This window comes from Shewanella sp. MF08487, assembly GCF_050848685.1.
In the GTDB taxonomy this organism is placed as follows: Bacteria; Pseudomonadota; Gammaproteobacteria; order Enterobacterales; family Shewanellaceae; genus Shewanella; species Shewanella glacialipiscicola.
Map to the genome: position 1 here is coordinate 1 of NZ_JBOZPB010000011.1, position 57,671 is coordinate 57,671.

A 57,671-nucleotide genomic window follows, 5' to 3' on the forward strand; every position below is an offset into this window, starting at 1 on the left:
TCCCAGCGTTCATCGGTTAGCATAAGTCTTGGCATGGCTTGAGGTTATGGTTACTTTTGGCGAAGCAAATTATAACGTCTTGTCATGCTGTCTAAAAATCACTCTCGAAAGATCAACAGACCCTAGTATTTAGCTTAATAATTCACGAATTTTTGTCTATCGGCATCAGTAGCCCCTTCTTGGCATTCCCCGCGGATCTCTCCTCGGCTCGGCTCAATAATTCGACTCAACTCAATATAACCTTCGCGGCAATAACCGGTCATTTCAAGGGTTTTTGTTAACCCTAACTCTACTTGTCGTCCCCATATTTCGAGTGCGTCCTGTAAATCTTGCATCGCGCGGCGTTGTTCTCGAGGATCTTGCGTATTACGTCGATATGTCTCGTTTGATAAAGGGCGCTCAGCAACATTAAGACTCGACTTGTCGTCGACCAGGCGCGCCTTATAGACGAAAAGTTTAAGGCCATCGGCTTTAATATCAGTGGCTAGCTTATCGCGCAATTTCCCCGCCAGTTCACTCGGATCGATAGGAGCACTGCTGCAAGCGATGAGTGATAGACAAGTTAATATGGCAATGCTGAAGTATCGAAGTGACATAATAAAATTTAACTCTATGGTTATTAACTAATAGAAGAATACCTTAATATGGTTATAAAGTTCATGGATTTATAGTATCTCCATGAACGGAGAGTGGCTCTCTATCCAAACTGTCTGTATATACGAGTTTCGACGTAGCGAGTGGGCCTGTCTATATGAGCGTAATGGATTAAGGATGGACTATCAATGTTGGCATTTTGGTCGAATAAATGGGCACAAATTGAATGGGATTTGAGCTTAACTCAAGGCATATGCCTTGTACTTTTGCTGCTATGGCTATACGCAATTTGGCCAAAAGAAGAATTAGCATACATGCGCCGGGATAAAAATCTGCAATGGCGCTTATTATTAGTATTAGTTGGGATCAATGCGCTGTGGTCGTTAAATGCCAGTATTCAAACCGGATTATATTTACATTTTCTGGGCATAGTGACTTGTATGCTGATGTTTGGTTGGCGTCTTGCGACAGTGGCCTTACTGTTACCGAGTGCTTTTTTTAGTCTGTTTGTATTAAAGCAACCCGCTGATTTTGGTGCCTTTAGCTTGTTTTCGATAGCGGTACCGCTATTCTTATGTTTTATTTTATACAGCCGTAGTTATCATTTATTCCCCAAACATGTCTTTGTGTTTATCTTCGTTGGCGGTTTTATTAACGCAGGCCTTTCGATTGTGTTTCATCAATTGAGCTGGGCGATGTGGTTGTGGGCTGCTGTAGGCTACGACTGGAATGTGTTATTTGATGATTACTTGATGCTCATCCCTTTATTGGCTTTCCCAGAGGCATTACTCAACGGTATGGCGGTGACATTATTAGTGGTGTATCAACCGCAGTGGTTGTTTGATTATTCCGACCGAGAATATTTGTGGCGTAAGTAAATGTTATAAAATAATGCAATAAAGTAACTGCGCCCGAAACCTCGTCATTTCAACGGAAAACCCATTGTAAAGTTCATTGGGAAGTCGATTGAACAGTCGATTGAAAGGTTACCGGGCGCACTTATTTGGAGAATTACACAGACCGTTGCACCGCGATTTAGGCGAAGCGTTGGTCTAAGTAGTTAATGATTGCTTTAGATTCATACAACCACTGTACTTGGCCGTTTTCTTCAATACGTAGACAAGGCACTTGCTGTTTACCACCTTGGGCGACGAGCTCATCTTTGTGTGGCGCTTTTTTAGCGTCGAAGGTCACTATGTTGAGTCCCTGACGGCGGATTGCACGGCGGACTTTTACGCAAAATGGGCAAGCTGGATATTGATATAAGGCCAATGCTTGAGTTTGAGTATCAATCTGTTGTTGCTCTGCCAGTGGACGTTGGCGCTTTTTAGGGCTAAATACGAAGTTGAAAAACAGAATGATCCTGCCTAAAATCCAGCGAATGATAAACATGTCAGTGACCTCAATGATAATGTGTGTTGTAAAGTGATTCGTGTGTCAATGGCGCCGCCGCAAATGTGCGACGAAACTGAGATTTAGCGATTCGAGCTTGCGATCTCAGTAGTATAAAGGCCGCAGAGTGTAACCTATGACACAAAGCGCGGCCAACATTTTAGTGTGGATGACAGGTAGAAGATTCTTTGGCGACAAAGACTGCGTTTTCGCTTAGCGGTAACAATTAGATATGTGCTTGGCTATACATTTAGCCATACACTTCACCAAAAGAAAGAAGCCCGCTAAAGCTAAACTTTAGCGGGCTTCTTTTATTGAAAAGATAGTAAAATTAACTCATTGCGCGTCTATTGTGCATCAATCGTTAGGCTCACCTGCGCCGCATTTTGACTTAAACTGACGCGGCTTTCGAGTAGGAAAATCCGCTCCGGCGCAATATTCTTAACGTCAACAAGGTATGTTTTAACCGCTTTAGCTCTTTCTTGGGCTAAATTACCTAGCATGTCATCATTAACATTCTGTGCTTTGACTGACAGATTATATAAAGCGATATGCCAACGTGTGGTGATTTCATCATCTGAAAGTTGGGTATCTTTAGCTTCTGTAATGACAGTGTCTTTTACTTGGGAAGCATCTGCTTTTACTTCTTGCTCATAGAGTGTCACTAACGCATCGGCAAGCGGCCCTTGGGACGGAAATTGGCTCGGACTTAAATCGGCAGGCAACGCGCTAAATTCAATATTGGCTAGCCTAGCTAACTTACGCTTCATTATGCGCTCGGCAATGGCTTGGCTGTCATTAATAGCATCGACTTCACCTTCGATGCTGAGTTTAAGCATAGGTCTGTCAAGTAATGCGCTGGCAAGTTTATCTAAACTTTTCTGCTGGTTTTCACTAAGGCTAAATTGGCCGGCAGTAAAACTGATTTTATCTAAGGTCTCGTTTGAACCTATCAATCCCGCTAAGAAAGTGAAGGGGGCTGTAACGGCTTTAGTGATCACATTCTTTAGTGCTGTCATGATAATACTACCTACGCTAAAGCTGGGTGAATCTAAATCGCCAGAGACTTCCATACCCAAATCAATGATCCCGTTACGATCCTGTAATAGTGCTATTGCAAGCGTGATGGGCAAGCTAGTTGCCAGTTCGCTATTGCTTGGTTTACCGAGCTTTAGCTGATTAATCACTAAATGATTGTTACCTTTGAGTTTGTTTTTATCCAGTTTGTAGTTTAGTGAAAGTGATAATTGGCCTTTATCTATGTAGTAACCCGCATAGGTGCCAGAGTAGGGGTTGACCGAAGTTAACTCAACATTCTTAAAGACTAAATCAAGGTCTAAATATGGCATATCTAACAAAGGGTTAATATCGCCTTTTAGGGTGACTGGGGCGTATTTATCTATTTTACCCTTAATATCTACCGAGGCTTTAGTCCCTGGTATTGAAGATAAATGAGTGATATTACCTTCGAGTAACTCAATGCCCGAGGCAAAATTTGGCGTCAGTGAATTATCTGCAAAGTAAGCTGAACCTTGGCTAAAGCTAACTTTTTGAATATCGAGAGCGAATTCCGGTGTTGTTGTGTTGCTTGCTGCTACAGCATTGGCTGTTGAGGTGCTATTAACCGTTGCAGCATTGTTATTTGCTATCGCTGCAGGAGTATTTACGATGAGGTCGCTGATGTTGGTGGTTCTATCTTTTGCGATCACCACTTTGGCGAAGGGTTGAATAAAGGCCAAATGATCGATTTTGATTTGATTTTTTTGTTGATCAAAATCCAGTTGATTAATATTCATTTTTTGCCATTTGACCAGCGGGGCATTACGTAATGTGTCATGAATAGATAAATCATCTAGGTCAACATTGCCGCCGTAAAGCGCTTTGCCCTTTGCATCGGCAGTGAGTTTTCCTGTAGAGCTTAATAGACCACTCTTGAGCTGGATATTAATGTAAGGCGCAAGGTAAGGTTGAAACTGGATTAACGACAATTTATCGAGTTGGATATTGGCATCTATGGCTTCGCCAATAACATCTACTTGACCTTGAGAACTCAAATTACCATTATCATTGATGCTGAGTTGTAATTCATATTCAATCGGGGCGGTTAGCGTACTGGTTATTGCTTTTGTTGATAAATTTAGTGGATAGACACGCCATTGCTGCGGCGTTGCGGTAAGTTTTTGTTCTGATAAATTAATATCATAGTTTTCAACATGTAGTGCATCGAGTTGCACTAACCAAGTGGGTTTTGCAGCAGTCTTTGACGTGACTTTAGCCGTAACTCTTTTAGTGGTCTCAACTGCGTTTGCGACGACCTTTGCATTATTTTTTTCGTTAGTCGTGGCTAATTTACTTTCAGTTGGTGTGTCTGCCTCATCGCTTACATCGGTTAAAGTCTCAGCTATTTGAGGCTTTTCTTTCACGAGTGTGACTTGGACGTTTTCTGTAAGCTTAGTCTCTATTGGTTGCGTAACTGTCGGCGCCGAATTTATTGCAGCGCTTGATGATTTAGGCGTAAACAAGCTAGCTAGATCGATACCATCTTGATTTAAAATCGCATTAATAGTTAAACCATCACTGTGCAGTTTATTAATATGCACTTTTTGTTGCTGCAAATTAACTGAAATACCGTCAAGGGCAAAAAGTGGTAGCTCAACCACAGCGCGTTCTTGGTCGTTAAAATTCAGTTTTTCAGCAATGAACTGCCCATTATTACTGGTGATTTGTAACTCGCCATTATCGGCTAAATCCACTTGATATTGCGTTTTGGCACTGATTTCGCCATCGGTAAGGATAGGAGTAAATTGATCGTCGATAAATCGCCATAGCGGTGCCAGTTTAAGCTTAGCAAGTTGCATATCACCAGCAACTTTTAACGGGAACAGCTGAAATTGCCCCTGTAAACTGATTTCGCCGGCATGATCATCACGCAGATATATCGCATAATAATTGTGCTTTTTCGGTACAACTAAATATTCCGATACCGTTTGGGTATTTGCAGTGCTGCTGGCCGCAGCCTTGTTCGCTTTTATGGTTGGCGTGCTAGATGCAGTCACAGGGGATATCAAATATTCAGTATCGAGGTGGCTCAATTTTAGGTTGATATTGGGATAATTAACTTGAGCATTCGTGATTTTATCATCGAAGTTTAATTGCCCAGCATCTAATACAAATTGGTTCAGGAGGACACGAACAGGTGCGCTGACATTTTCTTGTGTGGTTTTCTTGCTTGCGGGTGCATGCTTGTTCAAGGTAAGTAGAATGTCGTCGAAGTTGAATCCTACTTTACCTTTTCTGTCCACACGGATGATGTGTGCGTAGGGCGCTTGTATGTGTATGTGTTCGATTACTGCGACACGCTTAAAAACAGATTGCCAAAAATGCACTTGGAATTGGATTTGCGCTACGCCAGCAAACGGCTGTTCATCTTTTTCTTTAATGGCAAATTGATCAATTTCGACTTTGAAATTAAAGGGGTTGATACGAACGTCACCGAGAGCAACTGGGCGACCCAAGAAAGATGATAATTTGTCTGGCGCCTGAGTCGTAATCGCATAGGGAAGTAATAAACCTAATGCGCAGATATACCCTAGATAGGTGATCACAAGGTAAAAAACGACTCGAAGATACCTTGGTCGGGCAAAAAAGTTTTGTTTAAATTTTGCTAGCTGGGTCAGCATTAATATTAAGGCTCCAATGCATAAGTCAGTGTAAAACTGCCATAAGTGCGAACATTCTAGCGAGTAACGCTAGCGTTGCCAGGGATTAGTTAAGATTTCTATCTGTTAAATTTGAGCATTATCGAACAACATTCCGTGTTTAGCTTAGTTTAGGTGGATGTGCACTATCTTAAAAAATATGGTTGAATAGTGAGTTTTGATATTATTTTTAGGTCGCGATAATATTTCTTCAGTTTGTTAATCAAGACGATAATGGCACCTTGAGTTTTTTTTATCCAATAAAAATATCTCCGCTAAAAAGATCCTTCAACTTAAATAGCATATTGCTTACCAATTTTTTACATTATGTTAGCTTAGCTGACATAACGACGTTTTCTTACGTGTAACGCAGCTCATTAATTATTGATTATTATTACACTTAGATTATGTGTTTTCGTACAAAAAGTATGCTAAACACTCTATTTCTTTCTGATTAATTTTTGAGGATATCACCCTGTAATATCTTGCCAAGATAAGCTTTAAAGCAGAATTTAAACTTTATATCTATAACGAAGAGTTTAATTTAAAAGTGGATTTCATTGTTAGACCTAAGTCCAGTTAGCTTGTTAATATAGGCCAGTTTTGCATCTTATCGGTGCTATCTTTAGGGGATACGAGATTGAATAAGAGTTTAGTGACCAATTTATTAGCCGCAGCCTTGGTCGTGGTGGGATATATTACCGATTCGGCAATGGTGCTGAGTGTGGGCTTGTTTGCTTTATCTGGCGCAATTACCAATTGGGTTGCGATATATATGTTGTTTGAGAAAGTCCCTGGACTTTATGGCTCAGGCGTTGTGCCTTCGCGTTTCGAAGAGTTTAAGACAGGTATTGCTCATTTAATGATGAAGCAGTTTTTTACTACAGAGAATATTGAGAGATTTTTATCTGAAAAAGAAGGGCTGAGTAAAATAGACTTGGCGCCTGTGATTGAAAAGGTTGATTTAGCACCTTCCTTTGATGCCTTAATCAGTACTGTCGCGCAATCTTCCTTTGGTGGCATGCTGTCGATGTTTGGTGGCACAGATGCACTATTACCGTTAAAAGAACCATTTATTGTGAAAATGAAGGCATCTTTGGTTGAAACGGCTCAAAGTGACGCATTCCATGAGCTATTGAAACAAGAAATCGAACAGCCGACTGTGATGGCCGATTTACAAACAAAGATTGCTAATATAGTGGAACAAAGATTAACTGAACTTACACCGCAAATGGTGAAAAAAATCGTACAGGATATGATCCAAACGCATTTGGGATGGCTAGTGATTTGGGGCGGTGTATTTGGCGGTCTGATTGGACTTGTCGCCGCTTTAATACAAGGCTAACCTGAGTTAAAGCCGCGAATAGAATGGGAGCTTTGGCTCCCATTTTTACTTACAACGTAGGCGCGAATATCAAATAACAAGGCAGTCTATGAACCGTCACCACAGTATCAATTATTTGGAAATACCGAGCCGAGATATTGCGAGCTCTAAGGCCTTTTTTAGCCAAGTTTTTGGATGGACCTATGTCGATTATGGCCCTGAATACAGTTGCTTTATGGATGTCGGCATTACTGGGGGCTTCTATCAAGCCGAGGTGGATTTTAGCCTTGCAAGAGGTTGCCCGCTGATTGTGATCTACAGCCAAAACTTAGAATTGACTCTTGCTGCTGTCGTTCAGGCAGGTGGTGCAATTACGGCAGATATCTTTAGTTTCCCCGGTGGCCGCCGATTCCACTTCAATGAACCCTGTGGCAATGAATATGCCGTCTGGTCAGAATGATCCTAATACCAATCCTTGTATTCGAAATTGTTGTTTAGATCAGCAAGATATTTGTTTAGGTTGTTTCAGGCATCTTGATGAAATTTTAGCATGGCGCGCTATGTCGGAAGTGGAGCGGCAAGCTTGTTTTATCAGAATGGAGGAGCGTAAGGGGGAGTATCTGGCTAAGTTCAATGACGCGGTTAGTAGAAAACAGGATGGAGCATGATTAGTCGTCAGAATTACCTACGATAATTAATTTTTAAGCTTTAAGTGGATAATCGAACGGCGAAATACGTATAAACGTATTTCGCCGTTGGCATTTTGAAGTACCCTTGGCATTTTAAGCATGAGTTACACTGGATCTACCACTATGTGCTCAAGTTCGATGGCGGCAACGGTATGGAGCGCATCCATAGTCGCGCCAACTAAGCTGATTTTTCCTTGAGATGACTCAATTAAAACCGCACGGCTGATATCGCTAAATTCACGATTGTGGCGCGCCAGATTTGATAAGGCCATCTGCATGGGCAGCATAGAAGGATTGAATGCCGCGTTCTCGGCATAGCGACCACAATAGGTTGCGCCATCGCGCGTTTCTAAAACCACGGCGGCAAAACTTTGGGTGTAAGGTGCATAACTTAAACCTGCATGATCTAAGCCTTCTATGATCATAGGATCGGCACTATCTAACGCAAATTCGGTTTGTTGCTTGGCCATTAAGGGAGAAGTGACATTTAAGTCTTTTGGCCCAAAAGCATAGGGTAAATAATAGGCCAGAGGATGGCTTTCCTGTGCGGGTAGGTGAATGCTGATCTTGCTCCCTTCAACCAGTTCATTCATAAACTGACGGCAATGACCGCAAGGGCTGGCATTAACTATGATATCAACAATTTGGCTCTCACCACTGAGCCATGCGTGGCTGATAGCGCTTTGTTCTGCATGGACAGAATGAAATAACGCTTCACCGGGTAATTCTAAGTTGGCACCCATGTAGATATCGCCACTTTTACCTTTGGCTATCGCGCCGACATAAAACTCACTGATAGGCGGTTTGGCCAATGCCGCTGCTATCGGCAGTAATGCTAATAACACTTCTGCTTCGGTCATTTTGCTTGCACTTGTTAGCGTAGCAAGTTGCTGCGCATCAATGTGTCCAGCAAAATTCTGGTGCAACATTGGGATAAGTGCATCGGCTAACGGCGTTGGCAGCTGGGTTATGCTACGAATGAATCTATCTTGCATTTCCCTATTCCTTATTTGTTAAGTTCATGGAAGAACATTCTAGTAATTTTGTTACAGCATTAATGCGAGTTAGCTCGCGTTTATACGCTGTCAATGTCAGTGCTATCGAGAGTGATAAACTTATGTTACTCACGTATAGAGTGAGTCTATTTGTGCACACAAATAAGCTTAAGACTATAAAACAAAAGACTTAAGCTTGAATTTACACAGCTTAAAGTTCACGCAAATAATGACAAAGGGCAGCCAGTAACTTCTGCTTAGTCTCATCCGCTTGTGTTTCTTGTAGCAAATTTTCTAATTTAAGTACGTAGTCTTGATCGGCTAAGCGACTTTGACAGAATTCACGCCAGCGCTGCGACTCTGTATCATCGAGTAGTTCAGGGTAATTACGGGCGCGGTAACGAAACAGCATCTCAGGAATACGTGGATCATCAAACTGCAAATCTAACGCCGCTAGATTTTGCGGTAGGGTATGACGGATGATTTCCATTTTTGCTTTATCAGCTTGGCTAAAGAACCCACCAGAATACAGCATCAAATCGGGATCTGTGGTCGCTCTGCTGTCATCGTGCTCAAATAATAGCGCCAGTTTCTCGCGTAATTCTGGGTGACGTTTTAGGCGTTTATACTGCTCTCTGGCAAATTCTTTATCTATGCCTAAACGAGCGGCATGCTCATCACTGAGGATTTTTGCCGAGGTGATAAAAGGGCACTTATTAAGATGAATTTGTTTTACTGCGATAGGTAATTCATCTTCGGCAAGATCAGCCCTTGACGTATACATGCGCGTTTTAATTTGCTCGACATCTAGCTCGAATAGCGGCGTTAAATCCATGGCTAAGTTAACGCAAATAACGGCATTTTTGTTAGTAGGATGGTGCGCTACGGGTGAAATCAACGTTGCACAACCATTGCGCGCACTAATTTTAGAGCTCACGTGAACCAAAGGCTGCATATTGAGCACATCGATTTGATCGCTCACCGCTTGCTTACGACGCAGGTCAAAATAGTACTGATATAATTTAGGCTGTTTCTCGCGAATGAGTTTTGCCATGGCGATGGTTGCATACACATCAGACATCGCATCATGGGCTTTCTCATGGCTTAAACCATTTGCTTGGGTCAAATGTTCTAGCTTGAAACTCGGAGAGCCATCTTCCTTGGTTGGCCAATTGATACCTTCGGGTCTAAATGCGTAACACGCGCGCACTAAATCAATGATATCCCAACGAGAGTTACCATTTTGCCATTCACGGGCATAGGGATCGATAAAGTTTCTATAAAAGCCATAACGGGTCACTTCATCATCAAAACGTAGTGAGTTGTAGCCCGCGACACAGGTGTTTGGCTGGCTAAATAGCGCTTGAATTCGTCCCATAAACTCAGTTTCAGGGATGCCTTTTAAATTAGCTAACTGTGGAGTGATTCCTGTGATCAATATCGCTTCTGGTGACGGCAAATAATCAGGTGCTTGCTTGCAATAAAATGTCTCAGGCTCGCCGATAATATTGAGATCTAAATCCGTGCGAATACCGGCAAATTGCGAGGGTCTGTCTTTCGCCGGGTTAGCCCCGAAGGTTTCGTAGTCGTGCCAAAATATGCTTGGCTGAGAATGGTTAGACATAAATTAAATTCAAATGACAGTTTGTCGAATAATAGCATCTTAACACCGAAATTCCCCGAATGAACATTTACAACCTTAAGTCTATTAAGTCATTATCTTGAAAATATAACGGCTTAATAGGTGATCTTCATTAAGATTCAACGGTACAATCGCGGCTGGACAGGGGAATAATGTCTTATGTATCATCAATTTCTAAATGAGCCTATGGTGCTTGATGCTGAAAAGGCGTCGATACTCACGTTGCGGTTACCTGACGATATCAGTGATTTTATTGTGTTACAGGCGATCAGTGCGCCTTTGCTAGAGGTTGTCGTTATTGCTGATGCTGGAACCCAGCAAAATATTGCGATCCGCTTTCAACCGTTTATGGGTCTTAAGGTCGAATCGTTACCGCAAAGTGTAAAGGCCTTTAATACACCGATCACTCGAAGCCTTGGGCAAGGTTTTCGGCTTTATACGCGAATGGGCACAGCAGCGAAATTTTGTGCAGCAGAATTGAGACGGGGCGTATCTTTTACCTTAGATATGACTAATTGTTTAGGCGTAGATAATTGCTTAACGTTTGCCTTGCAAGTTGATTCAAAGTTTGAGTTAGTGCCTTTAGAAGCGGATTTACGTGTCTTGCATGAGCCTAAAGCGCTAATGGTCGCCAAAGCGCTGTTAGCAAGGCAATACGATTATGCCGCATCGTCAGAATCTCTTGCAATTTACATGACCGAAATCGAGCAGGTTAGATTAGAATTGCAGGCGTTTATGCGCGGGGAGCTTGGTCAATGTCACGCTAGCCTCGCCGATGAGGTATTAAGACTCGATCCCTTGTTACTTCAGAAACAACAGTGGTTATTTAGAACCTATACCCATATGTTTGAGCGCCCCAATTACAACCGCGCCGCTAATGATGTGGATAACACAGATAAGTTATTAAGAAAATTAGAGTGTTATGAGTTGCTTGCCCCACCTGAACTGATCCAGATGGTTGATCGATTGATGGAAGACGAAACGTAAACCTTTCCTGCCAAAATTTAGTTAAACGATAAGAGTCAACTATGTATTATTTATGTCCCCTGTGTGCAGCCCCACTGACGTTAACGGAGCGAACTTGGGGTTGTTCACAGCAACATAAGTTTGATATGGCCAAAGAGGGCTATGTCAACTTATTACCTGTACAGAAGAAAAACTCAAAAGATCCTGGCGATAACAAGCAGATGATGTTTGCTCGGCGTGAGTTTTTAAACGCAGGTTACTATCAAGGCTTGAGCGATAGAGTTAATGAACTTGCACTTGAGTTTGCGCCTGAAACAAAGCAGATCCTTGATATAGGTTGTGGGGAGGGGTACTACAGTCAGCGTTTATTCGATGTGGTGAATCAGCACCATCAATGTGAGTTACAAGGCATTGATATTTCTAAGTCAGCAATAAAGTATGCCGCTAAGCGTTATCCTCATTTACAGTTCTGCGTAGCAAGTGCTTATGAAATGCCTATTGCCGCCCAAAGTGTCGATCTGGCGATTCGTATTTATGCACCTTCAAAAATTGAAGAGCTACACAGGATTATGGCTAATGGCGGTATCTTAGTCACTGTGTCACCTGGCCCTTTGCACCATTTTGCATTAAAAAAACAGATTTATGCCGAGCCTAGGTTACATCCCGAATCCACGGCGCATATTTTGGGATTCGAATGTTTGCATCAAGAACGACTGCAATCCCAGCTCGAATTGACTCATAGCGAGCATATTGCTCATTTTTTAGAAATGACTCCCTATGCTTGGAAGTTTACCGATGTTCAAAAACAATTACTTGCCTCACAAGGGCTGCATTGTGAGCTAGATTTCCAAATTGAAGTACATCGAATTTCAAGGTGATAACGTAGATTAAGCTATTGAAATAAAATATTTAAAGTGCTTTACTATACTTGTGAAACAGCATGAACTTAGTGTTCAGCTAGCCGGTTGCAAAACTATAGAGTAAATGTAGGCAAAATAAATAATTCAAAATGTCACTGTGTGTTGACTTATCTTTAGAATGGTTTATAGTCTTAATTAGCTTGAAGGTTTGGCTTATATTTATGTGTTCAATACGACCAGTTCGTCCTGTAAACATAAGTAATACCGGCATTTTCCAGCTCCACCGCCGTTAAGGCTTTAATTTTTTATTTACAGGATTTATATTATGTCTCAAGTTACTGGTGTTGTTAAGTGGTTCAACTCTGACAAAGGTTTCGGATTCATTGAGCAAGAATCTGGTCCAGACGTATTCGTACACTTCCGTGCGATCAACTCTGACGGTTTCAAAACTCTTGATGAAGGTCAGAAAGTGTCTTTCACTGTGACTCAAGGTCAAAAAGGTCCACAAGCTGAAAACGTAACTATCGTTGGTTAATTTTCAGTGCTGTTAGTTTCAGACTAAGAGCAATGGATCAAAGGGCTATGGTTTATTCCATAGCTCTTTTTATTTGTGTAAAATATAAAAAATGTTTAGCTTCTTCATAAACTCAGCTAGGATGTCTGAAATTCGATAATTAGACTACTAATTAATGAAGTATCACCACAGGCAGAGAGCTTTAAATTCGAACCTTTCTCAGTTGATAGTTAATTATGTTTTGGCAAATTTGATTAATTTATAACTCTTCCATCTCAAATCAATAACTTCCTGACGCACTGCTTTATAGTAAATCGGTTAATTAAATGGCTAATCTTTATCTATTCTCGAAAGTACCGTTGGTCGCGCTTTGTCTAGCTATTATAAACACGTTCCATACGCTCATAAATATCGTCAAATCAACTAATACCAGTTATATCGGCTATGTTTTAGTTAAGTGTTGCTGCACTGTAATTATATGTAGCTCTCTATCGGAGTTCCACATGACTTAATGTTTGGTAGACCTCGAGCAACAAGCGGCAGAGTTACCCTTTGAACAGCAACGTTTACTCATTTCTTTTTTACAGCAACAACTTGATAGTGGTTCATGCATTAATATGCTTGAGGCGAATTTCACCATCAAACCCCAATGCCCTCATTGTCACGCCTGTCACATTAAACGCCATGGAAAACCTAAAGGCCGTCAGCGATATCGCTGTCATGCTTGTCATAAAACGTTCATGTGCACCATTAACACACCCTTCTATCGAATGCGGTTCTTAGAAAAATGGCTGCCATACTTCACATGCATGCTAGACAGCCTTCCGATAAGAAAGAGCGCAAAGCGCTGTAATATATCAGTTAAAACAGCCTTTAAATGGCGCCACACACTCCTTTCCTTGCCCAATAAAGTCAAAGAGCAAAGTTTGTCTGGTATCGTTGAAATCGATGAGACCTTATTTCGCTATTCAGAGAAAGGCAGTCGTACACTCTCACGTAAAGCCCATAAAAGAGGTGGAGATTGTGCTGGTCGCGGACGAAAGAAAGGTGATTGGGTCGCGGTCCTTGTGGCCAGAGATAGAAACAAACAGGTATTTGATGAATGCTTCGATAGCGCCGATACTGTCCATTATTAGGGTTGCTAGAAAATAAAATAGCTGCGGATCCAGTGGTGTGTAGCGATGGCTTTCTTTCCTACCTAAAAATGACTCAGGATATGAAAGTAGAGCATAAGATACTCAATGCAAGTCATGGCAAGCGAGTCAAAGAGGGTGTTTTTCATATTCAAAATGTCAATGCTTACCATAGCCGACTGCATTTATGGATAAATACCTTCCGGGGCGTAGCAACTAAATATCTTCCGAACTACTTAGGCTGGTTTAGATTCTTTGAAGCCCATGATAATCCAAATGAAAATAGCATATTGGCTATGCAGACACAGTTAACGTGAACATAGCCAATACGATTGGTATTACATACACTTTTCCAATTGAGCTAATGCTGAAATATCGCAGGACGTCATAATAAAAATGAAAGAATTAGTTCTTTATCTATTAGATAACATAATTGGTATGACACAAAAAAGGTATGAGTTCTATTTCTGCTCACTAGTTCAGGTTATTTAAAGTTCACCATAAAAAATGCCGCTCACCTTGAGTGAGCGGCATTAATGCGATTACATATCTTTTGAGCCAAAGTGATTATGGGCGAGCCATATCCGATTCTGCACTATTTCCCAATTTGATTTTAGCGCTAGAAGCTTCTTCCGTCGCAGTATTTTCATACTCACGCCCTTTAGGTACAGCAACTTGCTCTCTTACCTCAACCACCGGTTTAGTCATATCAGATGACACCATAGAGCCAAAACGGCTAGCGGCCTTTGGTTTGGCAACAACATCAATGACAGGCTTTGTTGTTACACTAGATGCAACTTGTGGTGTTAATTGAGGTTTTGCAAAGGTCGCAGGTTTTGCCATCGGCGCAGAAGACGTTGCTTTAACCGCTTCTTTCACTACAACATTTGACTCTGTAGTAGATGCTGTTTGAACCACAGTTTCAGCTTGCTTTTCTGGCACGTTTACCATTGCTGGTGTTTCAATTGTTGATGCAAGATTAACGTTCACTTCAGCAGTTTTTGGCTGCACATTGGTTTCTGCAGCTAGAGTCTCAACAATCGGCTTAGTTTCGGTTGTCTCGATATCGCTTGCTTTGGTCATTTCAACAGGCGTTTCTGTTTTAATTTCAACGGGTGTTTCAGACTTAGGCGCTGCAATTATTTGAGTGGATTCAACTTCAGTCGTTTTTACATGCTCTGCAATAGCGGCTTCTAGCTGAGCAGGTTCTATTGTAACTGGTGCTATTTCACGAGGATACTCTTGGTCAGCACCTAACTCGTCGTTAGGAATAAATTGTGCTGGCGTAGATGTACCTTGGTCATCTTCATCACGACGACGACGTTGACCCGCAGCGCGAAGATGGCGTGGGCTACGACGGCTACGACGTTGACCTTCCCTTGGCTCTTGTTTTGACTGACTGTCATCATCTGTACTTTCAATGTCGTTATCTTGCGATAAGGCATCTGTTGGCACTGTGCTTTCTGTTGCGATTTCAGTTTCGATAACAGCAATAGTTGATGCTTCTATCGTTGAGGTTTCAGCAACGTCATTTTTTAACACTTCGCTATCTAAAACTTCACTATCTATCGAGTCTTGAGCCAATGCCACATCTCTACGAGGTTGGCGGCGTGTTCTTGGTGTTCTCGTTTCTGTTGTTTCAGTAACTACTGCAGTTTTTACTTCGATAGTGACAGCTGCTGCATTTACGGCTGCAATCTCGGCCAACACTTCAGCAACGTCTTCAGGAGAAATAGGTATCGCGTTGTCTGGCGTGTTATGGCCATTATCTATACGCACTTTGCGACGCATATTACGACGCTGACGACGCTCGCGGGCAACTTCTTGCTTAGGAGCATCGGTGTCAGTATCAACATCCGCAATAACGTCTTTTGGTGCTTGAACTCGTGGTTTAGATTCCGTTTTTATCGGACGTTTTATCGCTTCATCTTTATCTTGAGTAGGGCGTTCTTGTGTCGTTGCTATCGCATCCGCTGGTTTTCTTGGATTACGACTACGTGGCTCGCGAGTGCCTTCTTTTGCCTTGTCTGCATCCTGGGTGCTACGTGGGCGTCGAGTGTCATTACGACGATTGCGACGGTTTGCGTTAGCTGCGCTTGTGTCAGCAGTTTTAATTTCAGCGGCTTTTACTGGCTCAGCTTTTTCGCTTGGTGCCAACATCGCACTGATCGCGCTCACTAACTTACTGAAGAAGCCAGGCTGTGATGGTTGCTCTTTTACCGTTGGTGATGGCGCTTGTTCCACTTTTTGTGGTGCTGCGTAACCTTTTAAAGCTGGCGCAGCTGCGTTTGTACGTTCCAATTTGCGCGGTTCATACAACTTAGCTTCTGGCTGCTCAATACGTTTGTAGCTTGATTCGCTGATTTCATCGTCATTACGATGGCGGATAACTCGGTAATCCGGAGTCATCATGTGTGCATCTGGGATAATATACACTTCGACATTGTGACGTTGTTCTGTAATGCGGATAGCTTTACGTTTCTCGTTTAACAAGAATGCAGCCACATCAACAGGCACAATCGCTTCAATCTGCGATGTATTTTCTTTGATGGCTTCTTCTTCCATCAAGCGCAGAATAGACAGCGCTAGCGATTCAGTACTACGAATTGTACCTTGGCCATGACAGCGAGGGCAGATATGCGCAGCAGACTCTTCTAGAGATGGGCGTAGACGCTGGCGTGACATTTCCATTAAACCAAAGCGTGAAATACGGCCTAACTGCACACGAGCGCGGTCATGGTGTACGGCATCGCGTAAGCGGTTTTCAACTTCGCGTTGATGACGCACTGGCGTCATGTCGATGAAGTCGATAACCACTAAACCGCCTAGATCGCGTAAACGTAATTGACGGGCAATTTCATCGGCAGCTTCAAGGTTAGTATTTAGTGCAGTCTCTTCAATATCTCCACCTTTAGTGGCTCTGGCAGAGTTGATATCAATTGAGGTTAAGGCTTCAGTTGGGTCGATGACAATTGAGCCGCCAGAAGGCAGGCGCACTTCACGTTGGAAGGCTGATTCAATTTGTGATTCGATTTGGAAGTGAGTGAATAATGGCACTTCAGCTTCGTAAAGTTTTACGCGCTCAACGAAATCAGGACGAACTAAAGCAATATGTTGCTTAGCTTCTTCGAAAATACGTGGGTGATCGATGAGGATTTCGCCCACATCGCGGCGTAAATAGTCACGAATAGCGCGCACAATGACGTTACTTTCTTGGTGAATTAAGAAGGGGGCGCCCTTAACTTGTGCCGCTTCGGTGATGGCAGCCCAGTGATGTTGTAGAACTTTTAAGTCCCACTTTAATTCAGCAGATTCTTTACCTACACCAGCAGTCCGCACAATAAGGCCCATGCCGGCAGGCACTTCTAAATCAGCCAGTGCTTCTTTTAACTCAGTGCGTTCATCACCTTCGATACGACGAGAAATCCCGCCAGCACGTGGGTTATTTGGCATCAGCACTAAATAAGAGCCCGCTAAGCTGATAAAGGTAGTTAATGCCGCGCCTTTATTGCCACGCTCTTCTTTATCAATTTGAACAATGACTTCTTGTCCTTCACTGACGACTTCTTTGATATTTGGCCGACCTTGGAACGAATATCCTTTAGGGAAATACTCTCTGGCAATTTCTTTTAGCGGCAAAAAGCCATGACGATCGGCGCCATAGTCAACAAACGCGGCTTCTAGAGACGGTTCTACGCGGGTAATTTTACCTTTGTAAATATTTGATTTTTTTTGCTCATGACCTGGACTTTCAATATCTAGATCATACAGTTGTTGCCCATCAACAAGGGCAACACGCAACTCTTCTGATTGAGTTGCATTGATTAACATACGTTTCATGATGACGTCATTCTTCTTTAAATAGAGGTCATCAAACATCGCGTTTCGCTGCATTACGGGCCTAGCTGTGGTCTACAAAGCCTCACGGCTTGTGGCTAGGCAAGGTGCGCATTACTGTTAGACGCAGTCGCTGCGTGTCGCATCCTATTTATGGCTTATTTTTTAATGATTACAAAAACAAGGAATTCGTTGTAAAACATCAACCAACCCCATAAATTCTTTAGTTTCGTTCCGGTAATGCCCAAGTCGAATCGGTTTGTCTGACGACAAGTTAAAATATGTTTCGAAATCTGGGAGAAAAATCTCAGGAAAACCTTATTAATTTAAGGTGACTTTCTCGATTTAATCGTAAAAACGCATTTATGGTATTTTTACTTCATCTACGACTTGCAAATCAATGAGTTGCTATCAAGAAAATATTTTTCTATCCATGAAAGTTTTCGCTTGGGAAAGGGAGCTTGTGAACACTTTATCCACGGGTTATCCCTAATCGCAGGTGAAATATAGCAACAATCAAAAAATTCAGCAATGGAAAGGCACAATTCTTCTCAGTTGTTGTACAATGACCGCCGTAATAATTAGATGGCGCATCATGAATACAGAATCCACCCCACAACAAGTTCAATTGATCACCATTGATGAAGATCACTTCGAACAGCGTATCGATAACTACTTAATGACTAAGCTGAAGGGCGTGCCAAAAAGCATGATCTATCGCATCGTCCGTAAGGGTGAAGTTAGAGTTAATAAGAAACGCATTAAACCCGAATACAAGTTGCAGATTGGCGACATAGTACGTATTCCGCCTGTCAGAGTGGCGGAGCCAGACAATCGTACTGCGCCATCGGCTAACTTAACCAAAGTGTCGCAGCTTGAAGATCGTATTTTGCATGAAGATAATCATCTGATCGTGTTAAATAAACCTGCTGGAATAGCGGTACATGGCGGTAGCGGTGTTGATTACGGCGTCATTGAAGCGCTGCGTTCATTGCGTCCTCAGCAGAAGTTTTTAGAGTTGGTACATCGCCTCGATAAAGATACCTCTGGTGTTTTATTGGTTGCTAAAAAGCGAAGTGCGCTCAAACATCTGCATGATCAGCTTAGACATAAAAAGATGCAAAAAGATTATTTAGCCTTAGTAAAAGGTGAATGGTCAGCTCAAGATAAAGCGGTTCAACAGCCCTTATTGAAAATTACCCTTAAATCTGGTGAGCGTATAGTGCGCGTTAACGCCGAAGGTAAGCCGTCAGAAACGCGCTTTAAAATTATACAGCGTTACCAAGGTTGTACTTTAGTTAAGGCCAGCCCTGTTACGGGTCGTACTCATCAAATTCGTGTGCATTGCCAGTTTGCTGGTCATCCTATTGCCTGTGATGACAAATACAGTGAGCAAGGGTTTGACGATAGCATGCGTTCATTGGGGTTGACTCGCCTCTTTTTACATGCGGCTGAACTCATGTTTATTCATCCTGAAAATGATGAAGTGATGCGGGTTTCTGCACCTTTAGATAATAATTTGTCGCAATTATTGGACAAGTTAAAGCGCGTGTAAGCAGAAGGGATAGGCTTCAAGAATGAAAATAAAGCAATATGATTTAGTGATTTTTGATTGGGATGGCACGCTGATGGATTCCATTGGTAAAATTATCATCTGCATTGAAAACATGGCTAAAGCATTGCATCTGCCTATCCCAACTGAAAATGATATTCGTGATATTATCGGCTTATCTATGACAGAAGCGCTGCGAGTTCTGTTTCCGCAAGGGCTCAAGGTCAGCGCTTCTTCAGTATGTGCTCAACGTTCGTTCTCTAAGAATGAGTCTAGCCAAAGCCCTGATGATGAATATCAACAGATGCGCGCCGAGTTTAAAGCACAATATTTACATTTAGACACCACGCCTACGCCGCTCTTTGCACAAGCGCCCGTTTTAATTAATAACTTGCATACCCAAGGCTACCAATTGGCTGTCGCAACAGGTAAAGCCCGCGTAGGTCTTGAGCGCGTTTTTGAACAAACTGGGCTTGGAAGGTACTTTGTCGCGTCACGCTGTGCTGATGAAGTGCGCAGTAAACCCCACCCTGATATGATTTCAAGCTTGCTTCACGAATTGAATATCTCACCTGAACGTGCATTGATGGTGGGGGATTCTCTATTGGATCTTACCATGGCGGCAAATGCTGGGATTGATAGCATTGGCGTGACCTACGGTGCCCACAGCGCAGAAACGCTATTGCGAGCAAACCCTATTGCCTTGATTGACTCGCCAGAGCAATTACTGCAATACCTCTAAGTATGCTGTTTATGCTGGCGTGTCGATAAACGCCATTTCGATGTAACCTTCCTTATTGCGTTATATATCCTTATCCTTTGACCGATAAAGCGTATCTACAATCCGTCCTTTTTACGCTTTTTCTTCAATAAAAAAGTTAACTATGCCAAAACGTCTACACCTTGGATAAGCAGCATCTCAGTCAGTAGTATTAGTGGTAAGCCAACCAAGGTATTGGGATCGCGACCTTCAAACTGCGTAAATAAAGCGATACCTAAACCTTCACTCTTAAAACTGCCGGCACAGTAATAGGGCTCTTCCTTTTCTATATAGGCCACAATTTGTGCATGTGTGAGGTGCCTAAAATGCACCGTAAAAGGTTCAACTTCGGCGCTCATCACACCCGTTGCGGCATTATAAAGTGCAAGCCCAGTATAAAAGGTGATGGCTTTGCCTGAGGCTTGGATGAGCTGCGCGACGGCATTGTCAAAATCATGGGGCTTACCGATAATCTTGCCATCAATGACGGCAACTTGATCGGAGCCAATAATCAGCCCATCGGGGAATTGTTCTGCACCTGCGACGGCTTTTGCTCTGGCTAATCGAAGCACTAAGGCATGGGCCGATTCATCTATATGCGCCGTTTCGTCAATATCAGGATTGCAGCATTCGAAGGGAATACCGAGTTTTTGCAGTAAAGATTGTCGGTATACAGAGGTCGAAGCTAAGATTAATGGGGTTGGCATAAATGAATCTCCGCAAAAAAGTGACCTATATTGTGACCAATTTGAGCGAGAGTGCGCAACAGTTTCGTTTTTTACGCTTTCTTTTCAGCGAATGCGGCTATTTTAGGCGGCTTATGCTTGTATGCAGCCTCATGCTTGGGTACTATTTCGCCCACGTCAATTTCAATGTTGGGGCTGGAAAAAGGCTTAAGTCGCAAACTGGGACTTAAGTTAGTAATTTTTCTTTGACTCTAGCGTTTTCAAACTATAATATGCGCGCCTTATGCAAACAGTAAAGATACCGGTTTCAATTGATCCATTTCGCGCCGCCACGAGCCGCCAAGTTTATCACGGCACAGTTCCTGGCGTGCAATTGAAAAGATTAACTGAGTTATGTGCCGGCGACTGTTCCGATGTGGCAGTGTCGCTTGAATGTGGCGTAGATTTACAGGGGATAGTCTACCTGAAAGGGAAGGCTGTGACGGAGCTCACTCTAGTATGTCAACGTTGCATGACGCTATTTACCACTGAGGTTACGGTCGAGTTTTGTTTCGGTCCATGCCGGACTAAGGCAGAAATCGATGAGCTCCCGGATGCGTATGACCCAATTGAGTGCAATGAAGTTGGCGAAGTGCGTCTACATCAATTAATCGAAGATGAATTGATAGTCGCTATGCCGATAATCCCAATGCATCAAGAAATTGATTGTAGTGCCGGATCTAAAGACATAGTTGTAGGCGAGATAGAACCCGCTCATGAGGAGCGTCCAAATCCGTTTGCAGTGTTAGAAAAACTGAAGAGCAAGTAATCTAGGAGACAGGCCAATGGCTGTACAACAGAACAAAAAATCACGTTCAAAGCGCGGAATGCGCCGTTCACATGACGCACTGAGCACTGCTCAGCTGTCTGTAGACGCTACCAGCGGTGAAACTCATATGCGTCACAATGTGACTGCAGATGGTTTTTATCGCGGTAAAAAGGTAATCAACAAGTAATTTGTTGGTTTCCTAATGACGAATCTGGCGCTCGCGTTAGATGTAATGGGGGGAGATCATGGCCCCCACGTCACAGTGCCTGCAGCCTTGCGGGCACTACAATTACATTCTTTTCTAAAAATCATTTTAGTCGGTGACAAGACTGAAATTGATGTCTATCTACACCAAGCTGAAGCGAGTTTACTTTCACGTATAGAAATCATTCATACCGATGAAGTCGTGAGTATGTCTGATAGACCAGTGCATGCCTTACGTACACGTAAAAACAGCTCAATGCGATTGGCTATTGAATTAGTGCGTGATGAACGCGCGCAAGCGTGTGTGAGTGCTGGTAACACCGGTGCACTAATGGCGATAGCAAAAGTATTGCTCAAAACCTTGCCTGGCGTTGATCGGCCCGCATTAGTGAGCTGCTTGCCTGCAGTGACTCAAAAACCGGTTTATTTACTGGATTTGGGCGCTAATATTTCCTGTGATTCAGAAACCTTATTTCAATTTGCCGTGATGGGTTCAGTCCTGTGTGAAGCGGTAGATAAAAAATCTCGGCCAAAAGTTGCCTTGCTCAATGTTGGCATTGAAGAAATCAAAGGTAACGATCAAGTTCAGCAAGCCGCGCAGTTACTGCAACAGACAGAGCAAATCAATTACACCGGTTTTATTGAAGGCAATGAGATTTACTCAGGTAATGTAGATGTGATTGTTTGTGATGGTTTTGTGGGTAACATCACGCTAAAGACTTCAGAAGGGATTGCCAAGTTATTGGTACATCAGTTAAAACTGGGATTAACCCAAGGTTTTTTTGTTCGTTTTCTAGCTAAACTTATCGCCCCACGTATTCAGGCGGTGTTAAGCCAGATGAACCCCGACCACTATAACGGCGCAAGTCTGATAGGATTGCGAGGAATAGTGGTAAAAAGCCATGGAAATGCCGACGAAACTGCCTATTTACAAGCAATTAATTTAGCAGTGACGGAAGCTCAACGTCGACTCCCTGAAATGATAAAAGATCGTTTGGAGTCGATTCTTTTAGATATAAATAACTGATCCCTCCTTATGCATACAAAAATTCTCGGAACTGGTAGTTATCTACCCGTGCAGGTGCGCAGCAATCAAGATTTGGAAAAGATGGTAGAAACCACTGACCAATGGATTGTGGAACGTACCGGCATATCAGAACGTCGTATTGCGGCCTTCGATGAAACCGTTTCAACTATGGGTTATCAAGCTGCGCTAAAAGCGCTCGAAATGGCTGGCATAGAAGCATCAGATTTAGACATGATCGTTTGTGGCACCACGAGTGCTCCAAATGCTTTTCCTGCTGCAGCCTGTGAAATCCAAGCCATGCTTGGAGTGCATTCTATTCCTGCGTTTGATATTGCGGCGGCTTGCTCAGGCTTTGTTTATGCTTTATCTGTTGCCGATCAATTTGTTAAAACAGGCGCTGCTAAGAAAGTATTAGTCATTGGTGCTGATGTTTTATCTCGTCTTTGTGAGCCAGAGGATCGTACAACTATTATTTTATTTGGTGATGGTGCTGGCGCAGTTGTGATTGGCACCGCGGATACTCCAGGTATTATTTCAACACACATCTATGCCGACGGTCGTCATGCAGATTTGTTAAAGTGTGCTTTTCCGCCTCGCCAAGGGGAAACCTCTGCGGCCGCAGGGTTTATGACAATGAAAGGTAATGACGTCTTTAAAGTTGCTGTGACTCAGTTATCTAACGTGGTGACTGAAACACTACGCCTTAATAATATCGATAAGTCAGAGATTGATTGGTTAGTACCGCACCAAGCTAACTTTCGTATTATTAATGCGACAGCTAAAAAGCTCGATATGAGTCTGGATAAAGTGGTATTAACCTTAGCAAAACACGGTAATACTTCTGCAGCATCAGTGCCGATTGCCCTAGATGAAGCAGTGCGTGACGGCCGTATTCAACGTGGACACTTACTGTTACTTGAAGCATTTGGTGCCGGATTTGCGTGGGGCAGTGCATTAGTACGTTTCTAGCGTTTTACACTCTAAACTGCATGTTATATACAGTTATCGCATTATAAAATATTAATAAATAAGTTAGGCATGGATAATTTAAATATGGAAAGTGTTGCTTTTGTATTTCCTGGTCAAGGCTCACAAGCCCTTGGCATGTTAGCTGAGCTTGCACAATCACACGCAGTTGTTGGACAAACCTTTGCTGAGGCGAGTGACGTACTAGGTTACGACCTTTGGGCTTTAGTTCAGCAAGGTCCGGTTGAAAGCTTAAATGAAACCGATAAAACCCAACCCGCTTTATTAGCGGCAAGTGTTGCTATTTGGCGCGCCTATGTGGCTTCAGGTAAACCTATGCCAGCCATGTTAGCGGGTCATAGCTTAGGCGAATACTCTGCTTTAGTGTGTGCGGGTGTGATAGATTTTAAAGACGCAATTAAGTTAGTAGAGCTTCGCGGTCAGCTGATGCAGCAAGCGGTTCCTGCTGGCACTGGCGCTATGTATGCAATTATCGGTTTAGATAATGACACTATTGCCAAGACTTGCGCCGAAGCGGCTCAAGGTGCTGTAGTGAGTCCGGTTAACTTCAACAGCCCTGGCCAAGTTGTTATTGCCGGTGAAAAAGAAGCGGTTGAACGCGCTGCTGCGGCGTGTAAAGCTGCGGGTGCTAAAATGGTAGTAGCTTTACCTGTTAGCGTGCCATCACACTGTGCACTAATGAAACCTGCTGCAGATAAACTGGCATTAGCATTAAACGATATCCAGTTTAATACCCCAACGATTACTGTAATTAACAACGTCGATGTGACGTCACCCACCGCTGCTGCTGATATAAAAGATGCATTAGTGCGTCAGTTATATTGTCCTGTGCGCTGGAGCGAAACCGTTGAGTTCATGGCTCAACAAGGTATTACTCAACTGGTGGAATGCGGCCCAGGTAAAGTCTTGACAGGCTTAGCAAAACGAATTAATAAATCATTATCAGCCCAAGCGGTTAATGACGTTGCTTCATTAGCGGCATTAACTGAGTAAGGAATTTGTATGAGTTTTAATCTGAGTTTAACCGGTAAAGTGGCTTTAGTGACAGGTGCGAGCCGCGGTATTGGGCGTGCCATCGCTGAGACGCTCGTCGAAGCGGGTGCAGTCGTCATTGGCACTGCAACCAGTGAGAAGGGTGCTGCAGCTATTCAAGAATATCTGGGTGACAAAGGTTTTGGTTTAGTGCTTAATGTCACCGATACTGAATCTGTTACAAAATTATTCGCATCGATTAAAGAAAAAGTAGGTGATGTTGATATTCTTGTCAACAATGCGGGTATAACCCGTGATAATCTGCTAATGCGGATGAAAGATGATGAATGGCAAGATACTATTGATACCAATCTGACATCATTATTTAGACTATCAAAACCTGTGATGCGTACCATGATGAAAAAGCGCTTTGGCCGAATCATCAATATCGGTTCAGTGGTAGGTACCATGGGCAATGCAGGTCAAGTTAATTACTCGGCAGCAAAGGCGGGTTTGATTGGATTTACAAAATCTCTTGCAAGAGAGGTTGCATCTCGTCAAATTACAGTTAATGCTATCGCTCCTGGATTTATTCAGACTGATATGACGGATGAGCTGACCGAAGAACAGCAAAAAGCTATCATGTCACAGGTTCCGATGGAACGATTAGGGCAAGCGCAAGAAATTGCTAACGCTGTGCTCTTTTTGGCCTCGGACTCCGCCGCTTACATCACAGGCGAAACATTGCATGTGAATGGCGGCATGTACATGGTTTAAGGGCGAATGGCAGGGATACTGTCGCAACTGAGTAGTGATCTGTATCAATTGATGGTGAAATTTCGTGGTTAGACCACGAAAACTATGCTTGCATTGTCAGCCAAATCTAATAAACTACTCGCAATCTTACGCAAGTGCGTAATTTGAATAGGAAAGAAAACTAATGAGCAACATCGAAGAACGTGTAAAGAAAATCATTGTAGAGCAACTGGGCGTTAAAGAAGAAGACGTTAAACCAGCAGCATCTTTCGTTGACGATCTGGGTGCAGATTCTCTGGACACTGTTGAGTTGGTTATGGCTCTGGAAGAAGAGTTTGACACCGAGATCCCTGATGAAGAAGCTGAAAAGATCACTACTGTTCAAGCAGCGATCGATTACGTTTCTAAGAATCAGTAATTCTGAATTCTTGAAGACAGGCGGCATTTTTGCCGCCTGTTTTTGTTTTAGCCCCGTCAAATTCTGCCCCTGTACTATTCAATCGTCTCTGGATCGTGTTTTATCCTGTTATCCACGAGATGCTCGCCGCAGATTGGCGACTTCTTTCTGACATCAATCGTTCTGAAAGAATTGTCTAATGATAGAAAACTCTGTGTCCTCTATCTGAATTAACAAATTAGCATTTAAAGGTGACTGCCGTGTCTAAACGTCGTGTAGTGGTAACCGGTTTGGGGTTAGTAACTCCAGTGGGTAATACTGTGGATACTACTTGGAAAGCGTTGCTTTCTGGTAAGAGTGGTATTGCACCAATAACCAAATTTGATGCCAGTGAATTTTCTACCCGTTTCAGTGGTTCAGTAAAAGATTTTGATATTGAGCAATACGTCACGAAAAAAGAGGCCCGTAAGATGGACCTCTTTATTCAATACGGTATGGCGGCTGGCATCCAAGCTATCCAAGATTCAGGTTTGGATATGAGCAAAGAAAATCCCGGTCGAGTCGGTACCGCAATTGGCTCAGGTATGGGCGGAATGTGGCTGATTGAACAAGGCCACAGCGCGCTCATTAATGGCGGCCCACGTAAAGTGTCTCCTTTCTTTGTACCTAGTACCATTATCAATATGATTTCGGGTAACTTGTCGATCATGTTTGGTATGCAAGGACCTAACTTTGCTGTCACCACCGCTTGTACTACGGGCGTGCACAATATTGGCTTTGCGGCGCGCACGATTGCCTATGGTGATGCAGATGTTATGGTCGCTGGCGGCGCTGAAGATGTCACCTCTCCTTTGGGGGTGGCAGGTTTTAGCGCGGCTAAAGCCTTATCGACTCGTAACGACGATCCAATGGCAGCAAGTCGCCCATGGGATAAAGACCGTGATGGTTTTGTGATAGGCGATGGTGCTGGCGTGATGGTATTAGAAGAATACGAACATGCAAAAGCGCGCGGAGCGACCATTTACGGCGAATTAGTCGGGTTTGGTATGAGCGGTGATGCGTTCCACATGACATCGCCACCTAGCGATGGTGCAGGTGCGGCTGCTGCTATGGTCAATGCCATTAATGACGCTAAGATATCGCTTGAACAAATCGGTTATATCAATGCCCACGGTACATCGACCCCTGCAGGAGATAAAGCCGAGGTTGCAGCGGTTAAGTCGGTGTTTGCCTCCCAAGCTAATAAAGTATTAGTGAGCTCAACTAAATCGATGACGGGTCACCTATTAGGTGCTGCGGGTGCGGTTGAGGCGATTTTTACCTTACTCGCGCTACGCGATCAAATTGTGCCGCCAACCATCAACTTGGATAATCCAGATGATGGTTGTGACTTAGATTTTGTCGCCCATACTGCCCGTGACGTGAAGATGGATTATGCACTGTGTAATTCGTTTGGCTTTGGTGGAACTAACGGTTCATTGCTGTTTAAAAAATCCTAAAAAATTTGATAGTGAAGAAATGCGCCTAATGGCGCATTTTTTATGGGATAAATTAAAACCTTGTAAGTATTACGGGCCTTAATATATAACTTTTCTTGTGAACAGAGTCACATTCTAACTATTTGATATATTTATTATTAACCTTTGTTCATCAAGCTTGTTTAATTTTTTTTGCTACAGATAATGGCAGGCATATTCAATCTCAATGGACTATGTCATGTTAAATCCTGTGGTTATTCCGCTTATCCCTATCATTGGTGCGCTAACGGCAAATTTGACCGAACTGATCCGCGGTGAGTTTAAAATTTGGCATCCTAATATGGAAATAGGGATTAAGACTTTTACCTTAGCGATAGCTGCTTATGTGGTGGTCTGGTTTGCATTACTTGTAACGGCAATTAGCGTTGGCGGTGATAGTAATATGTCGTCAGGCTTGCAAGTACTCGGTTTCTTCACATTGGGTTTAGGTCTTTATACGTTTGGAAAGGGCACGCGTTTTGTTAGCAGTGCGCTGCAGCTATGGCTTTATCGTTTAGCTCTGCCCGGTTTACTGCTGTGCTGCGTGCTTATTAGTCACTTTGGTTAAATCGAATTCTTTGATAAGGCCAATTGTAATTATCTTTACCTAACTCAAGCTTTCTATCGTAAACTCAACTTATTACGCGAGAACATTGAGCCATAGTGGTGGCTGAATAAGTTGAGGTTATATGGCTGGTATCGATAGACAAAGTACCTTGAGATTTTTATCCGAACCTGCGGATGTCAATTTTGGCGGTAAAGTCCACGGCGGTGCGGTGATGAAGTGGATCGACCTCGCGGCCTATGCCTGCGCTGCGGGTTGGAGCGGTAAATATTGTATTACCGCTTATGCCGGGGGAATTCGTTTTGTACAGCCGATTTTGGTCGGCAACATCGTCGAAGTCAGTGCTAAAGTTATTTATACTGGTAAGACCTCCATGCACATAGGTATTGATGTGCGGGCAGGGGATCCTAAAGTGTCTGAGCGTCATCTTACTACCCATTGTATTGTGATCATGGTGGCTGTAGATGAACAGGGTCAACCCACGCCAGTACCAGAATGGATACCACAAACGGATTATGATATTCATTTGCGGGATTCAGCATTGCGTCTGATGGAAATGCGTAAAAAAATTGGCGCCGAAATGGAAGCCCACGTGGTGAAATAATGCGATAAATGATAACAACAAAGGCGCTTCTGGCGCCTTTGTTGTTTGTGCGGAAAAGTGCGTTTGCCACTCAGTTTGATTTATCCCTGCCGCGTTATACTGGCTGGATGTTAAACTGCATTCTTATTTCGCTCCCGTTTATTACCGCAAAGAAAGCTATCGATTGAAACACTTGCTAGCATTTCTCGTGTTTGTTACTCAGGATTTAGCGGTAATATATTGGGCAGAGAATACAGAACCAGATTCCGCAATTTCTAATTAATTCATCTTGTTTACCTATTTGAGGATCATTTCATGGCAAAAGTCGCATTTATTGGTTTAGGCGTAATGGGATATCCCATGGCGAGGCATTTACTCAACAAAGGCCATGAGGTCACAGTTTATAATCGTACTTTTGCCAAGGCGCAAACTTGGGTCGACACCTATGGCGGGCGCTGCTGTCCAACGCCAAAGGAAGCGGCAGAGGGTCAAGATATTGTGTTTACTTGCGTGGGCAATGATAACGATCTGCGTGAAGTGGTATTAGGCAGTGATGGCGTTATTCATGGGATGGAAAAGGGCGCAGTGCTGGTTGACCATACAACGGCTTCGGCCGATGTTGCCCGTGAGCTTTACCAAGTGTTAGCCCAAAAGGGCGTTCACTTTCTGGATGCACCAGTATCAGGCGGTCAAGCGGGCGCCGAAAATGGCGCCTTGACTGTGATGGTTGGCGGCGATGAAGCCGTATTTGCCCGTGTTAAACCTGTAATTGAAGCCTTTGCCCGCTGCGCCGAGCGTTTAGGTGAGGTTGGTGCTGGTCAGTTAACTAAGATGGTGAATCAAATTTGTATCGCGGGTGTGGTGCAAGGTTTGGCGGAAGCATTACAGTTTGCCCGTAAAGCGGGACTCGATGGTGAAAAAGTGATTGAAGTGATTAGCAAGGGCGCGGCGCAAAGCTGGCAAATGGAAAATCGTTACAAGACAATGTGGGGCCAAAGTTATGATTTTGGTTTTGCCGTCGATTGGATGCGTAAAGACTTAGGTATCGCCTTAGAAGAAGCCCGCCGCAATGGTTCACACTTGCCATTGACCGCTTTGGTGGATCAATTCTATTCAGAAGTTCAGGGCATGGGCGGTAACCGTTGGGATACGTCTAGCTTGCTGGCGCGCTTAGAAAAATAGGCTAAGTAAGTTTTACCTTAAGTCTTACTTTAAATGTGAGCGATGATAAAAATGCCCAGATTTGTGAGTCTGGGCATTTTTTTAAATTGTTTTGGTCAAATAGCGGATTGAAATACTTAATCTTGCCAGCAAATGTGGGTGACTAAACTATGACTTTCACCTGGGGCGAGTACTAGTTTATCTTCTAATACATTGGCGGCTTCTAAGCAGACCATAGTGAGATAATCCTCTGGATTAAAACGACCTAGCCGTTGAGATTTATCTATCCATGGGTTCCACAACACGGCAGAGCGGCTGTTCTCACGGCTGACTTTGATAATCCCTTGCGGCGTATGCAGTCGCTGCACTGGGCCTAGATTGGTATAAACTCGGTCGGTTTCACGATCAAAGTGCACTTCATCGGTGGTTTGAGGGTAAGGCCCTTCGGCAAATTCGATATATTTTGAGCCATTAAAACCGCTGGCTTTGAGTTGGTGGATATCTTCAATTGGAAAATAGCTGTGTAGTGCTTGAGTTAGGGTAACCGTTTTATCGCCTAAGTTAGTATTAACAAGACTAATACTTAGCGTCTCGCCTAGTGTAAATAACACGCTCACTTGAGTATTGTGTGGCCAATAGATTTTATCTTGCTCACTAATTTTTAAGCTGAAACGTAAATGCACTAGTTGGTCACGCATTTCAACCGACTCAAGTGACCAAATACGGGTGCGAGCGAAACCATGCTGAGGAAAATTAGGCTCGCTACTCATGCCAAACCAAGGCCAACATACCGGTACACCGCCACGGATCCCATTACCGGGTTGATAATCGTCAGCCGAAGAAACCCACAGTAAAGGTGGTTTGCCTACAGGTTGAAAATAGTCGATTTGTGCGCCCTGTAAAAAAATTCTTGCCTGACATAACGCCGAGTTCACTTCGACATAATCGAGCCCATTGGCGTGCTTTTTGGTAGTGACAGAACCCATAGTAAAAATATCCTCAACTCGGATGATGTAGCAAAAAATACAGATGCTTAGCTTACAAACTTTTGCGACTCAGTATAAGGCTTTGTTGCGATCAATTTACAGTTTTGCTGTTTGTATGTGTAAACAAAAGCCAAAACACATGCTGTCGAGATCTTCCCTTTTTGATAAATGTCGTTAAAGTGGTCGGAGCACTTAGTAAAATTGCGTTTAACTAAAAAAGGGAACCGATTATGCCAGTTTATCAAGCGCCGCTGCGCGACTATCAATTTATCCTCGATGAAATGTTACACATCTATCAGCAAGATACACTTAAGGGCTTTGATGAAATTGACCCTGAATTAGTGAATGCGGTTTTACAAGGCATGGCTGATTTTTCAACTGAGGTCATGTTACCCCTTAACAGTGTGGGTGATGTGCAGGGATGTAAACTGGTCGACGGAAAAGTGATTACGCCAGATGGATTTCATGATGCTTACCAACAGTTTGTTGCTAATGGCTGGGCGACACTGACCTGTGATCCTGAGTTTGGCGGCCAAGGTTTACCTGAAGTTGTTGGTATTTTTGCAGCTGAAATGCAAACGGCAACCAATATGGCCTTTGCCATGTATCCTGGGTTAACCCACGGTGCGTATGCCGCTATTCACGCCCATGGTAGTGATGCATTAAAGCAAAAATATTTGAGCAAATTGGTCAGTGGTGAATGGACTGGGACCATGAACTTAACCGAGTCCCACGCGGGTACTGATTTAGCCTTATTACGCACGAAAGCCGTGCCAGTATCCGAAGGCGTTTTTGCCATTACTGGCGAGAAGATTTTTATCTCCTCAGGCGATCACCAACTCACCGACAACATAGTGCACCTCGTATTAGCCCGTTTGCCGGATGCACCTGAAGGTGTGAAGGGCATATCTTTGTTCGCCGTGCCTAAAGTATTAGTGAATAACGATGGTAGTTTAGGGGCGCCGAATACTTTATATGCCAGCGGCCTTGAACATAAGATGGGCATTCACGGTAACTCAACTTGTGTGATGGTGTTTGATGGCGCACTGGGCGAGCTAGTGGGCGATGAACATCAAGGACTGCGCGCCATGTTTACTATGATGAACCAAGCGCGCTTAGGCGTGGGCGTGCAAGGGTTGGGCGTCTCTGAGATTGCCTATCAAAATGCGCTGGCCTATGCCAAAGACAGATTACAGAGCCGCGCCTTAAGCGGCGCGAAAGCTCCTGAAAAAGCCGCCGATCCGATTTTGGTTCATGGCGATGTGCGCCGTATGTTGCTCTCGCAAAAAGCCTTTAATGAAGGCGCAAGAGCCTTAGTTGGACAACAAGCTTTGTGGCTCGATGAAGCTGAGCGCCATACCGATCCCGCCAAAGCGAAAGCGGCATCCCAGTTAGCGGCCCTGTTTACGCCCGTAGTGAAAGGTTTTATCACCAACCGTGGTTTTAATGCCTGTGTCGATGCACAGCAAGTGTTTGGCGGACATGGTTATATTCATGAGTGGGGTATGGAGCAATTTGTGCGTGATAGCCGTATTGCGCTGATTTATGAAGGCACTAACGGTATTCAGGCATTGGATTTAGTGGGGCGTAAATTATTGGCTGATCGCGGCGCCGCAATGCAGCAATGGTCGGCTTTAGTGACTGAGTTTATTAAATCACAGAGCAACAACGCCGCAATGCAGCCTTATGTGAACGGTTTGATGGATTGTGCAGGTGATTTACAAAAGGCCAGCGGTTATTTAGCCTCGCATGCGGCGACCAATCCAGACATTATTGGTGCAGCCTCAATGGCTTATCTAGAGTTGTTTGGGGTGACTGCACTGGCGTGGATGTGGGCCAGAAGTGCCGCCGTGGCATTAGCGGCACTGGAGCAGGGCACCGAAGAAACCGCATTTTACCAAGCTAAATTGAAAACTGCCGATTTCTACATGGCTTACTGGGCGGTGCAAGGTCGCAGTCTGCGTAAGCAAATTGAGCAGGCGAGTGAGATGCTAACTCAATTGGATGAAGCTATCTTTTAAGCATTTACCCTATAGGCTGAGTTAAGCCTTTGCTTAAAAAAAGCTCAACAACAGCCAAAAACCAGCGCACTGTCGCTGGTTTTTATTTATGTATGGTTTAAATCTTTAACTTGTTGTTTTGCTTAGGTTGCACGCAAATACTCAGCTTGATGCTGTGAGTCTCTTTCTTATTCCATATTAAAACTTCTATCTAAGGTCTGTGTTAGTGATGCTCTCTTTCGTTTGAGTCATAACCAAACATAACAAGGATTATGTGGGCTGATGTCGATGATTTATTAAACGCCTTTCACAGTTATGTAAATTCAAATGATAATCATTGTCATTTGTAAATCATTCTTTATAATGACGGCCAATTCGTTTGAATACATTTGTAAACCCTTTGGTTTATGCCATTTTTATGCGCTCGCGCTGGGGACATTCTGTGAAGACTCGTTTCGCCTACTCATTAATCGCACTTGCACTCGCTCAACATCAGTCGGCATTTGCCGCTGAAACCGTACTCGATAAAGAGGCTCCACAGCAGACCTTGTCTACGAGCTCACCAGCCCCCAGTCCTGCATCGACTCAATCCGCAGCCGATGGGGAGATAACACTCGCAGCACCTGAGCGTATTGCTGTCCATGGCCGCGCGATGCAAATGTACGTCGATAAAGAAACGACGGTTGGCACTAAGACGGCGATTAATGTGATGGAATTGCCGCAGTCGGTGCAAGTGCTGACCGAGCAGTTAATCGTCGACCAAGCCGCGCGCAATATTACCGATTTATACCGCTCTATTGCGGGCGTGAGTGAGTTCAGTTATTCCGGCGTGACCTTTCGCGGTTTCCGCGACGATGCCAACGTTTTTTATGATGGGGTAAGGGGCGATCCCTATTCGGGGTTTTCTGTGCCGCAACTCTTTAATGTGCAGCGGGTTGAAGTGTTAAAAGGCCCTGCATCGGCACTTTATGGCGGCGGTGAACCCGGCGGCATGATCAACTATGTCACTAAAAAACCAACCTTTGTCGAGAGCAAAGAGCTGACCTTAAGCACGGGCAGCGAGGATATGATGGGGGGCTCGCTGGATTTCACCGGTGGCTTAACCCAAAATCTTGCCTATCGCTTTGGCGCCTATTATCAGCAGGAAGATAGCTTTCGAAATAATGCCGATAGTCAAAATGCCGAAGTGGCGGGTGGGTTACTCTACGAAATCAGTGATGATACCAAGCTCACTACCACTTTCGATATTATTAAGCAGGATTTAGGTGGCAATCGACTGCGCGGCGTTCCTGTCGATAATGACGGTAACTTCCTTGTTGCGCCATCCTATAATGCCAATGAGAAGAGTGACTTCCAGAAGATGGATGCACTGGTGCTGCAATCGATTCTCGATCATCAATTTACCGATAATTTCTCGGTCAAGACTCAGATCCGTTATCTGAATAATGATTCCACGCAGCAATATCATGAATCGAGAGGTTGGGTGACCTTAGATGCCAATAAAAAGCCCATTATGGGTGATGGCACCATTAAGCGTGAATACCGAGTTCAAGCACGGGCTAATGATGAAATCAGTTTAACCCATGATTTTGTCTATGCATTCGATGCTTTAGGTTTTGAACATGAATTCCTGTTCGGCGGCGACTATCACTATGTCGAAACCGAATATCAGTACAAATTGGCGACTGATAAGGATGGTGTTGGTAACCTGAATATTTTTGACCTTAACTATGGTGAAACCAACCCTAATAGTTACAACTTGAAGGATAAAAATACCGATGGTACCCGCGCTAACCGTTACGGCATTTATGTACAGGAATATCTGCACTTTAATGAACAGTGGTCATTGATTGCCGGTCTGCGTTTCAGCCAGTTTGATGATTATGATAAGGCGACGGGTTTCTCCTTCAGCGATAACGCGATAACGCCAAGAGCAGGGCTTAATTATCGTCCAATCGATTCAATGTCCTTTTATTTGAATTACTCAGAGAGCTTCAATCCAGCATCTTTAACCAATCAAGCAGAAGATATTGGTGATGGTTTCCTCGATCCAGAAACGGGCAATCAAATTGAACTTGGGATGAAAAATGAATGGCTTGATGGCCAGTTTATGACCACGCTTGCTGTGTATCGCATTGAAAAACAAAATGTCGCCCAAGCTAACCCTTTAGATACTGGCGATGACGATGGTATTCCCGCTTTACTTAATTTGGGTGAAGTACACAGTCAAGGCCTTGAATGGACGCTGGTGGGGGATTTAACCGATAACCTGACCGTCACGGCAAACTATGCCTATAACGAGACCGAAGTGGTTAAAGGGGTCACGAACGACAGTTTAACTAATACGTTTGATAGTAAGCACTTTGCCAATGCGCCGCGCCATCAAGCAGGGATATGGACCCGTTACGATATAAATGTACTCGATTCGGCGATTGCTTTTGGCATGGATTACGTGGGTGAACAGTTTAGCCTCGATGGCCAAATGGTGAAGCCCCATACCATTTTTGATATGAGCTGGACGACCCAGTGGGATCAAACTCAAGTTCGCTTAAATCTTAAAAATATCTTCGATAAAGAATATGCCGTCAGTGGTTTTAGCGAGCGTAATGGCCATTTCCCCGGTGAGCCGCGCAACATCACGCTTGAACTGAGTCATAAGTTTTAATGCATTGATGTGAAAAGAGCTTGTTCGTTAAGGACGATGAACAAGCTGGAGTGAATGGGTTAATCTTGCGCGAATAATCGCCGTAGCTCTCTGTCAGTATTCGTGCCTTTAGCATGGATTAACCTTGTGTGGCTTATCATCTTAATAGTGTTTACCTATTAAGATGATAGTTTCTATCCGTTATATTTTCTTATTCAGCTTGTTTAGACTCGCCTTATATGAATTATTCGATAAGGTTTTCCTATGCACGCCGTCAGCCACTTAACCTCCAAAGACGCTCAATCTAACGCTAGCCCACAGGTGGCCCTGATTGCAGAAGGTGGCGGTCAGCGGGGTATATTCACCGCAGGCGTGCTCGATGCTTGGCTTGATGGCGGATTCGATCCCTTTGATTTGTTTATCGGTACCTCAGCAGGCTCACAGAATCTCAGCAGTTTTTTGGCCCGCCAAAAGGGTTATGCCAAACGCTTAATCCGCGGTTTATCGCGCCATAAACGTTTCTATCGACTCGGTCGCGGGTTAGTCGGCGGCAATGTTGTCGACTTAGATTGGTATTTTGAGCAGACGCGACAAGGGATGTTTAAATTAGATCTTAACGCGGCGACAGCCTCACTCGGTCATCGGCAGTTACTGATCACCACCACCAATGCCAGTGATCGCAAGGGTTATTTTTTAAGTCCAAGCAGTAAAAGCCAGTGGCGCGAATTGCTAAAAGCTTCTAGCGCATTACCATTTTTGTATAAACAAGGGGTGAAACTCACGCCTTGGCTGAGTGACAACGCCTGTAATAGCGACAAGGCTTCTAATAACGGCGCGGCTAATCATAGCAGGTCGCATTACAGCGCAGCATTGAGCGAAGCTATCGACAGTGATTTTTATCTCGACGGCGGCTTAGCAGCGCCTTTACCTGTGCGTGAGGCCTATCGTCGTGGTGCCCGCAAAATTGTGGTGATCCGCACTGTGAGCGAGGATTTTCAGGCGCAATCGGCTTGGGTGCACAAATTAAAATCTTGGATTTGTGTTTCTGGCTTTTGCCCGAAAACCATAGATTACTTAGTGCAGCACGAACAAGCCTATCAGGATGAATTGGATTTTATGGCGAATCCGCCAGAGGATGTGGAGATAGTCCAGATTTTTGCCGCTGAAAATTTGCAGAGTAAGTTATTGGGTAGCACCGATGCCGATTTACGCCATGATTACCATGCGGGCATGAGTGCCGGAAAGCAGTTTTTAAGCTTAGATCCGATGGGGTTGACGCAGATGAATGTTCATTTTCAAACTCAAGTGCAAACCAACGCTCACACTCAAACCCACATTCAAGCTCACTCTCAAATCAAGCCATTCAGTGCGCTGTCGGCCTAGTTTGGTATTTTAGCTAAGTCATTATTTTGTACGTGAGTAAGCAATAAAAGTAAAAAGCATTAAAATACAAGCGCCACCCTAGGGTGGCGCTTGTGGTTGACTGTATTAACCCGTTCATCAACCTAATTAACTTAGCTCATCAATCTAGGTCATTAACCTAATTTATGAACTTAGTCCTTCAGCGTTAGGCTATTAATAACTTGAGGTATGCACTGAGCGTACTGCTCGGCCCGATGGGTCGATAATGCCGCGTAAGCTTTCGTCCCAAGCTAATGCTTCTGGCGTTGAACAGGCGACGGATTTACCACCTGGAACCGTTTCTGCAGCGCCGCTCAGTGGATAATGTTCCTCAAAGAAGCAGCGATAGAAATAGGCTTCTTTGGTTTCTGGCGTGTTGTATGGGAAACGGAATTTCGCGTTCGCCAATTGTAAATCATCCACACGCGCTGCAGCTTGTTCTTTCAAACCGTCAATCCAAGAGTAGCCCACGCCGTCACTGAATTGTTCCTTCTGACGCCACGCCACTTCTTTTGGCAATTTATGCTCAAAGGCTTTACGCAGAATGTGTTTCTCAATACGGCCATCCTTAGACATTTTCGCTTCAGGGTTGATGCGCATCGCCACATCCATAAACTCTTTATCGAGGAAGGGCACGCGAGCTTCTAATCCCCAAGCGGCCATGGCTTTGTTGGCTCGCAGACAATCGAACAGATGCAGTTTATCGAGTTTACGGACTAACTCCTCGTGGAATGCCTGTGCGTTTGGCGCTTTATGGAAGTATAAATAGCCGCCAAATAGCTCGTCAGCACCTTCACCAGATAACACCATCTTAATGCCCATCGCTTTGATTTTACGCGCCATTAAATACATTGGCGTGGCAGCACGTATGGTGGTGACATCATAGGTTTCTAAGTGATAGATCACTTCTTTAATCGCATCTAAGCCTTCTTGGAAGGTGAAATGGATCTCATGGTGAATCGTACCAATCGCTTCGGCGACCTTTTTGGCGGCGATTAAATCTGGCGCACCTTCAAGGCCGACGGCAAAGGAATGTAACTGTGGCCACCAAGCGTTGGTTTCGCCATCGTCTTCAATGCGGCGTTTAGCAAAGGTTTGCGTCACGGCGGAAATGATCGATGAATCTAAGCCGCCCGACAGCAACACACCATAGGGCACGTCTGACATTAATTGGCGCTTGACCGCCGCTTCTAATGCGTCACGCAATTCTTCTTGGCTGGCTGGATTATCTTTAACCGCATCATAGCTTTGCCAATCGCGAGTGTAGTATTTCACCGCAGCAGCATCGCTTGAGTACAAATATTGACCTGGTAAGAATTCCTCTACCGTTTTACACACTGGCATCAAGGCTTTCATTTCGGAGGCAACATAGAAGTTACCCGCAGCGTCACGGCCTGTATATAGCGGGATGATACCCATGTGATCGCGGCCGATAAGGTATCTGTCTTGGGCTTTGTCATATAACACAAAGGCGAAGATACCGTTTAATTTATCAAGGAAGTCAGTGCCATATTCTTGATACAGAGCCAAGATTACTTCGCAGTCAGAGTTGGTTTGATAGCTGTACTTATCGCCTAACTGTGCTTTCAATTCTTTGTGGTTATAGATTTCGCCGTTGACCGCAAGGATCAAGCTGCCATCTTCGGTCAGCAGTGGCTGGGCACCGTGTTCAATGTCAACAATCGCTAAACGTTCGTGGGCAAGAATTGCCTTATCACTGGCATAAATACCTGACCAGTCAGGGCCACGGTGGCGCATTAGCTTAGACATTTCTAGCGCAACTTGGCGCAGTTCTTTGGCATCAGATTGGATATCTAAAATCGAAAAGATTGAACACATAGTACAACTCCCACACTGTCTGTCATTTGAGGATGTCTCAATTGAGGTTTAATGTGCCAGCAATTTAGGTATTTGCCAAACACTATTTTTGATGTTTTATCTGTTTATTGGTGTTTTTGTTGATTTAGATGTTTGTGTTTAATGCTTTTATTTGAGAATAATTCATTTAATTTACGTTATTTTTGATGATTTGTTTTTATTGTCTGATTTGGCGTGAGGGGTTTTGGGGAATTCACAATGTGTTTTAAAAAAGTGTCGATGACAGAAAAACCGTTAAAAAAGACCATAAATAATGAGTTGGCTCGTTTAAGTGTTTTATTTTTAATCAATTAATGCGTCGAGTTTGACATCAACAAATGGCATAAGCCTATTCATAATGGCGTTGTGGGATGGATATTTCGCGATAACGGCATTGTTTGTGAGCTAAAAACAAAAAAGCACGTGAATGGTTCACGTGCTTTTTAATCTTGTTTGGCGCTTTGCCGTGCTGGCTGAGATGGCGCTTTATTCAGCAGGTGCTTTATTTCGCAGGTGCTACTAGCGGGCGTCAATAAGAGACGACGCCTCTCACAAGCTGCTATTTTGTATCTGTCATAAGCGTCGTTTTAGCTGGACGCAGGCTATTGAACTCTGTGCCTTGATAGTATCCCGGCCAATCTTTGCTGTTGCCCAATGTGCGCGTGACTTGGTAGTAGACTTGCAAATCTTGCAGCGCGCCGCTCAAATCCCAGTCTTCATGGTATTCATCGCAGACATTGTGATAACAGCCTTTCATCGTGGCTTGCATCTGGGTTTTATAAGCAGCCGTGGCCTCATCAACGGGGTCGCTACCGCCGCCGGCAAAGACCGCTGGGACGCCCAGTTTGGCAAAGCTGAAATGATCTGAACGGAAGAAACCGCCCGAAGCGGGATTTTTCTCACCCATGGCGATGCGGTTTTGTTGTTTCGCCGCATCGATAAGGTAGGTTTCTAACTCGGATTTACCTTTGCCAACGATAGTAAAATCATTGGTTTTACCGTAGATATTCGTGCTGTCGAGGTTTAACACTGCCACGGTTTTGTTGATAGGGTAAAGTGGATTAGCAGCGTAATAGCGCGAACCGAGTAAGCCCTGTTCTTCACCTGTGGTGGCAATAAAGGTGACCGAGCGCGCTAAACCGTTGCCTTGTTTGGCATTGTCGGCTAATTGTCTGGCGATTTCGAGAATGCCGGCAGTGCCCGAGGCATTATCCATGGCGCCGTTATAAATTTGATCGCCTGCTTTCGTCTCGTCTTTACCTATGTGATCCCAATGGGCGGTGTAGAGGATTTGCTCGTCGGCTTGTGTGCTGCCGGGGAGTGTGGCGACCGCATTGTAGCTATTCGCGTATTCGGCTTTATTTTTAAAGGCGATGTTGGCCGTTTGCTCAAGGGGTAAATTGATTGAGCTGTCGGCGGCGCGCGCCATTAAATTAGGCAGTGATAAACCGGCTTTATCGAACAGTTGTGTCGCTGCGTCCAGTGTAAGCCAGCCTTCGACTTGGATACGGCTATCTTGTTCTGCTTTACTGAGGACCAGATCTTGCTGTGGTCCAGTCCAACTATTTTCTATCACGGACCAAGGGTAAGAGGCGGGCTCGGTATCATGGATAATCAGTGCGCCGAGTGCGCCTTGACGACTGGCTTCTTCAAATTTGTAGCTCCAACGGCCGTAATAGGTCATGGCTTTGCCGTTGAATTTCCCCGAGTCAGGGCGAGCAAAGCCGGGATCGTTCACTAAGATCACCGCGATTTTGCCTTTCATATCGAGATCTTGGTAATCATTCCAACCATATTCGGGTGCGTTCACCCCATAGCCGACGAAGACTAATGGTGCGTTCTCAATACTAATACCACCGTTATCGTGGCGACTGCTGAGCACTAGATCTTTTCGGTATTTAAAGGGTAATCCTGCCAGCATGACTTGCTGCGCTTCATCTGCGGTATAGCTCACCATAGGCACAGGTTGTAAAAAGCTGCCTTGGTACGCGCCCTTGAGTCCCATCTCTGTAAAGGCTTTGGTCAAATAATCCAAGGTGAGTTTTTCACCGTGAGTGGTAGGCGCGCGGCCTTCAAATTCATCGGATGACAGGGCTTTAATATCATTTCTAAAGCGCGCTTCATTAAACTGCACTGATTTGAGTTCAGCCAAAGTGCTGTTGCCATCGGGTACTGATGTATCTGGACTACAGGCGCTGAGCATGGCTAATGCACAGAGTGGATACAGACGTCGCATAGGTTAATCCTACTGTTGTTTTAATTAAGGAATTTTAGATTTCTGTTCATCAATCAGAGGTGAGGCTTATCATGAAGCAAGCCGCTGTGAGCCACAAGGCCGAGCGGCAGATGAATGTGTTACTTAATGTTGCCTTGCTTAATGTCATACGCCTTTAAAGGAAGCTTATTGCATAGGCAAACACTTAAGTTAAGTGATGAGTGATGACTTAATAAAGCGAGGTTAATGGTTTGACTTGTGGTTAAACAACATCAATGTCGCCTGCGCAGGCAAATACATGGTTCGGGCGGAACGGTTCTTTGTCGATATCTTCAAGCTTACTCACGCCACTGGTGACCAGGATGGTTTCAAGCCCAGCTTGGAAGCCCGCTAAAATATCGGTGCGCATATTGTCGCCAATAATCACGGTATCTTCCGAATGTCCATCCATATGATTAAGCGCTGAGCGAATAATCCATGCGCTTGGCTTACCCACGTAGAAAGGCTTTTTGCCGGTAATCCGTACGATAGGTGCGCACAATGCGCCACAAGCAGGGCTGTAGGCTGGGCCGTGGGTATCTGGATTGGTGGCAATAAAGCGAGCGCCACGGGCAACAAAACCGGCGGCTTTATGGATCATATCCCAATTGTAAGAGCGGGTTTCACCGACAATCACAAAATCGGGGTTAATATCGGTAATGGTAAAGCCTGCTTTGTAGAGTTCGTGGGTGAGGGCGCCTTCGCCAATGACATAGGCCTTGCTGCCTTCTTGGTGTTTTAAAAAGTCGGCGGTGGCCATGGCGGAGGTATAAAAGCATTCTTCAGGAATATCAATACCGGCGGCACTTAAACGGTTCTGCAGATCCTTACCCGTTTGTACGGGATAGTTAGTCAATACCACTAACGGATTGCCTTGCTCTAAAATGCGCTGGATAAATTTGTCGCTGCCGGGGATCAGTTTATTGTCGTGTAGTAGTACACCATCGATATCGCAGATAATATTTTTCATCTAATAGTCTCTTATTATGCCGAGCAAAAAATCACTTTTCATTCAGTTATCTAATGCCACATTGCCCGAGAAAACAATGCTTTTATAGAAAATAGTTAAAAAAATAGAGACCCGAAGGTCTCTATTTGTGATTTCGCTTCTACTAACGCTTAAAGCCGCTTTAATCGGGCGCGTAACCGCTCTGACCGATAAGATTGCCATCAAGATAGGCTTGGCCATTTTGCATGTTAAGCCGCTGCTGACTAAACCATTTCACCACGAGTGGATAAATGGCATGCTCTTGTTCATGCACGCGAGCGGCAAGCATATCCGCGGTATCGTCTTCATAAACAGGCACGTTAGCCTGTAAAATCACTGGGCCTGAATCTAGCTCTGGCGTGACAAAATGCACGCTAGCGCCATGTTCACTGTCTTTTGAATCAATAGCACGTTGATGGGTGTTCAAACCGGTATATTTAGGTAGCAGCGAAGGATGAATGTTGATCATGCGACCTAGATAATGATTAACGAAATCATCACTTAAAATACGCATAAATCCAGCTAGTACGATTAAATCGGGCTGATACAGCTCAATCACCGCCATTAAACGTGCATCGTATTCAGAGCGAGATTCACCTTGGTGAGCTATCACGCAGCTGGTATCAATTTCGCTATGATGAGCGCGCACTAGGCCATAGGCATCGGGTTTATTACTGATGACTCCGACAACTTCGGCCTGCAGATTATCATCGCAACCGTCGATAACCGCTTGCAGGTTACTGCCATTTCCGGAAATTAATACAACTACACGACAGCTCTGGGGCATTACAGGATCTCCACTTGCTCTTCATTGCCTTCACGATCTGCGATAGCACCGATAAGCCATGCTTGTTCGCCTTCAACCGCCAGTAATGCCAGTGCTGCATCCACTTTATCGGCTGGCAGCGCGACTAACATGCCGACGCCACAGTTGAAGGTGCGATACATTTCATATTCTGCAATGTTGCCATTTTCCATTAACCAACTGAAAACAGCAGGCCATTGCCATGAATCGCCTTGGATAACCGCTTTTAAATTATCTGGTAGTACGCGTGGGATGTTTTCCCAGAAGCCGCCGCCAGTAATGTGTGCCATTGCATGTACGTCTGATGCTGCGATCAGTTTCAGCAATGATTTCACGTAAATTTTGGTTGGCTCAAGTAGATGCTCAATTAGCGGTTTGCCATTGAGATCTTGTTGAGGGTCTGCTTGGCTCACTTCTAATACTTTACGTACTAAAGAGTAACCATTTGAATGAGGGCCGCTTGAGGCTAATGCGATAAGCGCATCACCCGCTGCAACTTTACTACCGTCAATGATATCGGCTTTTTCAACTACGCCTACACAGAAACCAGCTAGGTCGTAATCGTCACCTTCGTACATGCCTGGCATTTCAGCGGTTTCACCGCCAATTAATGCACAACCAGATTGGAAACAACCTTCGGCTATACCGTTCACTACAGCAGTCGCCGCTTCAACATCTAGCTTGCCCGTTGCATAGTAATCGAGAAAAAACAGTGGCTCAGCGCCTTGAACGATTAAGTCGTTCACGCACATAGCCACTAAGTCGATACCGACGGTGTCATGTTTTTTATAGTCGATAGCTAAACGTAATTTAGTCCCAACACCGTCGGTGCCAGACACTAAAACCGGTTGTTTGTATTTAGTGGGGATTTCACACAGGGCGCCAAAACCACCTAAGTTGCCCATAACTTCTGGACGACGGGTACGTTTAACGGCTGCTTTTATGTTAGTTACCAGTGCATTACCTGCATCAATATCAACGCCGGCATCTTTATAGCTCAGTGGGGTAGGTGTGCTCACGGAGGGATCCTCTCGGGTACATCGTTATTGGATTTTATGCGGCGGTATTCTACCAGCTTGTGCTAGGGGTCGAAAGTCATGATTTGGATTTATGCCCCTCGGCGGAGTTTTTTTGGTCTGAATGCGAGATATTCTATTTTTAGAGGTCTTGAGTTTGGTCACAAAATAGTAAATCACAGTAGGTATCTTAGACGATTGGGGATTATTCTTGGGAGATAGCTCACGATTAGACCGAATGGCAAAACTTTCTGTTTTACCTAGTAAACAAATCAACTAGAATCTGAAAAATTTGCCTAAAATAATACGCCGAAAAATAAAGTAGGAGAGAAAAATGAAAGTTGTCGAGGTTAAACATCCTTTAGTGCGTCACAAAATCGGTTTAATGCGCGAAGGTGACATTAGCACTAAACGTTTCCGTGAGCTAGCCGCTGAAGTGGGTAGTTTATTAACCTATGAAGCTACCGCAGATTTCGAAACTGAAACGGTGACGATTGAAGGCTGGAATGGTCCGGTTGAAGTCGACCAAATCAAAGGTAAAAAAGTTACTGTTGTGCCGATTTTACGTGCGGGTTTGGGCATGATGGACGGTGTGCTTGAGCATATCCCAAGTGCGCGTATCTCAGTTGTCGGTATTTATCGTGACGAAGAGACCCTTGAGCCTGTGCCTTATTTTGAGAAGCTGGCCAGCGACATGAACGAGCGTATCGCCTTAGTTGTCGACCCTATGTTGGCAACTGGTGGCTCTATGATTGCGACCGTTGATTTATTGAAAAAACGCGGTTGTACTTCAATCAAAGCTCTCGTATTAGTTGCGGCGCCTGAAGGGATTAAAGCGTTAGAAGCGGCACACCCAGATATTGAATTATATACTGCCGCTATTGATAGATGTCTAAACGAGAAAGGCTATATCCTGCCAGGTTTAGGTGATGCTGGTGATAAAATTTTTGGGACTAAGTAATCTGAACTTGTGAGAAGCTCTGGGCTCTAGAGGTTGTGTTGTCCTCTATCTAGCTTAAGTTAGCGCTCCAGCACCGGCTAATATTATTTGTTAATGTTTAAGGTACTTGATAAAAAAGGCCGAATCGCAATGCGACTCGGCCTTTTTGTTTTATGCGTTTAGGCATTAATGGTTACAGTACAGAGTTACAACACCATAGCCGCAATCCAGCCAAACACTAATAGGGGAATATTGTAGTGAATAAACGTCGGGATCACACTGTCACGAATGTGATCATGTTGACCATCGGCATTGAGTCCAGCCGTTGGGCCTAAGGTGGAGTCGGATGCAGGCGAGCCAGCATCACCTAGCGCTGCTGCGGTGCCAACTAATGCTATGGTTGCGGCGACTGAAAAACCAAAACTCAACGCCAGTGGGACATAAATCGTCGCAATAATTGGGATGGTGGAAAAAGACGAGCCGATGCCCATAGTGATCAACAGACCAACTAGTAACATCAAAAAGGCGGCAAGCGCTTTATTATCACCAATAATATCGCTCAGAGAAGCCACAAGTGTACCTACTTCACCGGTTTCTTTTACTACGGCGGCAAAACCTGCGGCTGAAATCATGATAAAACCAATGTTGGCCATCATGCGCACGCCTTGATTAAAAATATCTTGGTCGGCGACATGTTTTAATGCGCCCGAAAAACTAAAGATCATAAAACCAACTAAGGCGCCAAAAATCATCGAATCGGTTTCGAGTTGCACGACTAGGGTGGCTAATATCGCTACTGCGGCAATGATTATATTGCGTTTATTAAGGGTTTCTTCAGGTTCAGCGACCAGCACTTTAGCCTCATTATAACTCCGAGGTTTACGGTAACTGATGAACACGGCGGTGAGTAAACCGACCACCATGCCCGCGGCAGGAATTAACATGGCGGGCGGTATCTGATCTCGTACTGCGGCTAAGCCATTGCTGGTTAAGTTGGAAAGCAGAATATCATTTAAGAAAATACCACCAAAACCAATCGGTAAAATCATATAGGTGGTGACTAGGCCGAAGGTCAGGACACAAGCCACAAGGCGACGGTCGATGTTGAGTTTGGTTATTACGTGCAATAGTGGTGGCACTAAAATCGGAATGAAGGCGATATGGATCGGTAAAATATTCTGTGAAGCCATCGACATGACGAGTAGCGATAACAGTAGTAACCAGCGAACCCAGTTAGTGTTAGTGGGATTAGGATCTTGTCCAAGGCTACTAATGATGCTTCTAGAAATCAGTGTTGTTAAACCTGAATGCGATAGTGCGACAGCGAAGGCGCCTAATAATGCATAACTGAGCGCAATTTGTGCGCCGCCACCTAAGCCTGTATTAAAGGCATCTATAGTTTGGTGCAGATCCATTCCGCCTACCAATCCCGCCACGAGGGCGCTCACGGTGAGAGCGATAACTACATTCACCCTAGCTAAACTGAGTGCTAACATTAAGCACACTGCAATAACGACTGCATTCATAATCAAATTTCTTAATTCTTAAGCTAAAGGGCTATTTTCGACTGCAAATGCAGTTGTTGTCCAGTTTGCTAACGTCTTATCTGAAAAATATCTGAAAATGTGAACAGACAAGCTGTGGTGTGTTAGGCAAATGTAGAATGTGGCACATACAAGAACTGTAAATTGCTCTATCCTTAGGCAGGAAAAATGGAAATGCCCTTGAAAAATGTGATATTGGTCTTAAATAGGTTGTAAGGCACAGCACACGACTTATAATGCCTAAAGATTTGATTGGTAAGAACACCTTTTCATCAGTAAAGATTTAACTCAGCTTAGGTTGGGGCAGATATTCTGGTCATCAGGGATCTTGCTTTACACTTAGTTCAACTCATAGATGGAGATATAAAATGAGCGTATTAGTAGGCCGTCAGGCTCCTGATTTTACTGCTGCAGCTGTATTAGGTTCTGGCGAAATTGTTGATAGCTTCAACTTAACGGCAGCCATTAAAGGTAAACCAGCAGTCGTATTCTTCTATCCACTTGACTTCACTTTCGTATGTCCATCAGAGTTGATCGCATTTGATCACCGTATGGAAGAGTTCACTAAGCGTGGCGTAGAAGTGATTGGTGTTTCAATTGATTCTCAGTTTACTCACAATGCATGGCGTAACACCCCAGTTGATAAAGGTGGTATTGGCCAAGTTAAGTACACTTTAGTCGCTGACGTTAAGCACGAAATCTGTAAAGCATACGATGTTGAGCATCCAGAAGCAGGCGTGGCTTTCCGTGGTTCATTCTTAATCGATAAAGAAGGCATGGTTCGTCATCAAGTGGTTAACGATCTGCCATTAGGCCGTAACGTTGACGAAATGCTGCGTATGATCGATGCATTACAATTCCACGAAGAGCACGGCGATGTATGTCCTGCTGGCTGGGAAAAAGGCGACAAAGGTATGAATGCAAGCACTGAAGGTGTTGCTGCTTACCTTTCTGAAAACGCAAGCTCACTGTAATTAACATGTTCTAATCAGTGTTGCGTGTTAAATAAAAAAGCTGCCTAACGGCAGCTTTTTTATTGGTTATTGCTTGCTTAAACATGAGCATCAATGGCTCAGTTTATTCCTCAGTTTTATCTTCAATCTTATCTTCAATGTCCTGCGCATTAGCGGCGAGTAATGGCCAACCACCTAATGTTTTCCAGCGGTTAACAATAAGGCAAAATAGCTCTGCAGTGCGTTCAGTATCGTATAAGGCAGAATGGGCCTCATTATTATCAAAGGGGATACCTGCCATGATACAGGCTTTAGCCAGCACGGTATGACCAATGGCAAGCCCTGCCAATGTGGCTGTATCGAAAGTCGCAAAAGGATGGAACGGCGAACGTTTTAAATCACAACGTTCAATCGCTTTACTGACAAAAGCATGATCGAAGGCGGCGTTGTGCGCCACAATTATGCTGCGATGACAGTCAGAGTCTTTTTGGGCTTTTTTCACTGCTTTGAAAATTTCTAAAAAGGCTTCTTTTTCGCTCACCGCTCCCCGTAACGGATTGGTTGGATCTATTCCATTGAATGCTAGGGCTGCTGGTTCTAAATTTGCGCCTTCAAAGGGCTCAATGTGGAAGTGTAGGGTTTTATCGATTCCTATCACGCCCTCACTGTCCATTTTTAGTAGGGTGACGGCAATTTCTAGCAACGCATCGGTTTGAGAGTTGAAGCCCGCAGTTTCGACATCAATGACTACGGGAAAGTAGCCTCGAAATCGGTATTTCAATTTGTTCGCGTCGCAAATGTCACTCATAAAGTACTCAAGAAAATTCACAGGGCGCTATTATGCTAAATGTGTTCGGGTGTGTCATGCTTGATTGATGGTTTTATAGGCTAAAGGAACTAAATAGTTTGCCGATAAAGCCATGTACCCGATTAATTAAGAGTAAAGGCTATGTGGCGAAAACTGATCTTAGTATCAATTTTATGCGTTCCAGCAACTGCAATGGCAGAGTTGCGCCATTATGTGGCCACCTTAAGCGATTCCCAATGGCGGATGAGTGAGAGTTCTCCCATCGTATGCCGCTTAGAACACGATATTCCCTCTTACGGTAAAGCAATTTTTACCAGTGAAGCGGGTAAACAACAAAATATGAATTTTACCTTAGATATGTGGGTAAAACCGGACCAAGTGACTCAAGCTAAGCTAATGAGTAAGGCGCCTAAATGGCGTCCTGGAGTGGTAACGAAAGAGATCACTTCGCTGCATTATCAAAAGTATTTTAATGGTGAGGTGCCTAAGCGTGCGGCGTGGTCTATGTTGGCGGAGTTAAGTCGTGGTATGGAACCGACATTTTACTATGCTGATTGGTACAATGAGTCGAATAAAATTGCAGTGGGTTTATCTTCAGCTAACTTTGGCCGCAAATACACAGAGTTTAAAGCTTGTCTCGCGCACTTATTGCCCTACAGCTTTGATGACATTGCTTTTACTGTATTAAATTATAATGAGGGCGGTACTGATTTAACCCATTTTTCACAGCAACAACTGTCGCGAGTCCAAGAATACTTAGCCTATGATCCTCTTGTGGAGTTAGTGTTAGTTGATGCATATACCGACAGTTATGGCGGCCGCTCTGTAAACCAAAAGGTATCGGACGAACGTGCCGAATCAGTAAAAGATTTTTTTGTTTCCAGTGGCATCCCTCAGGACCGTATTGTTACAGTGGGGCATGGTGAGCGTCGTCATGTAGCCTCTAATGATGAGACGGACGAGAGAGCACGTAACCGCCGTGTTGTAGTACGGATCAGTAAGCCACTGTAGTCGGCGCACAGGCTTAACTGGGTAGTTTAAACAGTTGAGTTTTAAATATTAATACAAAGCCAAGTTTCTGACTTGGCTTTGTTATTTCTAAATACCATCAATCATGGCTGTCGTAATTAAAGCGACCATAGCAATTAAGTCATTATAGCGATGGCCAATATTGATAAGATTAATGACATTCATTATGACGAGAGCCAATATAATTGGCCTTAAGCTGGCTGAAAGAGTCAGTCAGACGAGTGCGGATGAACGATTTAGCTAGATTGTATTGGTAAACGATAGATTGCTAAAAAATACACAAAAAAAGCCCGCTTAAAATAAGCAGGCTGCAAAAATAATGCATTTACAATCAACAAATTGAAGGAAGGAAGTCAAGCATAAGAACCAGGGATAAAACTGAAGCGTTGGGAATACTTCAGTTTAAAAAGTTCTTGGTTTTCGATATCTGCAAGCAGTTATCTACTGAAAACAAGGGTATTTTATGGTGAGTTTTGCTATAAAACAAACGAGAAAAATTGCTCGTAAGCATTAGTTTTTCTAATGAATAGAAAGGTGACCTATGTCACTTAAGTCACTATCTGTGTTGATTAATAACTTATAACTCATTATTTCTGCATAATAATACACTTCAATAAGCTTATGATTGATGCTATTTTGTTAAATCTACTCGATAGCCCTAGATACTTCATCTTAAGTTACGCCATTGCCATGAGCTTTTTTGCTTGTATAGTACTTGTTGAAAGGGCTTTAAGCTCAAAACCACAAGAAGGACAATAATAAGATGGCATTAAGATTTCGCCTTGCAAAGCAAGGTTTGTTAGTTGCCACGTTGGGAATGGCGCTCGGTGCCTGCCAAAGTGGTAATGGACCTGAACAAAGTGCGGTTGATCAGGCCAGTACAAATAAATTGGTTTACCCCGCCACTGAAAAAGATGACCTCGTCGAAACCATTCATGGTGTTGCAGTGGCGGACCCTTATCGTCATCTGGAGGCCAATACGCCTGAAACTGAAGAGTGGGTAAAAGAACAACAAGACTTTGGTCAAGCCTATCTCGCTAAGATCCCCAATAAACAAGCTGTGGTCGAACGCATCACAGAATTGTGGAATTATGAAAAAGTCTCTGCCCCGTTTGAAAACGGCGACAACCAATTTTACTACCGCAATGATGGCCTACAGGCGCAATCGGTTTTGTATGTTAAAGGTTTAGATGGTGTTGAAAAGCCTGTTCTTGACCCAAATAAACTGTCTGCGGATGGTACTGTTGCCTTATCCGGCGTTGCTGTGAGTAATGACGGTAAAGTTTTAGCCTATGGCGTTTCAAATTCTGGCTCAGACTGGCAGCAATGGCAGTTTATCGATATTGCGACGGGTAAAAAACTCGCCGATGAACTGAAATGGATTAAATTTTCGAGCGCTGTTTGGGATAAAGAAAACCAAGGCGTGTTTTATGCTCGTTATGATGCGCCCGCAGGTGGAGACGTGTTGGCCGATGTCAATTTCAACCAAAAAGTGTATTACCATAAATTAGGCACCGATCAGCGCCAAGATTTATTGATTTACGAGCGTCCACAGAATAAAGACTGGGGCTTTGGTATTGAAGTTTCCGATAAAGGCGAATATCTATTACTGTCGATTTCACAAGGCACGGATAAACGTAATCGTTTTTTCTATAAATCGTTATTTGAGCCTAAATCGCAAGTAGTAGAGTTGATCCTTAGTTTAGAAGCTGAATATGAGTTTCTTGGCAATGATGGCTCAGTGTTTTATTTTAAAACCGACTTAGATGCGCCTAATGGTAAAATTATTGGGATTGATACTCGCAATAGTGATAAATCCCAATGGCTAACCATTATTCCTGAGTCTAAGGATCCGATTAATAGTGTCGCTATTATTAATGATCATTTAGTGGTGAGTTATTTACACGATGTATTAGGTCAATTGTCGATTTACAGTATGGGCGGACAAAAGCGCCAAGATGTGAAGCTGCCCGGTCAAGGTAATGTGACTGGACCTTTTGGTAAGGCAAGCAAAGACTATTTCTATTACGTGTTTAATAGCTATATTCAGCCAGAAACTACCTATAAATTTGATTTTAAAACCGCTCAATCAAGTGTGATTGCTAAACCTAAAGTCTCGTTTAATCCCGATGCCTATGTCTCTGAGCAAGTCTTTTATAACAGCAAAGATGGTACGCGTGTGCCTATGATGTTGTCCTATAAAAAAGGCTTAGTGAAAAACGGTCAAAATCCGACATTACTTTATGCCTATGGTGGTTTTGCCATTTCGATGACACCACGTTTTAGCCCTGCCAATATCGCTTGGTTAGACATGGGTGGCATTTATGCCGTGCCGAGTTTACGTGGCGGTGCTGAGTATGGCGAAAGCTGGCATCAAGCGGGGATGTTCGACAAAAAGCAAAATGTGTTTGATGACTATTTTGCTGCTGCTGAATATTTGGTAAGCGAAAAATACACAAACAGCACGAAATTAGGTGCCTATGGCCGTAGTAACGGTGGCTTGCTTATGGGCGCGGCGTTGACTCAACGTCCAGAGCTCTTTGCTGCCGTATTACCTGCGGTGGGCGTGTTGGATATGCTGCGTTTCCACAAGTTCACTATTGGTTGGGCTTGGACGAGTGAATACGGCAGTGCCGATAAAGCAGATCAATTCCCTGCGCTATTGGCTTATTCGCCATATCACAATGTGAAAGCGCAAGCTTATCCTGCGACTATGGTAATGACTGCGGATCATGATGATCGTGTTGTGCCATTACACAGTTTCAAGTTCGCTGCTATGTTGCAGGATAAGCAGTTGGGCCCTGAACCTGTGATTATGCGTATTGAGTCCAATGCGGGTCATGGAGCCGGTAAACCTACGGCGATGAAGATCGATGAGTTTGCCGATATCTACAGTTTCTTGTGGCAGAGTTTTGGGCTGACTTTGCCGCAAACTATTGCAAAGTAGCAAATTATCTATCGTAAAATAACCAACTATGTTAATGAAATGGGGCCCTTTGGCCCCATTGTCTTTTACAATTACACTCATTCAGCTGAAACCCCTGCTATTCCTATCTATATCTTCATCGGGTGATTCACAAGTCTTGTTTCCCTAGGTATAGTAAGCGTCAATTTTTCAACCAAAACTTGCTTATTTTCAAATGATGTTTCATTGGCCTATTTCAGTCTATTACGAAGACACCGACGCTGGCGGCGTTGTCTATCATTCAAACTATCTCAACTTTTTTGAGCGAGCGAGAACCGAGTGGCTAAAAGCCCTTGGCGTGAGTCAGACTGCGCTATTAGCTGACGATACCGCCTTTGTGGTAAAGCGTGCGGAATTAGATTTTCGCAAAGCGGCACGTTTTGAACAGAACCTTATTGTAGAAACTAAGGTCATAGAGTTGAAAAAGGCCTCGTTGATCTTTCATCAACGCTTGGTCGATAAGCAAGGAGACTGTTATTGTGAAGGCACAGTGCTGGTAGTTTGTGTTGCGCTGTCACGGATGCGTCCTCGAGCGATTCCCTTAAATATTGTGCAGGAGTTTGACAGTGCAAGCTGATATGTCGATTGTTGGGTTATTTTTACAAGCCAGTTTATTAGTAAAATTTGTGATGTTCACTTTACTGTGCTTATCCGTAATGTCTTGGACGGTGATTTTACAACGCCGTAGCTTACTGTCAGCAGCAAAAAGTAAATCGGGTAAGTTTGAAGATAAATTTTGGTCAGGTGTCGATTTAAACCGTCTTTATAAAGAATTATTATCACGCCCAGATAATAGTGGTTTAGAGTCATTATTTGTTACAGGCTTTAAGGAATATTCACGCTTAAATAAATTAAATAGCAAAGTGCCTGATGCCGTTATGGATGGGACATCACGGGCTATGCGTGTGACACTTTCTCGCGAAATGGAAAAGTTAGAAGCGAATTTACCGTTATTAGCAACAATAGGTTCGACTAGCCCTTATATCGGTTTATTTGGTACGGTATGGGGAATTATGAATTCTTTTATCGCTATTGGTTCGATGGAAAACGCCACCTTAGCTATGGTTGCGCCCGGTATTGCAGAAGCTTTGATTGCAACAGCTATGGGTTTATTTGCTGCAATTCCAGCGGTAATTGCGTACAACCGTTTCTCGACTCAAGTTGATAAATTAGAAATGGCCTACGCAAACTTTATGGAAGAGTTCTCCAGCATTTTGCATCGCCAAGCATACAGTGAGAAGGAAGGGGCATAATGCAACCAGCTTATCAGCGCAAACGTCGTCGCCCCGTTGCTGAAATCAACGTGGTGCCTTATATCGACGTCATGCTCGTGCTGTTAATTATTTTTATGGTAACAGCACCCATAGTAACCCAAGGTGTCAAAGTTGAGCTGCCTCAAGGGGCGGCAGAAGTGTTACCCAATGACAGTAAGCCGCCCATTGTTGCTTCAATCGATGGTGACGGTGATTACTTCCTCAATAAAGGCGGTTCAACGAATGTGCCTATGGATTTGGAAGAATTGGCAACGGAAGTGGCTGCACTTATCGTGACTGAACCTGAGCGTCCTGTTGTGGTTAAAGCCGATAGAAATATTCCTTACGATAAAGTGATTCAGTTGATGGTGACACTGCAGCAAGCTGGCGTGCCATCAGTCGGTTTGATGACGGATTCACCCAAGGAGAAATAGGTGGCAGATAAGTCAGATGTAACATTACCTCTGTCAATTTCAGCGGGTATTCATATTGGCGTGATAATTATTCTGGCGTTAGGAATAGATTTTTCTCACAAACCTGAGCCTATGCAACAAGTTAGCGCACCAGCAATCAAAGCGGTTATGGTTGATCAGCAAAAAGTGGCTAATCAAGTTGAGAAACTTAAGCAAGAAAAGCGTGATACAGAGCGTCGAGAGCAAGAACGCCAAGCCGAGCTTGAGCGCAAAGCTCAAGAAGCGACTAAAGCTCGCGAACGTGAACAAGCGCAAATTAAACAGTTAGAGCAAGAACGTAAGCAGCAAGAAGTTGAAACCCAAAAAGCCAATGAAGCCACCAAACTTGCGCAGGTAAAACAGCAGCAGGAAAAGGCTAAGGCGGTTCAAGCTGAAACTGAACGTAAGCTGAAAGAACAGGAACGTAAGGTCTCTGAAGAGGCGGCGCAAAAAGCGGTAGAAAAACGCAAGGTTGAAGAAGCCGCCGCTGCCAAAGCTGAAGCTGTTGCAGTGAAAGCTGAAACTGATCGTAAGCAAAAAGCAGATGCGGAAGCTAAAGCTAAAGCGGAGGCTGATGCCAAAGCTAAAGCAGATGCTAAAGCTAAAGCAGATGCTAAAGCTAAAGCAGATGCCAAAGCTAAAGCAGATGCCAAAGCTAAAGCAGATGCCAAAGCTAAAGCGGATGCTAAAGCTCTTGCCGATCAAGAGCAGGAAATGGCTGATGCATTAGCGGCTGAGCAGGCGGCGCTGTCGCAAACCATGAATAAGCAGATGCAGAGTGAAGTCGGTAAGTATCAGGCAATGATAAAATCAACTATTCAACGTAATTTGGTAGTGGATGAGTCTATGCGTGGTAAGACTTGCACTGTCTCTGTACGATTAGCAAATGATGGTTTTGTGATCAGCAGTCAAACTCAGGGCGGTGATCCTAATGTTTGTCGTGCAGCAAAAGCGGCGATTTTGAAGGCGGGTAAATTGCCAGTGTCTCCGGATCCTGCAGTTTATAACTTGATGAAAGAAATTAACTTAATCGTTGAACCAACGTTTTAATTAAAGGAGTCTCATGAAAATTTTGGCAAAATGGTTAGCACTAGCAGTTCTGCTGTGCACCACCCCCGCAAAAGCGGCATTGGATATTGTGATCACCGAAGGGGTTGACGCAGCGCGTCCGATTGCTGTCATGCCTTTTGTTTGGCAAGGCCCCGGCGCTGCGCCACAAGCGATTGCGGATGTGGTGATGTCTGATCTAATACGTAGCGGAACTTTTAAACCCTTAGATGATCTGGGTTTACCGCAGCGTAATATTGGTGCTCTAGCGCAGTTTCAAGCCAATGCTTGGACGAGTGTAGGTGCTGAAGCGTTAGTGCTAGGAACAGTTAAGCCTTATGGTCCGGATCAATATTTGGTGAATTTTGATTTAATCGATTTGGTTAAAGCACAAAACCAAGCATTGAAAGGCGCTGTAAGCCCAACAGAATTTTTAATGGATAGTCGTCAAACTGTGATTTCAGCGGCACAATTTCGCCAGTATGGACACAGAATTAGCGATATCGTCTATGAAAAATTAACCGGTATTCGTGGTGCATTCTTAACTCGCATTTCTTATGTGGTTGTTAATCACACTCAGAAAGCACCATATCAATTGATGGTGGCTGACTATGATGGTGTAAATGAGCAAATGTTATTGCGCTCGCCAGAGCCATTGATGTCACCAACTTGGTCACCTGATGGTCGTCGTTTAGCTTATGTCAGCTTTGAAAATAAGAAAGCTGAAATATTCGTCCAAGACTTGTATACCCAAGTACGTACTAAGGTGAGCTCTTTCCCTGGTATTAACGGTGCGCCGGCGTTTTCGCCTGATGGCAAATCATTAGCAGTGACCTTGTCTAAAGACGGTCAACCTGAGATCTATGTTATCGATATTGCGACAAAAGCGATTAAGCGTATTACAAATCACTATGCTATCGATACTGAGCCGTCATGGTATCCTGATGGAAAGTCATTGATTTTCACCTCTGAGCGCGGTGGTCGACCACAAATTTATCGGGTAGAGTTGAACTCAGGTAAAGTGAACCGTGAAACCTTTGAAGGTGAATGGAATCTAGGTGGCTCAATTGCACCTGATGGTCGTAGTATGATTTTTGTTAATCGTACCAATGGTAAATTTAATATTGCGCGTATGGATCTTAATACGCGGTTTATGCAAGTGCTAACATCAACACGTTTGGATGAATCTCCAAGTGTGGCTCCTAACGGTACTATGGTGATCTATGGCACCACGCACCAAGGTAAGCAAGTATTAGCAGCAGTTTCTACGGATGGACGCTTTAAGGCCAGATTACCGGTGGGTCAAGGTGAGGTGAAATCACCTTCTTGGTCACCGTTTCTCTAATGTTATACCCTGATTTAATCACATTTAATTTGATAAGGAATACGTAATGGATCTGAATAAGTTGTTAAAAGCTATGTTGGTAGCACTTCCAATTATGGCTATTAGTGCATGTAGCTCAACTTCAGAATCAGAAACTGATGCAATGGGCTCAACAAACGGTTCTGGTAGTGAACTGAATGGTGGCATTCAAACGGGTGGTGTGGGCGGTATGTTGTCAGCTGAAGAACAACAACGTCAACAGTTAGATGATTTGAGAAAACAACAAATCATTTACTTCGATTTTGACCGTAGTGAAGTTCAAACTGAATTTGCCGCGATATTAGAAGCCCATGGTACTTACTTAGTTGAGCACCCAAGTGTACGTGTATTAATCGAAGGTCATGCAGACGAGCGTGGTACTCCTGAGTACAACATCGCACTAGGTGAGCGTCGTGCTAAAGCCGTTGCTAAATACCTACAAGGTATGGGCGTACAGCCAAGCCAAATGAGCGTAGTCAGCTATGGCGAAGAAAAACCACTTGATTTTTCTCGCACTGATGAAGGTTTTGGCAAAAACCGTCGTGCAGTTTTAGTTTACTAAGATTGAATTTCGGAGAGTGACACAATGAAACGTGCCGTCTTAATTACGGCAATGTTCCTTGGTGCAGGTGCTGCAGTTGCAGCACCTGCACCTGTGGAAGATATTGCTGGTGGTTCAAGTGATGACAGGCTTGCTCGTATTGAGCGTATTGTTAAATCGAGACAGCAAAGTGATCTCGAAATGCAGCGTCGTCTTGATACTCTGCAGCAAGAAGTCCTAGATTTACGTGGTTTAACGGAACAACAAAATTATCAGATTGAGCAGATGCAGCAGCGTCAGCGTCAGTTATATGATGAACTGGCGAATGTATCCTCTAAAGCTTCTGCTGCGCCATCAGCTGTGGCTGCTACATCGACCCCCTCTATTGCAGCGACCAATGCCGCCGCAAGCAGTTTAAGTGAAACAGCCAGCTATGAGGCTGCCGTTAACTTAGTCTTAAAAGAGCGTAAGTATGATGAAGCTATTCCTGCCTTCCGTGCTTTTATCAAGCAGTACCCAGACTCAGTGTATGCCGCAAATGCTAACTATTGGTTAGGCCAACTTTTATTTAATAAAAGTGAGTTTGCCGAGGCAAAGCAAGCCTTCAATACTGTTGTTGCACGCTTTAGTGATTCAAATAAGCGTGGTGATAGTTTAGTGAAACTCGGTATGATTGCAGAGAAAACAGGTGACAAAGCGGGAGCTCTGCAATACTACCAACAAGTTGTTAAAGATTACGCAAACAGCGCAGCAGCGCGCATTGCACAGCAACAGTTAGCCGCACTTAAAGCCTAATTAACTAAAAAACATACTCTTAGTCTGTTTTTCATGCAAACGACAAAAAATTGGGAATTTGCGCTTGCATGAGAAAATGAAAAAGGTATTATAGGCGCCCTCAGAGCGGCGAGGTCGTTCGGGGCGTGAAATACCAGTAAATGGGTCGTTAGCTCAGTCGGTAGAGCAGTTGGCTTTTAACCAATTGGTCGAAGGTTCGAATCCTTCACGACCCACCACTTAATTCTAGTTAATAGAATAAGTTAATGGTTTCATATGCTAGTAATAAATATTGTTGGTCGTTAGCTCAGTCGTTTTATAGCGCTAGAGCAGTTAGTTTTTAACCAATCAGTTCAATGGTTCTAATCTTTCACGGCATACCACTTTACTGAAAGTGTTTAAATCAGCGCAATATATAGATGGGTCGTTAGC

The 57,671-nt window shown here is 43.9% G+C and carries 51 protein-coding genes and 2 tRNA genes (1 of these 53 running past the window's edge); 38 read left to right on the forward strand and 15 right to left on the reverse strand.

Annotated features, from left to right (window positions below):
* Nucleotides 1-134 precede the first annotated feature (134 nt).
* Nucleotides 135-596 carry a hypothetical protein gene (locus ACRN9H_RS09510; RefSeq protein WP_432313460.1) on the reverse strand — a complete coding sequence of 154 codons (462 nt, stop codon included), beginning with the start codon at nucleotides 594-596 and terminating at the stop codon, nucleotides 135-137.
* A gap of 186 nt (nucleotides 597-782) precedes the next feature.
* Between ACRN9H_RS09510 and ACRN9H_RS09515 the strand changes: the two genes are divergently transcribed.
* Nucleotides 783-1,472, forward strand: a complete 690-nt coding sequence (locus ACRN9H_RS09515) for an energy-coupling factor ABC transporter permease (protein ID WP_432313461.1) — start codon at nucleotides 783-785, stop codon at nucleotides 1,470-1,472.
* Between the two features lie 157 nt (nucleotides 1,473-1,629).
* Here ACRN9H_RS09515 and ACRN9H_RS09520 read toward each other — a convergent pair whose 3' ends face one another.
* Both ACRN9H_RS09520 and ACRN9H_RS09525 read right to left on the reverse strand, forming a co-directional pair.
* Nucleotides 1,630-1,986: a glutathione S-transferase N-terminal domain-containing protein gene (locus tag ACRN9H_RS09520; RefSeq protein WP_432313462.1), complete on the reverse strand. Its 357-nt coding sequence runs from the start codon at nucleotides 1,984-1,986 to the stop codon at nucleotides 1,630-1,632.
* A gap of 347 nt (nucleotides 1,987-2,333) precedes the next feature.
* Nucleotides 2,334-5,666 (reverse strand): DUF748 domain-containing protein, encoded by a 3,333-nt coding sequence (locus tag ACRN9H_RS09525; protein WP_432313463.1) that lies wholly within the window; start codon nucleotides 5,664-5,666, stop codon nucleotides 2,334-2,336.
* 658 nt (nucleotides 5,667-6,324) lie between these two features.
* Between ACRN9H_RS09525 and ACRN9H_RS09530 the strand changes: the two genes are divergently transcribed.
* From ACRN9H_RS09530 to ACRN9H_RS09540, 3 genes are all read left to right on the forward strand, one after another.
* Nucleotides 6,325-7,029: a DUF445 domain-containing protein gene (locus tag ACRN9H_RS09530; protein WP_432313464.1), complete on the forward strand. Its 705-nt coding sequence runs from the start codon at nucleotides 6,325-6,327 to the stop codon at nucleotides 7,027-7,029.
* A gap of 88 nt (nucleotides 7,030-7,117) precedes the next feature.
* On the forward strand, nucleotides 7,118-7,468 hold the full coding sequence (locus ACRN9H_RS09535; RefSeq protein WP_432313465.1) for a VOC family protein: 351 nt from the start codon (nucleotides 7,118-7,120) through the stop codon (nucleotides 7,466-7,468).
* Nucleotides 7,443-7,676 (forward strand): DUF1289 domain-containing protein, encoded by a 234-nt coding sequence (locus tag ACRN9H_RS09540; protein ID WP_432313466.1) that lies wholly within the window; start codon nucleotides 7,443-7,445, stop codon nucleotides 7,674-7,676. The genes ACRN9H_RS09535 and ACRN9H_RS09540 overlap by 26 nt, the downstream gene beginning before the upstream one ends.
* A gap of 125 nt (nucleotides 7,677-7,801) precedes the next feature.
* Here ACRN9H_RS09540 and cdd read toward each other — a convergent pair whose 3' ends face one another.
* Together cdd and sbcB are read right to left on the reverse strand one after the other, a co-directional pair.
* Nucleotides 7,802-8,692, reverse strand: a complete 891-nt coding sequence (gene cdd, locus ACRN9H_RS09545; protein ID WP_432313467.1) for a cytidine deaminase — start codon at nucleotides 8,690-8,692, stop codon at nucleotides 7,802-7,804.
* Between the two features lie 211 nt (nucleotides 8,693-8,903).
* Nucleotides 8,904-10,316: an exodeoxyribonuclease I gene (gene sbcB, locus ACRN9H_RS09550; protein WP_432313468.1), complete on the reverse strand. Its 1,413-nt coding sequence runs from the start codon at nucleotides 10,314-10,316 to the stop codon at nucleotides 8,904-8,906.
* A 177-nt stretch (nucleotides 10,317-10,493) separates the two neighbouring features.
* Here sbcB and ACRN9H_RS09555 point away from each other — a divergent pair, with 177 nt between their 5' ends.
* The 5 genes from ACRN9H_RS09555 to ACRN9H_RS09575 all read left to right on the forward strand — a co-directional run bounded on the left by ACRN9H_RS09555 (nucleotide 10,494) and on the right by ACRN9H_RS09575 (nucleotide 14,124).
* Nucleotides 10,494-11,321: a hypothetical protein gene (locus ACRN9H_RS09555; RefSeq protein ID WP_432313469.1), complete on the forward strand. Its 828-nt coding sequence runs from the start codon at nucleotides 10,494-10,496 to the stop codon at nucleotides 11,319-11,321.
* A gap of 41 nt (nucleotides 11,322-11,362) precedes the next feature.
* Nucleotides 11,363-12,178, forward strand: coding sequence for a 23S rRNA (guanine(745)-N(1))-methyltransferase (gene rlmA, locus ACRN9H_RS09560; protein WP_432313470.1), 816 nt, complete (start codon nucleotides 11,363-11,365; stop codon nucleotides 12,176-12,178).
* A 307-nt stretch (nucleotides 12,179-12,485) separates the two neighbouring features.
* On the forward strand, nucleotides 12,486-12,695 hold the full coding sequence (locus ACRN9H_RS09565; RefSeq protein WP_006081219.1) for a cold-shock protein: 210 nt from the start codon (nucleotides 12,486-12,488) through the stop codon (nucleotides 12,693-12,695).
* Between the two features lie 596 nt (nucleotides 12,696-13,291).
* The gene (locus ACRN9H_RS09570; RefSeq protein ID WP_432313536.1) at nucleotides 13,292-13,810 is read left to right on the forward strand and encodes an IS1595 family transposase; all 519 of its coding nucleotides are present in this window, start codon (nucleotides 13,292-13,294) and stop codon (nucleotides 13,808-13,810) included.
* 2 nt (nucleotides 13,811-13,812) lie between these two features.
* Nucleotides 13,813-14,124: an IS1595 family transposase gene (locus tag ACRN9H_RS09575; protein WP_432313471.1), complete on the forward strand. Its 312-nt coding sequence runs from the start codon at nucleotides 13,813-13,815 to the stop codon at nucleotides 14,122-14,124.
* A gap of 250 nt (nucleotides 14,125-14,374) precedes the next feature.
* Here the strand turns inward: ACRN9H_RS09575 and rne are convergent, their stop codons facing one another.
* Nucleotides 14,375-17,701 (reverse strand): ribonuclease E, encoded by a 3,327-nt coding sequence (gene rne, locus ACRN9H_RS09580; RefSeq protein ID WP_432313472.1) that lies wholly within the window; start codon nucleotides 17,699-17,701, stop codon nucleotides 14,375-14,377.
* 538 nt (nucleotides 17,702-18,239) lie between these two features.
* On the opposite strand from rne, the gene rluC reads away from it, so the two are divergent.
* Together rluC and ACRN9H_RS09590 are read left to right on the forward strand one after the other, a co-directional pair.
* Nucleotides 18,240-19,199 carry a 23S rRNA pseudouridine(955/2504/2580) synthase RluC gene (gene rluC / locus ACRN9H_RS09585; RefSeq protein WP_432313473.1) on the forward strand — a complete coding sequence of 320 codons (960 nt, stop codon included), beginning with the start codon at nucleotides 18,240-18,242 and terminating at the stop codon, nucleotides 19,197-19,199.
* 22 nt (nucleotides 19,200-19,221) lie between these two features.
* On the forward strand, nucleotides 19,222-19,938 hold the full coding sequence (locus ACRN9H_RS09590) for an HAD family hydrolase (RefSeq protein ID WP_432313474.1): 717 nt from the start codon (nucleotides 19,222-19,224) through the stop codon (nucleotides 19,936-19,938).
* 140 nt (nucleotides 19,939-20,078) lie between these two features.
* On the opposite strand, the gene ACRN9H_RS09595 is transcribed toward ACRN9H_RS09590, so the two are convergent.
* Nucleotides 20,079-20,663: a Maf family protein gene (locus tag ACRN9H_RS09595; RefSeq protein WP_432313475.1), complete on the reverse strand. Its 585-nt coding sequence runs from the start codon at nucleotides 20,661-20,663 to the stop codon at nucleotides 20,079-20,081.
* Between the two features lie 262 nt (nucleotides 20,664-20,925).
* Between ACRN9H_RS09595 and yceD the strand changes: the two genes are divergently transcribed.
* The 11 genes from yceD (at nucleotide 20,926) to ACRN9H_RS09650 (ending at nucleotide 29,640) form a co-directional block, all read left to right on the forward strand.
* The gene (gene yceD / locus ACRN9H_RS09600) at nucleotides 20,926-21,450 is read left to right on the forward strand and encodes a 23S rRNA accumulation protein YceD (RefSeq protein ID WP_076498380.1); all 525 of its coding nucleotides are present in this window, start codon (nucleotides 20,926-20,928) and stop codon (nucleotides 21,448-21,450) included.
* Between the two features lie 16 nt (nucleotides 21,451-21,466).
* Entirely contained in the window at nucleotides 21,467-21,637 is a 171-nt protein-coding gene (gene rpmF, locus ACRN9H_RS09605) for a 50S ribosomal protein L32 (RefSeq protein ID WP_076498383.1), read from the forward strand.
* A gap of 15 nt (nucleotides 21,638-21,652) precedes the next feature.
* Complete coding sequence (gene plsX, locus ACRN9H_RS09610) at nucleotides 21,653-22,681, forward strand: phosphate acyltransferase PlsX (RefSeq protein WP_432313476.1); 1,029 nt, start codon at nucleotides 21,653-21,655, stop codon at nucleotides 22,679-22,681.
* 9 nt (nucleotides 22,682-22,690) lie between these two features.
* The gene (locus ACRN9H_RS09615; RefSeq protein ID WP_432313477.1) at nucleotides 22,691-23,650 is read left to right on the forward strand and encodes a beta-ketoacyl-ACP synthase III; all 960 of its coding nucleotides are present in this window, start codon (nucleotides 22,691-22,693) and stop codon (nucleotides 23,648-23,650) included.
* Nucleotides 23,651-23,734: 84 nt separating this feature from the next.
* Complete coding sequence (fabD, locus tag ACRN9H_RS09620; RefSeq protein WP_432313537.1) at nucleotides 23,735-24,661, forward strand: ACP S-malonyltransferase; 927 nt, start codon at nucleotides 23,735-23,737, stop codon at nucleotides 24,659-24,661.
* Nucleotides 24,662-24,670: 9 nt separating this feature from the next.
* Complete coding sequence (fabG, locus tag ACRN9H_RS09625; protein WP_432304923.1) at nucleotides 24,671-25,417, forward strand: 3-oxoacyl-ACP reductase FabG; 747 nt, start codon at nucleotides 24,671-24,673, stop codon at nucleotides 25,415-25,417.
* A gap of 163 nt (nucleotides 25,418-25,580) precedes the next feature.
* Nucleotides 25,581-25,814, forward strand: coding sequence for an acyl carrier protein (gene acpP, locus ACRN9H_RS09630; protein WP_006081231.1), 234 nt, complete (start codon nucleotides 25,581-25,583; stop codon nucleotides 25,812-25,814).
* Between the two features lie 239 nt (nucleotides 25,815-26,053).
* Nucleotides 26,054-27,292 (forward strand): beta-ketoacyl-ACP synthase II, encoded by a 1,239-nt coding sequence (gene fabF, locus ACRN9H_RS09635; RefSeq protein ID WP_432313478.1) that lies wholly within the window; start codon nucleotides 26,054-26,056, stop codon nucleotides 27,290-27,292.
* 217 nt (nucleotides 27,293-27,509) lie between these two features.
* A complete protein-coding gene (locus tag ACRN9H_RS09640) occupies nucleotides 27,510-27,878 on the forward strand; it encodes a hypothetical protein (protein WP_263189737.1) in 369 nt (122 codons plus the stop codon).
* Nucleotides 27,879-27,999: 121 nt separating this feature from the next.
* Nucleotides 28,000-28,479: an acyl-CoA thioesterase gene (locus ACRN9H_RS09645; RefSeq protein ID WP_220773935.1), complete on the forward strand. Its 480-nt coding sequence runs from the start codon at nucleotides 28,000-28,002 to the stop codon at nucleotides 28,477-28,479.
* 294 nt (nucleotides 28,480-28,773) lie between these two features.
* Entirely contained in the window at nucleotides 28,774-29,640 is an 867-nt protein-coding gene (locus tag ACRN9H_RS09650; RefSeq protein ID WP_432313479.1) for an NAD(P)-dependent oxidoreductase, read from the forward strand.
* A gap of 116 nt (nucleotides 29,641-29,756) precedes the next feature.
* On the opposite strand, the gene ACRN9H_RS09655 is transcribed toward ACRN9H_RS09650, so the two are convergent.
* The gene (locus ACRN9H_RS09655) at nucleotides 29,757-30,605 is read right to left on the reverse strand and encodes a D-hexose-6-phosphate mutarotase (RefSeq protein WP_432313480.1); all 849 of its coding nucleotides are present in this window, start codon (nucleotides 30,603-30,605) and stop codon (nucleotides 29,757-29,759) included.
* Between the two features lie 230 nt (nucleotides 30,606-30,835).
* Between ACRN9H_RS09655 and ACRN9H_RS09660 the strand changes: the two genes are divergently transcribed.
* From ACRN9H_RS09660 to ACRN9H_RS09670, 3 genes are all read left to right on the forward strand, one after another.
* A complete protein-coding gene (locus ACRN9H_RS09660; protein ID WP_432313481.1) occupies nucleotides 30,836-32,626 on the forward strand; it encodes an acyl-CoA dehydrogenase C-terminal domain-containing protein in 1,791 nt (596 codons plus the stop codon).
* Between the two features lie 397 nt (nucleotides 32,627-33,023).
* Entirely contained in the window at nucleotides 33,024-35,270 is a 2,247-nt protein-coding gene (locus ACRN9H_RS09665) for a TonB-dependent siderophore receptor (RefSeq protein ID WP_432313538.1), read from the forward strand.
* A gap of 243 nt (nucleotides 35,271-35,513) precedes the next feature.
* Entirely contained in the window at nucleotides 35,514-36,632 is a 1,119-nt protein-coding gene (locus ACRN9H_RS09670; RefSeq protein ID WP_432313482.1) for a patatin-like phospholipase family protein, read from the forward strand.
* A 192-nt stretch (nucleotides 36,633-36,824) separates the two neighbouring features.
* On the opposite strand, the gene asnB is transcribed toward ACRN9H_RS09670, so the two are convergent.
* From asnB to purM, 5 genes are all read right to left on the reverse strand, one after another.
* A complete protein-coding gene (gene asnB / locus ACRN9H_RS09675; protein ID WP_432313483.1) occupies nucleotides 36,825-38,489 on the reverse strand; it encodes an asparagine synthase B in 1,665 nt (554 codons plus the stop codon).
* Nucleotides 38,490-39,066: 577 nt separating this feature from the next.
* Nucleotides 39,067-40,743 carry a M28 family metallopeptidase gene (locus ACRN9H_RS09680; protein WP_432313484.1) on the reverse strand — a complete coding sequence of 559 codons (1,677 nt, stop codon included), beginning with the start codon at nucleotides 40,741-40,743 and terminating at the stop codon, nucleotides 39,067-39,069.
* Nucleotides 40,744-40,984: 241 nt separating this feature from the next.
* The gene (locus tag ACRN9H_RS09685; protein WP_432313485.1) at nucleotides 40,985-41,731 is read right to left on the reverse strand and encodes an HAD-IIA family hydrolase; all 747 of its coding nucleotides are present in this window, start codon (nucleotides 41,729-41,731) and stop codon (nucleotides 40,985-40,987) included.
* Nucleotides 41,732-41,891: 160 nt separating this feature from the next.
* Nucleotides 41,892-42,536 (reverse strand): phosphoribosylglycinamide formyltransferase, encoded by a 645-nt coding sequence (gene purN / locus ACRN9H_RS09690; RefSeq protein WP_432313486.1) that lies wholly within the window; start codon nucleotides 42,534-42,536, stop codon nucleotides 41,892-41,894.
* The gene (gene purM / locus ACRN9H_RS09695) at nucleotides 42,536-43,573 is read right to left on the reverse strand and encodes a phosphoribosylformylglycinamidine cyclo-ligase (protein WP_432313487.1); all 1,038 of its coding nucleotides are present in this window, start codon (nucleotides 43,571-43,573) and stop codon (nucleotides 42,536-42,538) included. The genes purN and purM overlap by 1 nt, the downstream gene beginning before the upstream one ends.
* A 331-nt stretch (nucleotides 43,574-43,904) precedes the next feature.
* Here purM and upp point away from each other — a divergent pair, with 331 nt between their 5' ends.
* Nucleotides 43,905-44,531, forward strand: a complete 627-nt coding sequence (gene upp / locus ACRN9H_RS09700) for a uracil phosphoribosyltransferase (protein ID WP_011789711.1) — start codon at nucleotides 43,905-43,907, stop codon at nucleotides 44,529-44,531.
* 185 nt (nucleotides 44,532-44,716) lie between these two features.
* Here upp and ACRN9H_RS09705 read toward each other — a convergent pair whose 3' ends face one another.
* On the reverse strand, nucleotides 44,717-46,036 hold the full coding sequence (locus tag ACRN9H_RS09705) for a Na+/H+ antiporter family protein (RefSeq protein WP_432313488.1): 1,320 nt from the start codon (nucleotides 46,034-46,036) through the stop codon (nucleotides 44,717-44,719).
* A 386-nt stretch (nucleotides 46,037-46,422) separates the two neighbouring features.
* Here ACRN9H_RS09705 and ACRN9H_RS09710 point away from each other — a divergent pair, with 386 nt between their 5' ends.
* Nucleotides 46,423-47,028: a peroxiredoxin C gene (locus ACRN9H_RS09710; protein WP_076498416.1), complete on the forward strand. Its 606-nt coding sequence runs from the start codon at nucleotides 46,423-46,425 to the stop codon at nucleotides 47,026-47,028.
* 103 nt (nucleotides 47,029-47,131) lie between these two features.
* Here the strand turns inward: ACRN9H_RS09710 and rnt are convergent, their stop codons facing one another.
* Nucleotides 47,132-47,815 (reverse strand): ribonuclease T, encoded by a 684-nt coding sequence (gene rnt / locus ACRN9H_RS09715; RefSeq protein ID WP_432313489.1) that lies wholly within the window; start codon nucleotides 47,813-47,815, stop codon nucleotides 47,132-47,134.
* Between the two features lie 141 nt (nucleotides 47,816-47,956).
* Between rnt and motY the strand changes: the two genes are divergently transcribed.
* From motY to ACRN9H_RS09770, 11 genes are all read left to right on the forward strand, one after another.
* A complete protein-coding gene (gene motY / locus ACRN9H_RS09720) occupies nucleotides 47,957-48,826 on the forward strand; it encodes a flagellar protein MotY (RefSeq protein WP_432313490.1) in 870 nt (289 codons plus the stop codon).
* A gap of 781 nt (nucleotides 48,827-49,607) precedes the next feature.
* Nucleotides 49,608-51,791: a prolyl oligopeptidase family serine peptidase gene (locus ACRN9H_RS09725; protein WP_432313491.1), complete on the forward strand. Its 2,184-nt coding sequence runs from the start codon at nucleotides 49,608-49,610 to the stop codon at nucleotides 51,789-51,791.
* A gap of 193 nt (nucleotides 51,792-51,984) precedes the next feature.
* Nucleotides 51,985-52,386, forward strand: coding sequence for a tol-pal system-associated acyl-CoA thioesterase (gene ybgC, locus ACRN9H_RS09730; RefSeq protein WP_006081251.1), 402 nt, complete (start codon nucleotides 51,985-51,987; stop codon nucleotides 52,384-52,386).
* Nucleotides 52,376-53,062 carry a protein TolQ gene (gene tolQ / locus ACRN9H_RS09735; RefSeq protein WP_432313492.1) on the forward strand — a complete coding sequence of 229 codons (687 nt, stop codon included), beginning with the start codon at nucleotides 52,376-52,378 and terminating at the stop codon, nucleotides 53,060-53,062. Before ybgC ends, tolQ begins: the two co-directional genes overlap by 11 nt.
* Entirely contained in the window at nucleotides 53,062-53,496 is a 435-nt protein-coding gene (gene tolR / locus ACRN9H_RS09740; RefSeq protein WP_113938780.1) for a protein TolR, read from the forward strand. Before tolQ ends, tolR begins: the two co-directional genes overlap by 1 nt.
* On the forward strand, nucleotides 53,497-54,564 hold the full coding sequence (gene tolA / locus ACRN9H_RS09745) for a cell envelope integrity protein TolA (protein WP_432313493.1): 1,068 nt from the start codon (nucleotides 53,497-53,499) through the stop codon (nucleotides 54,562-54,564).
* Between the two features lie 13 nt (nucleotides 54,565-54,577).
* A complete protein-coding gene (gene tolB, locus ACRN9H_RS09750) occupies nucleotides 54,578-55,906 on the forward strand; it encodes a Tol-Pal system beta propeller repeat protein TolB (RefSeq protein WP_432313494.1) in 1,329 nt (442 codons plus the stop codon).
* A gap of 46 nt (nucleotides 55,907-55,952) precedes the next feature.
* The gene (gene pal / locus ACRN9H_RS09755) at nucleotides 55,953-56,486 is read left to right on the forward strand and encodes a peptidoglycan-associated lipoprotein Pal (RefSeq protein WP_220774925.1); all 534 of its coding nucleotides are present in this window, start codon (nucleotides 55,953-55,955) and stop codon (nucleotides 56,484-56,486) included.
* Between the two features lie 24 nt (nucleotides 56,487-56,510).
* Nucleotides 56,511-57,260 carry a tol-pal system protein YbgF gene (gene ybgF, locus ACRN9H_RS09760; RefSeq protein WP_263189716.1) on the forward strand — a complete coding sequence of 250 codons (750 nt, stop codon included), beginning with the start codon at nucleotides 56,511-56,513 and terminating at the stop codon, nucleotides 57,258-57,260.
* Between the two features lie 142 nt (nucleotides 57,261-57,402).
* Nucleotides 57,403-57,478: transfer RNA gene (locus tag ACRN9H_RS09765), tRNA-Lys, on the forward strand.
* A 182-nt stretch (nucleotides 57,479-57,660) separates the two neighbouring features.
* A tRNA-Lys gene (locus ACRN9H_RS09770) sits at nucleotides 57,661-57,671 on the forward strand; it runs 65 nt beyond the window's last position.

What these genes read in the sequence shown, in the direction of transcription:
- ACRN9H_RS09510 (WP_432313460.1), bottom strand. Translation starts at nt 596, where the DNA reads ATGTCACTTCGATACTTCAGCATTGCCATATTAACTTGTCTATCACTC.
- ACRN9H_RS09515 (WP_432313461.1), top strand. Translation starts at nt 783, where the DNA reads ATGTTGGCATTTTGGTCGAATAAATGGGCACAAATTGAATGGGATTTG.
- ACRN9H_RS09520 (WP_432313462.1), bottom strand. Translation starts at nt 1,986, where the DNA reads ATGTTTATCATTCGCTGGATTTTAGGCAGGATCATTCTGTTTTTCAAC.
- ACRN9H_RS09525 (WP_432313463.1), bottom strand. Translation starts at nt 5,666, where the DNA reads ATGCTGACCCAGCTAGCAAAATTTAAACAAAACTTTTTTGCCCGACCA.
- ACRN9H_RS09535 (WP_432313465.1), top strand. Translation starts at nt 7,118, where the DNA reads ATGAACCGTCACCACAGTATCAATTATTTGGAAATACCGAGCCGAGAT.
- ACRN9H_RS09540 (WP_432313466.1), top strand. Translation starts at nt 7,443, where the DNA reads ATGAATATGCCGTCTGGTCAGAATGATCCTAATACCAATCCTTGTATT.
- cdd (WP_432313467.1), bottom strand. Translation starts at nt 8,692, where the DNA reads ATGCAAGATAGATTCATTCGTAGCATAACCCAGCTGCCAACGCCGTTA.
- sbcB (WP_432313468.1), bottom strand. Translation starts at nt 10,316, where the DNA reads ATGTCTAACCATTCTCAGCCAAGCATATTTTGGCACGACTACGAAACC.
- ACRN9H_RS09555 (WP_432313469.1), top strand. Translation starts at nt 10,494, where the DNA reads ATGTATCATCAATTTCTAAATGAGCCTATGGTGCTTGATGCTGAAAAG.
- rlmA (WP_432313470.1), top strand. Translation starts at nt 11,363, where the DNA reads ATGTATTATTTATGTCCCCTGTGTGCAGCCCCACTGACGTTAACGGAG.
- ACRN9H_RS09565 (WP_006081219.1), top strand. Translation starts at nt 12,486, where the DNA reads ATGTCTCAAGTTACTGGTGTTGTTAAGTGGTTCAACTCTGACAAAGGT.
- ACRN9H_RS09570 (WP_432313536.1), top strand. Translation starts at nt 13,292, where the DNA reads ATGCTTGAGGCGAATTTCACCATCAAACCCCAATGCCCTCATTGTCAC.
- rne (WP_432313472.1), bottom strand. Translation starts at nt 17,701, where the DNA reads ATGCAGCGAAACGCGATGTTTGATGACCTCTATTTAAAGAAGAATGAC.
- rluC (WP_432313473.1), top strand. Translation starts at nt 18,240, where the DNA reads ATGAATACAGAATCCACCCCACAACAAGTTCAATTGATCACCATTGAT.
- ACRN9H_RS09590 (WP_432313474.1), top strand. Translation starts at nt 19,222, where the DNA reads ATGAAAATAAAGCAATATGATTTAGTGATTTTTGATTGGGATGGCACG.
- ACRN9H_RS09595 (WP_432313475.1), bottom strand. Translation starts at nt 20,663, where the DNA reads ATGCCAACCCCATTAATCTTAGCTTCGACCTCTGTATACCGACAATCT.
- yceD (WP_076498380.1), top strand. Translation starts at nt 20,926, where the DNA reads ATGCAAACAGTAAAGATACCGGTTTCAATTGATCCATTTCGCGCCGCC.
- rpmF (WP_076498383.1), top strand. Translation starts at nt 21,467, where the DNA reads ATGGCTGTACAACAGAACAAAAAATCACGTTCAAAGCGCGGAATGCGC.
- plsX (WP_432313476.1), top strand. Translation starts at nt 21,653, where the DNA reads ATGACGAATCTGGCGCTCGCGTTAGATGTAATGGGGGGAGATCATGGC.
- ACRN9H_RS09615 (WP_432313477.1), top strand. Translation starts at nt 22,691, where the DNA reads ATGCATACAAAAATTCTCGGAACTGGTAGTTATCTACCCGTGCAGGTG.
- fabD (WP_432313537.1), top strand. Translation starts at nt 23,735, where the DNA reads ATGGAAAGTGTTGCTTTTGTATTTCCTGGTCAAGGCTCACAAGCCCTT.
- fabG (WP_432304923.1), top strand. Translation starts at nt 24,671, where the DNA reads ATGAGTTTTAATCTGAGTTTAACCGGTAAAGTGGCTTTAGTGACAGGT.
- acpP (WP_006081231.1), top strand. Translation starts at nt 25,581, where the DNA reads ATGAGCAACATCGAAGAACGTGTAAAGAAAATCATTGTAGAGCAACTG.
- ACRN9H_RS09640 (WP_263189737.1), top strand. Translation starts at nt 27,510, where the DNA reads ATGTTAAATCCTGTGGTTATTCCGCTTATCCCTATCATTGGTGCGCTA.
- ACRN9H_RS09645 (WP_220773935.1), top strand. Translation starts at nt 28,000, where the DNA reads ATGGCTGGTATCGATAGACAAAGTACCTTGAGATTTTTATCCGAACCT.
- ACRN9H_RS09650 (WP_432313479.1), top strand. Translation starts at nt 28,774, where the DNA reads ATGGCAAAAGTCGCATTTATTGGTTTAGGCGTAATGGGATATCCCATG.
- ACRN9H_RS09655 (WP_432313480.1), bottom strand. Translation starts at nt 30,605, where the DNA reads ATGGGTTCTGTCACTACCAAAAAGCACGCCAATGGGCTCGATTATGTC.
- ACRN9H_RS09660 (WP_432313481.1), top strand. Translation starts at nt 30,836, where the DNA reads ATGCCAGTTTATCAAGCGCCGCTGCGCGACTATCAATTTATCCTCGAT.
- ACRN9H_RS09665 (WP_432313538.1), top strand. Translation starts at nt 33,024, where the DNA reads ATGCGCTCGCGCTGGGGACATTCTGTGAAGACTCGTTTCGCCTACTCA.
- ACRN9H_RS09670 (WP_432313482.1), top strand. Translation starts at nt 35,514, where the DNA reads ATGCACGCCGTCAGCCACTTAACCTCCAAAGACGCTCAATCTAACGCT.
- asnB (WP_432313483.1), bottom strand. Translation starts at nt 38,489, where the DNA reads ATGTGTTCAATCTTTTCGATTTTAGATATCCAATCTGATGCCAAAGAA.
- ACRN9H_RS09680 (WP_432313484.1), bottom strand. Translation starts at nt 40,743, where the DNA reads ATGCGACGTCTGTATCCACTCTGTGCATTAGCCATGCTCAGCGCCTGT.
- ACRN9H_RS09685 (WP_432313485.1), bottom strand. Translation starts at nt 41,731, where the DNA reads ATGAAAAATATTATCTGCGATATCGATGGTGTACTACTACACGACAAT.
- purN (WP_432313486.1), bottom strand. Translation starts at nt 42,536, where the DNA reads ATGCCCCAGAGCTGTCGTGTAGTTGTATTAATTTCCGGAAATGGCAGT.
- upp (WP_011789711.1), top strand. Translation starts at nt 43,905, where the DNA reads ATGAAAGTTGTCGAGGTTAAACATCCTTTAGTGCGTCACAAAATCGGT.
- ACRN9H_RS09705 (WP_432313488.1), bottom strand. Translation starts at nt 46,036, where the DNA reads ATGAATGCAGTCGTTATTGCAGTGTGCTTAATGTTAGCACTCAGTTTA.
- ACRN9H_RS09710 (WP_076498416.1), top strand. Translation starts at nt 46,423, where the DNA reads ATGAGCGTATTAGTAGGCCGTCAGGCTCCTGATTTTACTGCTGCAGCT.
- rnt (WP_432313489.1), bottom strand. Translation starts at nt 47,815, where the DNA reads ATGAGTGACATTTGCGACGCGAACAAATTGAAATACCGATTTCGAGGC.
- motY (WP_432313490.1), top strand. Translation starts at nt 47,957, where the DNA reads ATGTGGCGAAAACTGATCTTAGTATCAATTTTATGCGTTCCAGCAACT.
- ACRN9H_RS09725 (WP_432313491.1), top strand. Translation starts at nt 49,608, where the DNA reads ATGGCATTAAGATTTCGCCTTGCAAAGCAAGGTTTGTTAGTTGCCACG.
- ybgC (WP_006081251.1), top strand. Translation starts at nt 51,985, where the DNA reads ATGATGTTTCATTGGCCTATTTCAGTCTATTACGAAGACACCGACGCT.
- tolR (WP_113938780.1), top strand. Translation starts at nt 53,062, where the DNA reads ATGCAACCAGCTTATCAGCGCAAACGTCGTCGCCCCGTTGCTGAAATC.
- tolB (WP_432313494.1), top strand. Translation starts at nt 54,578, where the DNA reads ATGAAAATTTTGGCAAAATGGTTAGCACTAGCAGTTCTGCTGTGCACC.
- pal (WP_220774925.1), top strand. Translation starts at nt 55,953, where the DNA reads ATGGATCTGAATAAGTTGTTAAAAGCTATGTTGGTAGCACTTCCAATT.
- ybgF (WP_263189716.1), top strand. Translation starts at nt 56,511, where the DNA reads ATGAAACGTGCCGTCTTAATTACGGCAATGTTCCTTGGTGCAGGTGCT.